A 50,709-nucleotide genomic window follows, 5' to 3' on the forward strand; every position below is an offset into this window, starting at 1 on the left:
AACCCCGCCGCAAGGCGGGGTTTTTCGTTGCCCGGTTGCCGTCGCCGCAGTGCATCGCTACGCTCGGTAACCATGCCTACCTCGTTCATCGTCGTTGACGACTTCCTTTCTCCCGCCGATGCGCAGGGGTTGCGCCAGGCGGCACTGGGCCTGGACTATCCCGTCCAGGAGGGCGCATTCCCCGGCCGCAATTCACAGCAGCGGCTGGAGTTGGAGGGACTGTCCGGTGCGGTCTCGCGACTGGTCAACGAACCGCTGCGGCCGGTCAACCCGCTGCAGTCGCACGGCAAGTTCCGCCTTACCCTCGCCGGCGACATCGGCCGCGCCAAGGTACACGCCGACCACTCGCACTGGTCGGGCATTCTCTACCTGAGTGCACCGGAGCACTGCGAGGGCGGCACCGAGTTCTTCCGCCATCGCCGTACCGGCACCGAGCGCATGGCCCTGGACGCGGCGGAGCTGGCCGCATTGGGCTACGCCAACGGCGGCGACATGCATCGCGACATCATCGAGCGCGACAGCAACGACGACAGCCAGTGGGAAATGACCATGCGCATTCCGATGCGCTTCAACCGGCTGGTGCTGCTGCGGCCCTGGTTCTGGCACACCGCCGGGCCAGCGTTCGGTGATCGACCGGAGAATGGCCGGCTGGTATACCTGATGTTCTTCGAGCAGGCGCGTTGAAGAGTGCCATCCACGCTTGGCGTGGATGCTCCTCTCCCAGCCGCGTTCGCCATGCAGGCGTCATCGCACCCTCATTCGACGAATGCCTTCGCCGCACCATACTCCCACTGCCACGGCACGCCGGTATCGCCCAGTACGAATGCCACCAGTGCCGGGAACGCAGCTTCCGCCCGTACATCGTTGCCCAGAATCACCACGCAGCGTTTGTGCCGTTCGATGCACACCAGCGTGTTGCCGACCGCATCGTCGTGGCCGCCCTTGTAGAAACCTGCGCCCTGCGGGCCGCGGAACGTCACCACGCCCAGGCCCGCGGCAAGATCCTTGCGTTGCTGCGCCACGGGCAGCTCCGGCTGCAGCGTGGGGAACTGGCTGGCGGTGGTGATCGGCAGCTGCGGCCGCACCAGTTCCCTGCGCATTGCAGGCGACAGCCCATCGCCGCGGACATAGCCGGCGGCGAAGCGCGCCATGTCGGCGATGGTGGTATCCATCGAACCGGCCGCACGCACGCGGCTGCGTTCATCGTGCGGCTCGACCGTGCCTTCCGCTGTCCAGCCATCGGCCAGGTTGGCGGCGAAATCCTCACGCCACATCATGCTGGTGCGGACCATGCCGAAGCGGTCGAATACCTGCCGCTGCATCAATGCACCCACGTCCTGGCCCAGCCGTCCACGCTCGATCACGAACTGCAACAGGATCAGCCCTTCGCCGGAATACCCATAACGACTGCCCGGATCGAAGTGGAACTTCAGGCGGCCATCCGGTTCGAGAAAGCCGAAGTTGGCGAAGCCACTGGAATGGTTGAGCAGCAGGCGCGGGGTGAGCTGGCGCCAGCGCGCATCATCGGCCAGTACGCTGTAGTCGGCGTACTTCTTCGGCTCTGGCGGGTAGTCCGGCAGCGGCTTGTCCAGCGCCGTGGCGATGCTGGCGTCCAGCTCGATCCGCGCGTCCTGGGCAAGCTGTGCGACCAGGTGGCCGAACGCCATCTTGGTCAGCGAGGCGGCGTACATCACGGTATCGGTGCGCAGTGGCTCGCCTGCGGCGTTGCGTTCGCCGTAGGCGGCCACGTGTACCACCTTGCCGCCATCGATCACCGCCAGCGCCATCCCGCGCGCATGCGCCGCCTGCATCAGCCGCTGTGCTTCGGCATCGATGCGCGCGGGCGAGGGTAGCGGCGGCGCGGCCAGCACGGCCGGCGGGAGCAGCGTCAGCAACAGCAGGACAGCACGGCGCATGCGTGGAACTCCTGGCGGGACGTGGCGCGATGCTACGCCTGCCAGCTCCCGCCGTCATGCGCCGGATGTCAGCCGGGTCGGCGCAGGCAGATCCGCGCGGCACCCGCACCGATGTCCACCTGGCCACCGCGCATCGCGTCGGCACCGAGGATCAAGGCCGGTCGCGCCTCCAGGCCGATCGCCCTGAACACCGGCAGTTCGCTGATCCGGACCTCCATCGGCGGGTGCTGCCAGTTGCCGCCGGTCATGCCGGGCAGGGTGTACAGCCAGGTTGCCTGCGCACCGCCACCCAGCCCCTCGGTGCCCTCTTCACGTGCACGCACCCGAGCATCGCTGCCGTCAGTGCGCAGGCCCAGTGCGCGGGCTGCTTCGGCGTTGAGGACGGTCTGCGCGGCACCGGTGTCGACCACGGCGATGGCGTCCACGCCGGGCGTACCCAAGGCAAGCGTGATGAAGCCGAACTGGCGCAGGCCGTCATCGCGGCCGGGCAGCGCATTGGGTTGGCAACCCGGCCCTTCCAGGTCCAAGCCGCCGGGTGTCCACAGCGCCAGTTGATTGCGGCCGAAGTCCCAACGGGTGTCCCAGCGCCCGGTCAGGTCGTTGCCGATCAAGCCGTCAATGGCCGGATCATCGCCCTTCGCCAGCGATGACAGGTCGACCTGCATGCCGCTGGCCTTCAATTGCCAGCTGCCCAGCTGCCACGCTGTGCTGCGCATGCGCTGCAACTGCGCCGCCTTCGCGCTCGCGCCCTGGGCCTGCGACACTGCCGCTTCCGCATCCTGCAAACCGTAGCGCCGCACTACGCGTGCATCGACCAGGGTTGCCCCGGCGGCACTGTCGACCACGAAGCGCAGCGGCTCTGAACGCCCGTCCAGCGAGACGGCCACTGCCGGATGACCGCCCTGCATCCACATCGGCAGGACGTGCTCGGCGGCATCGGAGGCGAGCGCCGGCAAGGGGATGGCGAACAGGGGCAGCAGGAACAGGCGCAAGGGGAGACTCCGCAGTGATCGTGGGCGGCCATTGGCGCGCAGCGGCGTATCACCGCGATATCGGCATTGATACCGTCCTGATACACAGGTGCGGGATACTGAGGCAATGAACACTCCCATCCGCGTCATCGTCGTCGATGACGATGCCAGCATTCGTGACGCCATCGCCGACCACCTGCTGCTGCACGGCTACCAGGTGCGTGTGGCGGCGGATGCAACGGCGCTGGACGTGTTGCTGCAGGTTGAACGTCCTGACCTGATCATCCTCGACTGGATGATGCCCGGTGAGGATGGCCTGTCGGTATGCCGCCGGCTGCAGGCGCGGGCGATCCCGATCCTGATGCTGTCGGCGATGGGGGCCGCGCCGGATCGCGTGATCGGCCTGGAGATGGGCGCGGACGACTACCTGGCCAAGCCGTTTGACCCGCGCGAGCTGTTGGCGCGGGTACGCGCGCTGATGCGCAGGCAGGACAAGCTGCGCGCACAGGTGGCCAGCGAGCTGCGGTTTGATGGCTGGCGATTGCTGCCTGACCAGCGTCGCCTGTTCGCGCCGGATGGCGCCGAACTGGTGCTGAGCCGCGGTGAATTCTCCCTGCTGCTGGCACTGGCTGAACGTCCCGGGCGGGTGCTGGCGCGCGAACAGCTGCTGCAGTTGAGTCGCGGAGAAGCCAGCGACAGCGTGGACCGTGCCGTCGATCTTGCGATCAGCCGCCTGCGCCGCAAGCTCGGGCAGGCCGCGTCCGGCGCTGAAGCCCTTGTGCAGACACTGCGTGGCGAAGGGTACCGCTTCAACGCGGAGGTAGGGGTGTTGTGAGCAGCCGGTGGTCAACCACCCGCTGGATCGCGATGCTGGCCTTGGCCAGCCTGCTGCTGGCAACCCTGGTCAGCGTGGCGGTAGTGGGGTGGATGCCCCGGCCCGCGCCGCCACCGATGCGGCTGGACCATGCGATGCAGGTGCTGCGTGGGGAACAGGCGCCGGCGCCACTGGGATTGCATATGTCGACGCAGGACGCGCCACCCCGGGGCAGCGCCAGTGACTGGCTCACCCAGTTGGTGGCGCTGCAGATGGACCTGCCGGCCAGAAATGTACGCCTGGTGTGGACGGGGCAGGGCAGGGCGCCCGATGTGCAGGTCATCGAGGGTGGCGCGGTACTGGACGCCTCCGCTCGTGCTGGCGTGCTGAAATCGCAGGCCGCGTTGCTGACCGCCATGCAGTGGCCGCCGTTCGAACTGGGGATGCGGCAAGCCGATGGCCGATGGCGGGTGGTCGGCAGCGACCACAGTGACCTGGCGGCCTGGCGCCGCCAGGTGATGCTCGCCCTGCTGGGCGGTGCGATCCTGCTGGCCCCTCTGGCGGCGTGGGCGTCGATCCGGTTGGGGCGCCCGCTGCGACGCCTGGCTGAAGCCAGCGCACGGGTCGACCTGCAGGCCGAAACGCCATTGCCTGATGACGGTCCACGCGAAGTGCAGGTACTGGCCACAGCGATCAGCACCGGTCGCGAACGTCTGCGCGCCCAGGCACGGGACATGACGCATATGCTGGCGGCCGTGGCGCATGACCTGCGCACGCCCTTGACCGGCCTGCGCCTGCGCGCGGAGTTCGCTCCCGCGCCACAGGCCGCCAGGATGGTGGCAGACATCGAGCGCATGGATACGATGATCGAGCAGGTGCTCGACTACGCACGCGGTGAGCTGCAGCCGTTGCAGATGCGGATGCTGGATCTTTCAGCGCTGCTGGAGGACTGCGTGCAGGCGGCGCTGCTGCGCGGGGTCGACATTTCCCTTCAGGGCCCGGATACGTTGCCGTGGCATGGCGATGCGCTGCTGCTCCGGCGCGCGGTCGACAATCTCATCGACAACGCCGAGCGCTACGCGGGCGCCGTGGAGCTGTGGGTCGCCACGGCGGGTGATGGAGTGCAGCTGGACGTGATGGACCGCGGCCCTGGCATCGCCGAGATCGATCGCGCACGCCTGCTGCAACCGTTCCAGCGCAGCGAGGGCTCGCGTAGCCGCGCCACCGGGGGCGCCGGACTTGGACTGGCCGTGGCTGCCAACGTGGCGAAGCGCCACGCGGGCGAACTTCAGCTGTTGCACCGCGAGGGCGGGGGGCTGATCGCGCGGCTGCTGCTGGGACGCACTTCCTGAGTCAACTCCGATTTGCTTCCACTGGCCACCCCTCCATATGATTAGGCGCCTAATCATGAAGTGAGGAAAGGATGATCGAAGCCAAGCATCAGGCGTTGCTGGAGGAAGCGCAGCGGCGCGGCCACGCCAACATCGCGCAGCTGCGCCTGTGCTTCCAGCTGCTCTCGTTGTCCTCGTCGATCGATCGCGACTGCGCTGCACGGTTGGCACCGCACGGGCTCAGCGAGGGTCGCTTCATCGTGCTGTTCCTGCTGCACGGGGCCGGCGGCGCACTGGCGCCGCACGCGCTGGCCGAGCGCGCTGGCGTGACCCGGGCCACCATCAGCGGCCTGCTCGATGGCCTGCAGCGCGAAGGCCTGCTGCAGCGTCGCAGCGATGACGAGGATGGCCGTCGTCTGCAGATCGTGTTGACCGCACCGGGCAAGCGTTTGGCCGAGTCGCTGTTCGAGCGGCACACTCAATGGATCAGCGGCCTGTTCAACGGCCTGGATGCTGATGAACGGCAGCAGCTGTCACAACTGCTGCACAAGGTCTGGCAGCACACGGACACCGGGCGGGAAGCCGCCGCATGAGCACGCCCATTCCCGCGGAACGGCTGCGTGCACTCAACAGCGGTGGTGCCGCTGCCACGCATCTGGCCGAATGCCTGGCAGTGGATTTCGCCGCGCTGTTGCAGGGGGTGGCACCTGTGCTCGAGCCGGAAGCGCTGCAACGTATGCGCGACGCCTCCGGCAAGGGCATCACCCAGCGCATGGCGCTGGCGGCGCGGTTGCTGCACGAAGCCGGCCAGGGTGATCCCGCGCACTGGCAGGCACACGCATCAGACACCGTGCGTGGCTGGGCCTGCTACCTGATTGGCAGCGATGCCGGCGCGGCGCTGCCGGCCAAGCTGCGGGCGATGCGTCCGCTGGCTGACGACCCGCACTTCGGCGTGCGCGAATGGGCATGGCTGGCGCTGCGCAGCGACATCGTTGCCGCACCGTTGCAGGCGCTTGAGTACCTGCAGGTGTGGACGCAGGAAGCATCGCCTTACCTGCGCCGCTTCGCCTGCGAAGCGCTGCGCCCACGAGGCGTGTGGTCCACGCATATCGCGCTGTTCAAGCAGCATCCAGAACTCGCGTTGCCGATGCTGGAAGCAATGGCCAACGACCCGGAGCGCTACGTGCAGGACTCGGTCGGGAACTGGCTCAACGATGCCGGCAAGACTCAACCGCAGTGGCTGCGTGAGCTGTGCGCACGATGGCAACAGCAGCACCCTGGCGATGCCAATGCCAACATCCGCAAACGCGCCATGCGCTCGTTGCGGTAGTGCCGGCCGCTGGCCGGCAACCTCATCAACCTCAAGGAAGGCCTTCCATGTCCTACACCCTCATCGAGCTCTACACCGCTCTGGCCACCTTGTAACAGCGCCTCCGGAGGCGCACGGCACATGCGTCTGTCACCCGGACGCGGTAAACAGGACATTGCCCATGTCCATCCGCAGGGAAGTTGATCATGCAGAGCACGCTCCAGGTAACGCTGTACGGCCCGCAGGGCGATACGCCGGCACTGCAGCTGCCGCAGATGGAAGGGCCCTCGGTGGCCATCCCGGAAGCGGTACTGCGCCGGCTGGTGTCCGATCTCTACACCACCCGTTCCCTGCTCAATCCCGAGCAGCTGGACGAGGCCCGGCAGGAGCTGGACCGCGTGCTGGAGCGCTGGGCCGACATCCACGAAGGCCTGCTGCTGGACGTGGAAGTGCATGGCAGATGAGCGACCTTGCACGGCGGCCACCGCGTGGGCTGCGCGGTCAGGCGCATCACTGAACCGCGCGCCCAGTTGCGGATGAAACATTTTGCACTGCGCAAAAGCTGTGCTATCAATAGATCCCATGAACGCAGCCGCCACCCGCTTTTACTGGTATTACTTTCCGAAGCCACTGGCGGAGGAAGGACTGCGCTCACCCTGAAGAAAGCTTCAGACGCATTCCCGAAAGCCGCCAGCGAACCTGGCGGCTTTTTTCATGCCGCCACGCTGGGGACCCCCAACGTTCCGGAGATCTCCTGCAATGCCCCCGCACACCGACGACCTGCGTATCCGCACCATCGAACCGCTGACACCGCCCGCCCAGCTGCTGGCGATGCTGCCCTGTGACGATGAGGCTTCCGACACCGTCAGCGCCTCGCGCGCGGCCCTGCACCAGATCCTGCACGGCCGTGACGACCGCCTGGCGGTGGTGGTGGGCCCGTGCTCGATCCACGACCCGAAGGCCGCCATCGAGTACGCCCAGCGCCTGAAGCCGCTGCGCGACGCGCTGGCTGGCGAGCTGGAAATCGTCATGCGCGTGTACTTCGAGAAGCCGCGCACCACGGTGGGCTGGAAGGGCCTGATCAACGACCCGGACCTGGACGGCAGCTTCAGGATCGACAAGGGCCTGCGCGTCGCCCGTGGCCTCCTGCGCGACATCAACAAGCTCGGCCTGCCGGCCGGTGTTGAATTCCTCGATGTGATCTCGCCGCAGTACATCGCCGACCTGGTGGCATGGGGCGCGATCGGCGCACGCACCACCGAAAGCCAGGTGCATCGCGAGCTGGCTTCGGGGCTGTCGTGCCCCGTCGGCTTCAAGAACGGCACCGATGGCAACGTGAAGATCGCCGCCGACGCGGTGGGTGCGGCATCCAACCCGCATCATTTCCTGTCGGTCACCAAGCAGGGTGGCACTGCCATCGTGTCGACCACCGGCAACCCGGATTGCCATGTGATCCTGCGCGGTGGCAAGCAACCGAACTACGACGCTGGCAGCGTGGCTGAGGCCTGCCAGGTGCTGGCCAAGGCCAAGCTGCCGGCGCGCCTGATGATCGATGCCAGCCATGCCAACAGCCTGAAGAACCCCGAGAACCAGCCGAAGGTGATCGACGACATCGCCGCTCAGATGGAAGACGGCGAACAGCGCATCGTGGGCGTGATGATCGAGAGCCATCTGGTCGGGGGCCGCCAGGAACTGGTGGAAGGCCAGCCGCTGGTCTACGGGCAGAGTATCACCGATGGCTGCATCGACTGGGACACCACCGTGACCGTGCTGGAGCGACTGGCTGCGGCCGTGCGTGCCCGTCGTGAAGTGAAGGTGTCCGAAGCGGCGTGAATGAAGCCGCCTGATGGCGGCACGTGTGTGGATGGCGGCCAGCGCCTGCGGGGGTGCGGCCGCGATCAGGGCCGGCCGGAGTTGGAGACCGGCCCATCTGCACCGGCGATGCGCCTGGCGCTGCGCATGAGCGACAGCGCCAGGTACATCGCCGGGGTGGTGCAGTCGATCCGCGCCCAGCATGGAACCCCAGGCGAACGCGAACCTCAATGCACTTCGTCGTGGTACACGAACTTCGGCATTTCCCAGCGGTAGTGGATCGCCATCAGGCGCAGCGCGAAGCCGCCGCCGAGGCAGCACAGGATCGCGGTGGCGTCGGCCACGCCCCACTGCAGCAGCAACAGATACGCCGCGCCGGTCAGCAGCGCGATGATCGCGTACAGCTCCTTCTGGAAGATCAGCGGCACCTCGTTGCAGAGGATGTCGCGCAGCACGCCGCCGAACGCCCCGGTCAGCATGCCGGCGATCAGCACGATCGGCATCGCATGGCCGGCTTCGCGCGCGATCGAGCAGCCGATCAGGGTGAAGGCGATCAGGCCCAGTCCGTCGAGTACCAGGAAGGTGCGGCGGAAGTGGTGCATCCAGCGTGCCACCCAAGTGGCGATCAGCGCCGCGCATACGGTGAACCCCAGGTACTCGGGATGCTTCACCCAGCCCAGCGGGTAGTGGCCGAGCAGGATGTCGCGCAGTGATCCACCACCGAGGGCAGTGACACAGGCGATCATGACCACACCGAACAGGTCCATGCGGCGGCGGCCGGCAGACAGTGCACCGGTCATGGCTTCGGCGGAAATGGCAATCAGGTAGATGATGGACAGCAGCATGGAACAGGCTCCGGGCGCGGTGGGGCCGGCCATGCGCAACTGCCACCACTGCCTGCGCAATGACGGGATGACGATGACCGGTGCCGCTCCCGCTGTCCTTTTGCCTGAGAGTTCAGCGGCGTTGGCCGCGTGCCCCTTCGGCGGATCGTCCCGGGCATGCCCGGTGACCTCTCTCCAGCTCGGCGAGTCGAATGCATGGTTGGTGGGATTCCAGCCCACCGGCCTGAGCGATCATGGGAGCCTGCGCCTTCGGCGGGCGCCAGCGCGGCGCCTCTCTCCTGCATTCGGGCGCCAGTATATCCGCTGCAGTGCAGCACGGCATAATCCAGGCATGGCCCCTTCCGCCCGCCCGTGGTTCCTGTACCTGCTCGAATGCCGCGATGGCAGCTATTACGCCGGCATCAGCACCGACGTGGACGCGCGTTTCGCCGCCCACCAGGCCGGCAAGGGCGCGCGCTACACCCGGGCCCGGCCACCGCTGCGCGTGCTGGCCGTGCGCGAATACCCGGACCGGGCCGCCGCCTCACGCGCCGAGTGGCAACTCAAGCAGCAGCCCCGCGAACGCAAGCTGGCCTGGCTGCAGGCGCTCTTGTAGAGCCGAGCCCACGCTCGGCTGTTGTTGCTGCTGCCTGATGGTGAAGCCGAGCATGGGCTCGGCTCTACAGTAGATCCACGCCGTGCGTGGATGGGCTACCCGGCCCATGCGATGATCGCCCCGCGCCCAGAGCTGGAGACCCGGATGTCGACGATCGCCCTGCTGTTCGCTCTTTCCGCAGCAACGAGCCCTGCCGCCGACCCGGCCACCCTCGCGGCCATCGAAGCCACCTGCCATGACTACGTCTATGGCCAGCTGGAGGCGGACCCACAGCGCGTCGCCCGTTCCCTGCACCCGGACCTGGCCAAGCGCGCTGTGCTCGGCGATACACCCGACGAACGCCTGGGCCTGCGCCGGATGTCGAAGGAAGAACTGGTCTTGCTGACGAAGCAGGGCGCGTTGAAGACCCCGAAGGATCAATGGGATCGTCTCTGCACGGTGCTGGACGTGACCGGCAACGCGGCCTCGGTGCGGCTGGAGACCCCCTGGTTCGTCGATTACTTCCACATGGGGCGCTTCGACCAGCGCTGGGTCATCGTCAACGCGTTGTGGTATCCAAAGCCGAAGGCACAGTGAGCGATGCGTGCCGCCGGCAAAGCATGGATCTCCGTCGTCGTGCTGGTCGCCGGCATCGCGCTGCTGCCTGGCCTGCTGTACCTGCTCGGGCTGGCATTGGCAGGCGGTCGGCCGAAGCCGGCCGACCGTGCGCCCAGTGGTGTGGCTGCGTGTAGCAGCGAGCCACGGGCGGGATACCAGCCGATGAACCCCTGGCGCTTTACCGCCCAGTTCTTCGACAAGGACGCGATGAAGAAGGTGCCTGAAGTGGAGCGGGAGGCCTTCTGGATTGCCCGGCGCTACCTGTGGCGGCAACCGCAGCGCGGCATGCTGCGCTGGCATCTCAGCAGTACCGCACTGACGATCTGGATCACCCGGCATTGGAGTGCCGCGCAGATTGCCGACACCGCGAGGAAGGAGGACTTCTGCCGGACCTGGTCGAAACGGCGGGTGTCCGGTGGCCCGATGAACCAGTAGATCCACGCCATGCGTGGAGGGTGTTGACGAGGTCAGAGCCCTTTCCTGCGGAAAGGGATCCGACCCCGTTGCGTGCAGCCCTACCGCCTTGGCCGCCGGTCGTCGCGGTCATCACCGAAGATGATGCGCGCACTGCGCTGGTAGCTCCAGTACGCGACCGCCCAGTTCAGCAGCACCACGATGCGGTTGCGGAAGCCGATCAGGAAGAACACATGCGCGGCCAGCCAGAACCACCACGCCAGCACACCCGACAACTGCAGGCGGCCCAGGTGCACGATCGCGGCCATGCGGCCGATGGTGGCGAGGTTGCCGTAGTCGGCGTACTTGAACGGACCGGGCTCGGGCTTGCCGTGCAGCCGTGCGCGGATCACCTCGGCCACGTATTTGCCCATCTGCTTGGCGGCCGGTGCCACACCGGGAACCGGCTTGCCGTCGGCCTGGCTCAGTGCGGCCAGGTCGCCGGCCACGAACAGCTCCGGGTGATCGGGCAGGGTCAGGTCCGGTTGCACCGGCACGCGTCCGGCGCGGTCCAGTGGCACGTCCAGCGTGCGCGCCAGCGGTGAAGCGGCCACGCCGGCGGCCCAGACCACGGTGCGCGCCGGTACGAACTGTTCGCCGAGCTTGAAGCCCTGGCTGTCGATGTCGCTCACCGGGGTTCCGGTCAGCACTTCCACGCCCAGCTTTTCCAGTTGGCGGCGCGCCTTCAGCGAAAGCACATCCGGGAACGAGGACAGCACGCGCGGCCCAGCCTCGACCAGCCGCACCCTGGCGCTGGCCGGGTCGATGTGGCGGAATTCGTTGCGCAGCGTGTGGCGCGCGATCTCGGCCAGGGTGCCGGCCAGTTCGACACCGGTGGGACCACCACCGACGATGGCGAAACTCAGCCACGCCGCCTTCTTCGCCGGATCCGGTTCAGCCTCGGCGCGTTCGAACGCCAGCAGCAGCTTGCGGCGCAGCGCGATGGCATCGTCCAGCGTCTTCAGGCCGGGCGCATCATCGGCCCACTGATCGTTGCCGAAGTAGGCGTGGGTGGCGCCGGTGGCCAGCAGCAGGCTGTCGTAGTCCAGCGTGCTGCCATCGGCCATGCGGATCTGCCGCGCCTGCTTGTCGATGGCCACCACTTCGCCGAGGCGGACTTCCACATTGCGCTGGTGGCCGAGGATGTGGCGCAGCGGTGCGGCGATATCCGGCGCGGACAGGCCGGCGGTAGCCACCTGGTACAGCAGCGGCTGGAACAGGTGATGGTTGCGGCGATCGACCAGGGTGATGCGTATGCGCTCGCGGGCCAGGGCACGGGTGGCCCAGAGACCGGCAAAACCGCCGCCGACAACGACCAGGTGGGGAACGCGTTCGCGACTCATCGACTCACTCCAGTGGGGGGGGCATCGGGGGAAGCGCCTGGCATCTTCGCATGGCGGCCACCTGTCACGTCAGCGCCTGCCCGGATCGGCGATACTCGGGTTCAGGCAACGGCCCGTGAGGAGCCCATGAGCGAACCGGAAAAGCGCATCGCCCTGTTGATCGACGCCGACAATGCGCCGGCCTCGAAGATCGACGAGGTCCTGGCGGAAGTCGCCCGCTACGGCGTGGCCAACGTGCGCCGTGCCTACGGCAACTGGAAGAGCCCGCGACTGAAGGGGTGGGAAGCGGTGCTGCATGAGTATGCGATCCGGCCGATCCAGCAGTTCGCCTACAGCAAGGGCAAGAACGCTTCGGACATGGCGATGGTGATCGATGCCATGGATCTGCTGTACGCGCGCAACCTTGATGGCTTCGCCATCGTCTCCAGCGATGCGGACTTCACCCCGATGGTGATGCGCCTGCTGACCGATGGCGTGAAGGTATATGGCTTCGGCGAGAAGAAGACGCCCGAGCCATTCGTCAATGCGTGCTCGAAGTTCACCTACCTGGAGGCACTGGGCCAGACCCATGCCAGCGTGCCGGATGCCGAACAGGCGTCCAGCGAGCAGGCCTCGAACGAGCCGGTGGCCAACGACGATGCGCGTCCGCGCAAGAGCGGTGCGGAAATGCGCAGTGACACCCGGCTGGTGAAGATGCTGCGCCGTGCGGTGTCCGCGGCCGAGGGTGAGGATGGCTGGTCGCACCTCGGCCCGGTCGGCAGCCAGATCGGCAACCAGGCTTCGTTCGATCCGCGCAACTATGGCTACGGCAAGCTCAGCGACCTGCTGGCGGCGATCGGCCTGTTCGAGCTGAAGAAGGATGGCAAGTCCTCCTACGTGCGCGCGCTGCCAAAAAAGAACCGGTAGTGCCGGCAAAAGAACCGGTAGTGCCGGCCGCTGGCCGGCATGCTACAGACGCAAGATCCCGCATCCGGCACGCACACACCCGTAACGATCAGGCGTATCGTTGCCGCTCGCATTGCCAGCAAAGGAAACCCGCATGTTGAAGATCTGGGGCCGCCGCAATTCCAGCAACGTCCGCAAGGTGCTGTGGTGTGCTGAGGAAATCGGCCTGCCGTACGAATCCATCGAGGTCGGTGGCAGCCACGGCGGCACGCAGACGCCGGAGTACCAGGCGATGAATCCCAACGGCCTGGTGCCGGTGATCGAAGACCACGGCCTGCCGCTGTGGGAATCGAACGCCATCGTGCGCTACCTGAGCGCCCGCTACGCGCTGGGCACCCTGTACGCCGAGGACCCGATGGAACGCGCCCAGGCCGAGAAGTGGATGGACTGGAGCACTTCGCGGATGGCGCCGCTGTACAGCGACCTGGTCTGGGGCATCATGCGCACCGCGCCGGCCGACCGCGACGAAGCGCGGATCAATGCCGCCATCGTGCGCGCCGGTGACTACCTGGCGATGGCCGACGCCACCCTGGCCAGGCAGCCGTGGCTGTCGGGCGAGACGTTCGCGATGGGCGACATCCCGCTGGGCTCGCTGGTCTATGCCTGGTTCGAACTGCCGATCCAGCGACCGGAGCTTCCGCACCTGGCGGATTGGTATGCGCGCCTGCGCGAGCGGCCGGCCTACCAGCGCGGCGTGATGTCGCCGCTGACGTAAGCACTGCCCGGTACTGAAACGCAGCCGAGCACGGCTCGGCTCTAAGGTAGTGCCGAGCCATGCTCGGCAGTGCTCTACGGGATCAATACAGGTCCGTTGGATCCACATCCAGCGACCAGCGCACCTTGCGCGCTTCCGGCAGCGCATAAAGCTGCGGCACCAGCTGCGCGAGCACGCCATGCAAGGGTGGCCGCTGCGGCGCCGACAGCAGCAGCTGTGTGCGCTGGTAGCCCGCGCGCCGCGGCATCGGCGCTGGCATCGGGCCGTACGCCTCCACCACGTTCTGCTCGCCCAGCAGCTGCCGCGCAGCCAGCAGGAACGCATTGGCATGCTCCACCTGCTGCGCTTCGGCGCGCATCAACGCCAGGTGCGCGAACGGGGGGAACCCTGCGGCTTGCCGCTGGTTCAACTCGGCCTGCGCGAACGGGTGGTAGCCACCGCTCACCAGGGTTTCCAGCAGCGGGTGACCCGGGTGATGGGTCTGCAGCCAGACCTCGCCGGGGTCACGTGCACGCCCGGCGCGACCGGCCACCTGGATCAGCTGCTGCGCGAGTTTCTCACTGGCGCGGAAGTCAGCGGAGAACAGGCCTTCGTCGATGCCGACCACCACCACCAGGGTCAGCTTCGGCAGGTCGTGGCCCTTGGCCAGGATCTGCGTGCCGACCAGGATGCCGGGCTGGTCGCCCAGTTTCGCCAGCTGCTGTTCCAGCGCATCGCGGCGTGAGGTGGTGCCACGGTCGATGCGCACCACCGGGAAATCGGCGAAGGCGGCGGTGAGGTGTTCTTCCAGGCGTTCGGTGCCGATGCCCTGCGGCTGCAGCGCCAGGCTGCCGCAGGCCGGGCATGCCAACGGCGCCGGTTGGCGCGCGCCACAGTGGTGGCACTGCAGGCGTCGGCCGCCACCATGCACGGTCATCGGCGCATCGCAGCGCTGGCACGGCGCGGTCCAGCCGCAGTCGTGGCACAGCAGCACCGGTGCATAGCCGCGGCGGTTCTTGAACACCAGCACCTGCTGGCCACGCTGCAGGTGTTCGCCGATGCCGGCCAGCACATCGGCCGAGAGGCCATCGTGCAGCGGCCGCTTGCGTACATCGAGGATGCGCACGCGCGGTGGCCGTGCATCGCCGGCGCGCTGCTTCAGGCGCAGGTGCGTGTAGCGCCCGGCGTAGGCGTTATGCAGCGTTTCCAGCGAAGGGGTGGCACTGCCGAGCAGCACCGGAATGCCCAGTGCCTTGGCCCGGACCAGGGCGAAATCGCGCGCGTGGTAACGGATGCCGTCCTGTTGCTTGTAGCTGCCGTCGTGTTCCTCGTCGACGATCAGCAGGCCAGCCTGCGGCAATGGCGTGAACACCGCCGAGCGGGTGCCGACGATGACCCGTGCTTCGCCACGCGAGGCGGCCGCCCAGACGCGCGCGCGCTCGTTGTCGTTCAACCCCGAATGCAAGGCGTGCACGGCGATGCCCAGGCGGCCGCGGAAACGTGCCAGGGTCTGCGGGGTCAGGCCGATTTCCGGCACCAGTACCAGCGCCTGCCTGCCCTGCGCCAGGCAATGGATGATCGCCTGCAGGTAGACCTCGGTCTTGCCGCTGCCGGTCACGCCGTCCAGCAGGAACGGCTGAAAGCCGTCGGCAGCGTTGATCGCAGCCACCGCCCCGGCCTGGTCCGGGTTGAGCGTGGGGCCGGGCAGCGGCTGCGCATGCTGCGGTGCCACCGTCATCGCCACGCGCTCGGCCAGCGCGCGCTTGGCCAGGCTGCGTGCAGCGGTGCGCCAGTCGGCCATGCGTTCGCCGAGCACGTCCTCATCCACGATCGCTCCGGCCAGCAGCTCGGCCAGCTGCCGCGGACGGCTGCCGGCGCGCAGCTTTTCGCGCTGGGCGTGGCCTTCGGTGGTCAGCTGCCAACCCCAGTGATGTGTGTCGGGCAGGGCCTCGCCATGGCGCAGCGGTCCGGGCAGGGCGGTGCTCAGCACCTCACCCAGCGGCGCATGGGTGTAGCGCGCCAGCCACTGCAGGCTCTGCCAGAGTTCGCCCTGCAGCAGCGGCTGCCGGTCGCACCAGGCCAGCGCCTGGCGCAGTCCCTGGCCGTCGTCGGTCTGGCCGTGGCCAGCCACCACGCCGACCAGCTCGCGGTTGCCGAACGGCACCTTCAGGCGGCAGCCGACCGCGGCCGTGGGGCCATCGCCCTCCGGCGACAGGTAGTCGAACAGACGGGGCAGGGGGACGGGCAGGGCGACCTGCAGGGTCGGAATGGGTGAAAGCATCGGGCCAGTGTAACGGGCCATGCACGCGCGAATGGCAGGGGGCAGACGTGCCCGGGCGACGACCGTTGAATCATAAATGTCACCTAAATATCGGTGTCCATTGGAGATTCAGTCTTATCCACATGTTCTGTGGATAACGTTGTGCGTTACCGGTCGACGGGAACGCAGGAGGCCGATGGCGACGAGCTCACCCCTGGGTTGGTCAAAAAATCGCCACACTTCAAAGTTATTCAAAATCAACAACTTGAGTGTGAAACATTGCTGAAACAGAGTGAATTCAGCTGCATGCCGCAATTTCCCGCGCGGGGAGCGTGGTGCTGTGCACAACCTGCAGCACGAAGTGCCTGTGGGCGCAAGTCCTACGGGTGCCGATGGGCTGCCGCTATCATGCCGGCAGACCTTTGGAGTGACCGATGACGGCTGTGCCCGCCCCTGTTTCCTCGACCGCGGCCGGCGCGCTGTCGGCGTTCCTGCGTGGCGTCGAACGCCGCGCCCTGGTGGTGGCTGAACTGCAGTGCGGCGATGCCGCGCGTGCCGAGCAGACCCTGGTGGCAGTGATGCGCGCGTTTGCGGCGGTCGCCAGCGACCTGCCGATGGCGCAATGGCCGACCCGCTTCTGGACCCTGCTGGGCCAGCGCCAGGCGCTGCGCGAGCCGGCGGGCGGGCAGTGGGCGCCGTCGTTGGCCGCGTTGGGCGCGATGCCGCCACTTCCACGACTGGCGCTGCTGCTGCGGGTGGGCGGCAGCCTGGACGAGGGCATCGCCATGCGCGTGCTCGACCAGGACGAGGCCGGCTACCAGCACCTGCTGGCCGATGCCTGCCCGCGTGACGCCCAGGGCCGGCCCGATGCCGTGGCCTGGCGCCAGTTGGCCGAGCAGGTACAGGCGCGTGTCCGTGACCTGCCGGCCGCGCGCCTGCAGCAACTGCAGCAGCCGGCCGCACCCACCACCCACAATGAAGCACCGGCCTCCAGCTGGCGCGCACCGCAGCGGGACGAGCGTGCGGCCGCCAACGCCAAGCGCCGTCGGGCGAGTGCCAAGCCGCGCTGGCGCGGTCCGCTGATCCTGTTGGCGACCGTGGCGGTGCTGCTGGCCGCGGCGCTGGGTTGGCGCTACCTGCAGGGACATTCGTTCGGCAGCGATGCACCCTTGCCGGAGGGCGTGGTGGGCGAAGCCGGTCCGGTGACCGTGGAAGCCCTGCCACCGAGCAAGGTCGACGCCACACCGGACGCGGGCCAGGCGCAAGCCAATGATGACGCAGCGATGCTGGCAGACCGCGACTACCCGCTGGTCGCCGATGCCGACCTGTACGCGTGGACTGCCGCGGGCGGCCCGCTGCCGGTGGATGAATCGCAAGCCAAGCCGAGCCGGCCGGAGCCGGCCAGTGCCACGCTGGAAACGGCTGCCGCCGATGAATAAGTCCGTGCTCGCCAGCCTGCTGCTGGCCCTGCCGCTGTCGCTGTCCGCCGCACCGCAGCCGTTGAGTGTGCCGTTGCCGCCACCAGTTCCGGGCAGTTCGCCGGCCACGCCGGCGTCGGCCGCTGCAACAGCACCTGCGGAATTCGCCCAGCTGGATACGCAGCAGCAGCGACAGCGCCGTGCCGACTACGCCGCTTGGCGCGCATTGCCGGAAGCAGAGCGCGAGCGCATCCGTCAGGCGGCTGCGCGCTTCAATTCGCTGCCGGCCGATCAACAGCAGCGCATGCGGCAGCAATTCCAGGCGCAGGATCAGGCGTTCCGCGACGGATGGCGGCTGGGCCCGCAGCTGGGCCTGGAATTCCCCAAGCTGCACGGACTGTTCGGATTCGTGCCACCGGAGCAACGCGAGACCGCGCTGGCCGTGCTGCGCCAGCTCAACCCGGCGCAGCTGGCCCAGCTGGCCCTGGTCGCGCAGCGCACGCCGCCGCAGGAACGCGACACGGTACGCAGCGCCTTCCTCGCCGTGCCCGCCGCCGAGCGCGACTGCTGGCTGAAGCGCCAGGCCGGCCAGTAGAAAAGGGGACGGAGGGGATTAAGTCGCATTCGGCACTGACTGGCCTGATACGACTTAATCCCCTCCGTCCCCTTTTTTGTGTGGGGCGGCTGAAACCCAGCATTCACGCCATGTCATGGGAATGCAGGCGCCGCCCGCGTAAGATGAGCGCCCGCAACCCGGTGCCTGTGCCCTTCGCGCGCAACCGCAGTTCGCGTCAAGCACCTTATGTCTACTGCAACCTCCACGCCGCGCTTCAGCAAGGAAGTCGGCGCCACCGGTCTGCTCGCCCTGCCGCTCGTGCTGGGCCATGTGTCCACCGGTCTGATCTCCTTCGTCGACAACGTGATTGCCGGCCACCACGCTACGGCGACCCTTGCCGCAGTCACCATCGGTACGGCGCTGTTGTGGCTGCCGATGTTGATTCCGATCGGCACCCTGATCTCGCTCACCGCTTCGGTGTCGCAGCTGCACGGCGCCGGCCGCGAGCGCGAGATCGGCCCGCTGTTCCGCCAGGCACTGTGGCTGGCGCTGGGGCTGGGGCTGATCATGTTCACCTTCCTCACCGTGGTGCCGCCGCTGCTGCCGGCCTTCGGCATCGCGCCGGACATCGTGCCGGGGGCGACCGCGTTCCTGCATGCGGTGCGCTGGGGTGGCCCGGCGCTGACCCTGTACTTCTGCATGCGTTATCTCAGCGAGGGCATGCACTGGACGTTGCCGACCATGCTGCTCGGCTTCGGTGGCCTGCTGGTGCTGGCACCGATGGGCTACGTGCTGGCCAATGGCAAGCTCGGCTTCCCGGAGTTGGGGGCCGAGGGCCTGGGCATCGCTTCGGCGGTGATGATGTGGCTGCAGGCAACCGCATTCGCCCTGTATCTGTGGCGGACCAAGCGCTTCGCCCATCTGCAGCTGTTCTCGCACTTCGAGGGACCGCGCTGGAAGGCGATCTGGGAGCTGCTGCGCACCGGCCTGCCGATCGGCATCACCGTGCTGATGGAAGGCGGCCTGTTCATCGTCACCGCTTTGCTGATCGGCCGCCTGGGCGCCAATGAAGCGGCGGCACACCAGATCGCGATCAACGTCGCGCAGCTGTGCTTCATGATCCCGATGGGCGTGGCCGAGGCCACCACCGTGCGCGTCGGCCATGCGGTCGGCCGTGGTGACGGCTTCGGCGTGCGGCGTGCGGCCTGGGCCGGCTACGCGATCATCATGGGCACGCAGACGTTGTCAGCGGCGGTGCTGCTGTTCGGCCACGATGCCATCGTCGGTGTGTACACCAACGACCTGGCAGTGGCCGGCCTGGCCTCGACCCTGCTGCTGTACGCGGCCACCTTCCAGTTCCCGGACGGCATCCAGGTGCTGTCGGCGGGTGCGCTGCGCGGCCTCAAGGACACCCGCGTGCCGATGTTCATCGCCATGTTCGCGTACTGGGGCCTGGGCATGCCGCTCGGCGCCGGGCTCGGCCTAGGGCTGGGCATGGGCCCGCAGGGCATGTGGATCGGCCTGATCGTCGGCCTGACTGCCGCTGCCATCCTGATGGGCTGGCGCCTGCGCCGCAGCAGCCAGCGCATCGGGCAGTCCGCGCTGTCCTGATCTTCGTGCCCGCCACGTTCACCCGTGACGGGCGATCCCCTGACTTGTGTCCGATGCTGCATCACGCGGCACCGGCTATGCTGGTACCACGGCAAGAAGCCATCCGGAGCGTTCCATGAATCAACCCGTGCCCCCGCTGCCCCCGGCGCGTCGCAACCCCGTCGCCAGTTTCTTCATCGGGCTGTGGGACGTCATGAACTTCACCCGCCGGTTGATCCTCAACCTGGTGTTCTTCGGCCTGCTGTTCCTGCTGCTGGTGATGTTCGTCATCGCCGCCGGCATGGGCGCCGGTGCCAGCAAGTCGCTGCAGGACCGCACCACCCTGGTGATCGCGCCGGAGGGCCGCCTGGTCGAGCAGTTCAGTGCCGATCCGGTCAGCCGCGCACTGGCCAAGGCAGTGGGTGACAACGGTGCCGAAGAGATCCAGCTGCGCGATCTGCTGCGGGTGATCGAGTCGGCCAAGGACGACAAGAAGATCGAGCGCGTGGTGCTGGAGCTGGACAAGCTGCAGCCGTCCGGCTTCGCTTCGCTGCGCGAAGTGGCCGCCGCGCTGCAGGATCTGCGTGCCTCCGGCAAGCAGCTGGTGGCCTACAGCGAGAGCATGGGCCAGTCGCAGTACCTGCTGGCCGCGCAGGCCGACGAGGTCTACCTGGACCCGATGGGTTCGGTCGTGCTCGAAGGCCTCGGCCGCTACCGCCAGTACTTCCGCACCGGCCTGCAGGACAAGCTGGGCGTGGACGTGCACCTGTTCAAGGTGGGCGAGTACAAGTCCGCGGCCGAACCGTACGTGCTCGACGCCGCGTCGCCGGCCTCCAAGGAAGCCGACCTGTTCTGGATGAACGATGTGTGGCAGCGCTATCTGGGCGACATCGCCAAGGCGCGCCGCCTGGATCCGGCGCAGCTGGCTGCCGGCATCGACACGCTGCCGGAAGGCATTGCCGCCGCCGGTGGCGACCTGGCCAAGTTCGCGCTGCAGCAGAAGCTGGTGACCGCGCTGAAGACCCGCGAGGAATTCGAGGATCTGATGATCGAGCGCGGCGTGGCCGACGAAGATGCCGACGGTGGTTTCCGCAACGTCGACTTCGGCCGCTATCTGGCCCTGCTCGACGCGCGCCGCAACCCGGTGGACTCGCGTCCGCAGGTGGCCGTGGTGGTGGCTGCCGGCGAGATCAGCGGTGGCGACCTGCCGGCCGGCCGCATCGGCGGCGAGTCGACCTCAGCGCTGTTGCGCGCCGCGCGCGACGACGACAACGTGAAGGCCGTGGTGCTGCGCGTCGATTCGCCGGGCGGCGAGGTGTTCGCCTCCGAGCAGATCCGCCGTGAAGTGGTGGCGCTGCAGGCTGCCGGCAAGCCGGTGGTGGTGTCGATGGGCGACCTGGCTGCCTCCGGTGGCTACTGGATCAGCATGAATGCCGATCGCATCTACGCCGATCCGTCGACCATCACCGGTTCGATCGGCATCTTCGGCATGGTGCCGAACTTCAGCCGCGCGCTGGACAAGATCGGCGTGCACACCGATGGTGTCGGCACCACCCGTTTCGCCGGTGCATTCGATGTCACCCGCCCGATGGACCCGGCCGTGGGACAGGTCATCCAGTCGGTGATCAACAAGGGCTACGCCGACTTCACCGGCCGCGTCGCCGACGCCCGCAAGAAGCCGGTCGAGGCGGTGGACGAGGTGGCTCGCGGCCGCGTGTGGAGCGGTGCGCAGGCCAAGGAACGCGGCCTGGTCGATGCCTTCGGTGGCCTGAAGGATGCCGTGGCCGACGCTGCCAGCCGTGCCAAGCTGGGCAAGGCCGACGCTTATCGCGTGCGCTACATCGAGAAGGCGGCCACGCCGTTCGCACAGTTCGTCAGCGGTTTCGCCGGCAGCCGCGCCGGTGCCTGGATGCTGTCCGATTCGGGCATGGCGCGGATGATGCTGGCACGCACGATGCCGGAAGTGGACACGCAGCTGCGCTTCGTCGAGAACGCGGCCCGCGAGAAGGGCAATGGCGCACCGGTGAAGGCGCTTGCTTACTGCTTCTGCGGGTTCTGACGGAAGCCATCCACGCAGGGCGTGGAACTACTGGACAGCGAAACGCCCGGCCTTGGCCGGGCGTTCTCGTTCATGGGGTCTGATCCCTTGGCTTCGCAAAGGGCTCTGACCCCATAGGCCACTCGTCATCGCGCCGCGTCGGCCTCGGCCTTGCGCTCGCGTGCGGCGGCTTCATCCACGGCCTTCTGCGCGCCCTTGGCGCGGTCCAGCGGCTCCTGCATCGCATGCGACATCGCTTTGGGTACCGGTGGCTTCTCCGGGTTCGGCGTCGGCGGACGCTGGCAGGCCACCAGCTGCACGATGGCCAGCAGGGACAAGAACAGGATCAGGATGCGCATGGCGGTACTCCGCGGTGGGCGTTCGCGCAGTGTCGCATCTCCGGCAACGCCCTGCCGTGAGCGCGTATCCTTGCGGCATCGAAACACAGCGGGCGCGGCCCCGGAGGACACATGACCCAGCAACGGTGGCGCCTGGACGGCCAGACTGCCCTGATTACGGGCGCCAGCGCCGGCATCGGCCTGGCCATCGCGCACGAACTGGCCGGCCTCGGTGCCGACCTGATGATCGTGGGCCGTGACATCGATATGCTGGAGACGGCGCGCGACGAACTGCTGGACGTGTATCCGCAGCACCAGGTGCACGCGCTGGCTGCCGATGTCTCCGATGACGAGGACCGCCGGCAGATCCTGGACTGGGTGGAAGACCACAGCGATGGCCTGCACATCCTGGTCAACAACGCCGGTGGCAACGTCACCAAGGCGGCCACGGAGTATTCCGAGGACGAATGGCGCAAGATCTTCGAGACCAACCTGTTCTCGGCCTTCGAGCTGTCGCGCTACGCGCATCCGCTGTTGGCGCGGCATGCGTCGTCGTCCATCGTCAACGTCGGCAGCGTGTCCGGCCTGACCCACGTGCGCAGTGGCGTGGTCTATGGCATGACCAAGGCCGCGATGCACCAGATGACGCGCAACCTGGCCGTCGAGTGGGCGGAGGATGGCATAAGGGTCAACGCGGTGGCGCCCTGGTACATCCGCACGCGGCGCACGTCCGGTCCGTTGTCGGACCCGGACTACTACGAGGAAGTCATCAATCGCACGCCGATGCGTCGTATCGGCGAGCCGGAGGAAGTGGCTGCCGCGGTAGGCTTCCTGTGCCTGCCGGCGGCCAGCTATGTCACCGGCGAGTGCATCGCCGTGGATGGTGGTTTCCTGCGCTACGGGTTCTGATCTTCCAGCGGGTAGTGCCGGCCGCTGGCCGGCAACTGGAACCATTTTTGAAGATCCTGCGATTGCCGGCCAGCGGCCGGCACTACCGCATGGCAGTCACCCCGGTACCGGGCAGTTGCTGGCCTCCAGCACGCCCTGCAACCGTTCGCGTTCGCCCCGGGCCTTGTCGCGGTTCTCCGGCGAGGCGAACCGCTCGCGGCCACGTGCGTCGCGGAAGCGTTGCTGCCAGCTGCTGCAGCGCTGCGCGTCCGGCAGTTCCTCGCAGCGGTCGCGCACCACTTCGCAGCCTGCAGCGTTGACCGGTGTGGCGCCGCCCAGGCCCTGCACGGTCATCAGTTCGCAGCGGCCGGGGGCAGCCTCGTATTCGTGCAGGTAGCCACCGCCCTGGCTGTCGGTGCACTGGAAGATGGGCGGCAGCGGCGGCTTCGGCGGCGCATTGCTGTCCGGCGCGGCATCGGCCTGGCGTGGCAGCGATGCACTGTCGAGTATCAGATCGCCGCCTTCGCGTTCGACCATGCCGGCTTCCATGATCGTGCGTCCTTCGCCGGGGCGGCGGGGGCTGGGCGCGGAAGCCGGCGGCATACCCGCCGCCGCCGGTTCGGGTGGCGACGGCACAGGGGCCGGCGTGGGCGACGCACTGGCAGCGGCCGGAATCCGCACCACCTGCTGCTTGCTGCCGCCAGGGCAGGGCGTACGTTGCAGGGTGGGCACATCGCTGTTGCTGGAGGTGCAGCGGTAGATCACCCCGTCGTCGGCCACTGCGTTGCCGGCGAACAGGCCCAGGGCCAGCCAGATCAGGTTCTTCATGCGCACAGCGTACATGCCACGGCAGGTGCTGCGCTCAGCGTTCGCAGTCGCGCGACAGGCGCGCGTCGATGCCACGCTGTTCGTTGCTGATGGCGGTGCGTTCACTCTGCAGCGCGCTGTTGTAGCGGCGGTCCAGTTCCCAGCGGCGGTCGCGCAGGCGCGCGCAGACTTCCTGTGGCGGCAGCGCATGGCAGCTGTCGCGGACCAGCACGCTGCCGGCCGGAACCTGTACACCGACACCCACCGCTGGCGGCCGGTAGCCGGTTCCTTCACCGATGGGGGGGCCGACCGGCGTGCCGAAGGCGGGGCGTGGGCCGGGATGGACCGGGCCGTGGTGCCCATGCGGGAGCCAGACGCTGGTCCACAACGGCACCCAGCGCGGATTGCCCTCGTTGTTGTCGCTGGTGTAGCGGCGACCGTCGTCGCTTACGCACTCGTACAACGGTTGTGGTGGCTGGAGGTAGACGTGGCGGACCTCACGATCACGCATCACCGGAACCTCGTCCGGCCGGGCGGGTGCCGCGTCGCTGCGCACCACCCGGGGGGCCAGGTCGCGCGGGCGCTGCAGGTCACGCACTTCCTGCCGGCCACTGCTGCATGGCTTGTCCTGCAGGGCCACGGCGCCGTTGCTGGCGACACAGCGGTACACGCGCACGTCCTCGGCGGCGGGTGCGGTCCATGGCAGCAACAGGCACAGGCCCAGGGCGGTGCGCAGCAGGTTCATGGCGGCAGGGTGCGTGATTGTCCGCGGCAGTGCAATCGTCGGTTCAGGAGCGCAGCACGTTGCCGCTGAGCGCGTCGCGGATCGGGGTTGGCTGGGCCAGGCCGCCGGTCTCGCCGTCGAGGAGGCCATCGAGCAGGCGCAGCAGGCGCGGATCGAGCTCGGCACGGCTGCGGGCCGGTGGTTCACCGGCCAGGTTGGCGCTGGTGGAGACCAGCGGGCCACCCCAGGCGCGGCACAGGGCGGCGACCAGCGGGTGGGCGCTGATGCGCACCGCGATACCGCTGTGTTCGCCGGTGACCCAGGGCTGCGCGTGCGGACCGGCCGGCAGGATCCAGGTGTTGGCGCCCGGCCAGCTGGCCAGAACCGCGCGCTGGCGGGCGTCGGGCAGCGCCTGCAGGCGGACCCAGCCCTCCAGCTGCGACAGTTCGGCGGCGACCAGGATCATGCCCTTCTCGATCGGGCGCTGTTTCAGCCGCAGCACCGCGTGCACCGCGGCTTCATGTGACGGATCGCAGCCCAGGCCCCAGACCGCTTCGGTCGGATAGGCGATCACGCCACCGGCGCGGAGCGTGGCGACAGCAGAGTTCAGGGTGAGTTCTTTCATGACGGCGACCGGCCCGGCGTGGGCCTCCATTATCCCCCCGCTGCGTGCAGAAGGGGTGGAACGCGCCCGCTCGGTATTGCCGGCCGCTGGCCGGCATCCGAGGCTTCCAGGTGTTGCCGGCCAGCGGCCGGCACTACCCCTCATCCGCGCATGGCGTGGATCTACTTCTTTGCAGCGGTCTTCTTGACGGCCTTCTTCGCCGGTGCCTTCTTTGCGGCAGCTTTCTTCACCGCCTTCTTGGCCGGCACTTTCCTGGCCGCGGCCTTCTTCGGCGCTGCTTCCTTCTTCACCGCAGCCTTCTTGGCCGGTGCCTTCTTCGCGGCGGCTTTCTTGGCGCCGAAGCCCTTGCGCACCGGCTTGCCGGTTTCTTCCATCAGCTGTTGCACTTCGGCCAGGGTCAGCGATGCTGGTTCGCGATCCTTGGGGATCTTACCGTTCATCTTTCCATCGCTGATGTACGGGCCGAAGCGGCCGTTCAGCACCTGGATGTCGCTGCCCTCGAACTCCTTGATGATCCGGTTGCGCGCGATCTCTTCCTTCTCTTCGATCAGGAATACGGCGCGGGCCAGGTCGATGGTGTACGGGTCGTCTTCCTTCTTCAGTGAGGCGTAGGTGCTGCCGCGCTTGGCGAACGGGCCGAAGCGGCCGATGCCGACGCTGACCGGCTCACCATTGTCCTCGCCCAGCGCGCGCGGCATCAGGAACAGTTCCAGCGCGTCTTCCAACGAGATGGTGTGCATCGACTGGCCGGGGCGCAACGAGGCGAACTTCGGCTTTTCCTCGGCGTCCTCGGCGGTGCTGCCGATGGCGGCATACGGCCCGAAACGACCCAGCCGCACGCTGACCGGCTTGCCGGTCTTGGGGTCGGTGCCGAGCTCGCGCGCGCCACTGGCCTCGGCGCGGTCGACCGATTCCTTCTTGTCTTCGACCAGTTCCTTGAACGGCTCCCAGAAACGGGCCATCAGCGGGATCCATTCTTCCTCACCGCGCGAGACGGCATCGAGCTCGTCCTCAAGCCTGGCGGTGAAGTCGTAATCCACGTACTGGGTGAAGTGGCTGGACAGGAACTTGGACACCGCGCGGCCCACGTCGGACGGGCGGAAGCTGCGGCCTTCCATTTCCACATACTTGCGGAACAGCAGGGTCTGGATGATCGAAGCGTAGGTCGAGGGACGGCCGATGCCGTACTCTTCCAGCGCCTTCACCAGCGCCGCTTCGGTGTAGCGCGGCGGTGGCTGGGTGAAATGCTGTTCGGCCAGGATGCGTTCCAGCGGGATGCGGTCGCCCGGCTTCATCGCGGGCAGCTTGCGGCCCTCATCTTCGTCCTCGGCGCTCTTGTTGTCCTTGCCTTCCTCGTACACGGCCAGGAAGCCGGGCACGACCACGGTGGTGCCGCTGGCGCGGAACACGTGTTCGCTGCCGGCCGACAGGTCGACGCTGACGGTGTTGAGCGTGGCCGGGATCATCTGGCAGGCCACCGCACGCTTCCAGATCAGCTCGTACAGGCGCCGCTCGTCGTCGGTCAGGAAGCGGGCGACCTGCGACGGCGTGCGCAGGGCCGAGGTCGGGCGCACCGCTTCGTGCGCTTCCTGGGCGTTCTTCGACTTGGTCTGGTAGGTGTTGGGCTGGTCCGGCAGCGAGGCGATGCCGTAGTCGCGGGCGATCACGTCGCGGATTTCCGCCAGCGCGTCCTGCGACAGGTTCACCGAGTCGGTACGCATGTACGAAATCAGGCCGACGGTGCCTTCGTCGCCGATGGCCACGCCCTCATACAGCTTCTGCGCCACCTGCATGGTCTTGCGGGTGGTGAAGCCGAGCTTGCGCGAGGCTTCCTGCTGCAGGGTGGAGGTGGTGAACGGCGGCGCCGGGCGGCGCTTGCGCTCCTTGCTGGCGACGTCGGTGACGTGCAGCGAACCCTGCGCGGCCTGCTGGATGCGCATGCGCGCCGCTTCAGCGGTGTCGCCATCGGTGACGGTGAACTGCTCGAACTTCTGCCCGTCCAGCTTGACCAGCTTGGCATTGAAGTGCTGGGACGGGTGCGCGCACTCGGCAGCGATCGACCAGTACTCGCGGGCGATGAAGGCTTCGATCTCTTCCTCGCGCTCGACGATCATGCGCAGCGCCGGGCTCTGCACGCGGCCGGCGGACAGGCCGCGCTGCACCTTGCGCCAGAGCACCGGCGACAGGTTGAAGCCGACCAGGTAGTCCAGCGCGCGGCGGGCCTGCTGGGCGTCGACGAGGTCGCTGGCGATCGCGCGCGGCTGGCTGATCGCTTCCTTGATGGCGCGCGGGGTGATCTCGGTGAACACCACGCGCTGCATCGGCTTGTCCTTGACCAGCCCGCGTTCCTTCAGGATCTCGGCGATATGCCAGCTGATCGCTTCACCCTCGCGATCCGGGTCAGTTGCCAGCAGGATGTCGTCGGCGCCCTTGGCGGCCTTGGCGATCGCATCGACATGCTTTTCGTTCTTGTCGATCACGTCGTAGTGCATGGCGAACCCGTTGTCCGGGTCGACCGCGCCTTCCTTCGGGATCAGGTCACGCACATGCCCATACGAGGCCAGGACGGTGTAGTCCTTGCCGAGGTATTTGTTGATCGTCTTGGCCTTGGCCGGCGATTCGACGATGAGCAGGTGCTTGGGCATGGCAGCAGTGTCTGTGGGGCGAGCCGCAGGGAAGGGGCCGCTAGGGTGGAGCAAACGGCCGCATTAGTGAAGCGGCCACGGACAAATCAATACGCTGAACGCCCGGTAGTGTGCCGGGCGTTCAGGTTTCACCTTATTAGAGGAATCACGCCCGGCCAGCCCCTGTCAAGCAGCCAGACGTGAGGATGGCCGTTCATGAGGCCATCTTGGCGATGAAGCCGACCGCAGCCACCAGCAGCACCAGGCCCGCGACCGTCAGCAGGCCGGTCAGTACCAGGATCACGATGGTGACCGTACCCAGCTCATGGCGCTGCAGCTGCGGCTGGTCGGTGTAGGCCCAGCGGTCGACCACCAGGGTGTCGCAGATCATGTCGTGCAGGCCCTGCTTGCGCTCGGTGAAGGCGGCCATCAGGAAGCCGATGCCCAGGGTGAAGCTGCTCAGCAGCATGGCCCAGTAGCGACCGAAGGCGCGGCCACGGGTCAGGCGGTCACCGTTGCTGCGCACGACCTTGATGCCGACCGCCATCTTGCCCAGCGTGGCGCCGCCCGGCGAGGAATGGAACCAGGTGTAGTAGGCCACGCCGATGGCCATGTTGATCAGCGCGCTGGCCAGCTGCGCGACGATTTCGATGGAGGTTTCGCCACTGCCCACCGCGCCCATGCTGGCGCCAAGCACCACGCCGATGATGGCGCCGATGATGCCGCCCGGCACGGCCAGCACGAAGTAGTCGATCATGTAGGCCGCGACGCGCTTCCAGAAGCCGGCGTAGACCACCTCGCCGCCGATCACCGGCCGCGCGCCACCGGCAGCGGCGGCGGCCGGGGCGTTGTAGGGCGAGCTGCTGAGCGCGCCCGTGCCAGGCAGCGGCGCAGTGCCGTTGTCGATGGCGGCGTAGTCGCTGCGCAGGTCGAAGCCGCCACTGGCAGTGGCGGTGCTGGCGTCGGCCAGCGTCTGCAGGCCCAGTTCATCGACCACCTGGCGCAGTGCAGCCCACTGGGCCATGCCTTCGCGCCAGACCAGGGTGTCCAGGTTCAGTTCGCCGCGCTGGAAGCGCTGGCGGATCTCCTGGACCGACAGCGGGCCCTGGCGTTGCTGTCCTACGGCGTAGTACCACTCAGTCATTGCATGTTCCCTGTTGGATCGTCCTTGGAGGTGCTGCCGTGCGCGTGGCTCAGCCGCGGCACGACGTCGGCAGGTACTTGTCGTCGCTTTCACCGCTGCATTCCCAGCGGCCGCTGTCGCGATCATATTCCAGCCACAGCAGGTCGCCATCGAGGCTCTTGCCGGGCACGGCCAGCGTTGCTTCGATGCCACAGTGACCGTTGTTGAAGCGGCCGATGTTCACCGCCGACAGGCCGGCCTGGGTGAAGTCACCCGGGGCCGGGAAACCGGCATCGTTGGCGCCGGGGCAGCGGCCTTCATCGTCGGCGAAGTGCTGCACCTGCTGTTTCAGCGGCTGCAGGGCATTGACCGCGGTCGCGATCCTGGCACGCACGGTGTAGTCGTTGTATGCAGGCAGGGCGATCGCCGCGAGGATGGCCATGATCGGTACCAGTACCAGCAGCAGGCCGCCGCCGATGATCGCGGTCAGGGCGCAACCGGAGAGCTTCTTCTTCGGCGGTGGCAGAACCCCGGCTGCCGCTTGGGTGGCATAGGGCGTGGACGGCGGCAGCACAGGCGGCTGCGGCGGAGGGGGGGCCACCGGTTCCGGTTCCGGCTCGGGTTGCTGGGCCGGCGCAGCAACGTCCAGTGCCGGCACGATCAGGCCCAGCTCGTCGACCACGGTACGCAACGGCTGCCATTGCGGCAGGCCGTCGCGCCAGACCAGGGTGTCCAGGGAGATCTGGTTGTTTCGGAACAACTCGACCAACTGTTCCGCCGGCAGCGGGCCTTGCTGCCGGTTGCCTTCTGCATGGAACCACTCGCTCACGGGGACGCTCCTGAATGCGCTATGCCCCCAAGTGTACGGTCAGTGAAGGGGTTCTGGCTCGTCCATGAACATCTGCGTCTCCATCCAGGCATAGGCCGCTTCGGAGCCGGGCTGGTTGAACAGCACCATCAGCACGACCCATTTCAGGTCGTCCAGGTCCAGTTCGTCCTGGTCCAGGGCCATCGCCCGGTCCAGCACCAGCTCGCGCTGGTCGGCGTCGAGGATGCCGTGCTGTTCCAGGTACAGCAGGAAGCCGCGGCATTCCACATCCAGCTTGTCCAGCTCGGGGCCATGGTAGATGCGCACGGGGCCGTCGACCCGCGCCTGGGCCACGCTCGGCCGCTGGGCGGCCAGGGCATCGAGCCAGTCGAACGCCTTGTTGATCTCGGTGGGGCTGAAACCGGCCTGGATCAGGCCGTTCTGCAGCGAATCGCGGTCACGGATCAGGTCCGCATCTTCGCTGAAATAGTGTTCAAACAGGTACAGCAGTACATCCAGGATGCTCTCTTTCATTGCCCCTCGGCCTGCGTCGCGCGACGCTGTGGAGGTGAAGAAACTAGGGAGTTCGACAGTAGCGGCCGTGTACGCACACCACGATTCCCGCCAGTTCCATGGCAAGCAGCATGGAGGACACCTGGGACGCCGTCAATCCACAGCGCGTGATCAGTGAATCCATACCGCTTGGGTTGTGGTCCAGGGCTCGCCACAAGCACTGGTAGTCAGGGTCGTCGGCCCAGCGCGCCGGCAGGAGGGCCGGCAGTGCCTGTTCAGTGGGGGTGACCAGCCGCGATTGCAAGCCCGGCAGCTGCTGGCGAAGGGCGGGGGCGAGCAGTTCCAGAACCTCCTCGGGGCGCTCGACCAGCGCCGCGCCCTCGCGGATCAGGCGGTGGCAGCCCGCCGCGCGCGGGTTGAGCACCGATCCGGGCAGGGCACAGACCTCGCGGCCTGCCTCGGCGGCCAGGCGCGCGGTGATCAGCGCTCCCGATCGCTGCGCGGCCTCGACCACCACGGTGGCCAGCGCCAGCCCGGCTACCAGCCGGTTGCGCGCGGGGAAGTGGCCTGGGCGGGCCGCCGTACCCGGCAGGTACTCACTGAGCACCACGCCCTCGGCGGCGATGCGCGCCTGCAGCCGGGCGTGGCTGTCCGGATAGGCGCGGTCAGGGCCCGTGCCGATCACCGCCACGGTGCAGCCACCGGCCTCCAGCGTGGCCTGGTGCGCAGCCGCATCGATGCCTGCGGCCAGGCCGCTGGTCACCGCCAGGCCCGCCTCGACGAAACAGCCGGCAAAACGCGCGGCCAGTGCGCGCCCGCCCGGGGTGGGGGAACGGCTGCCGACCAGCGCCACCGACGGGCGCCAGGCCAGGCTGGGGTCTCCGGCGACGAACAGCGCCAGCGGCGGGTTGGGCACCTCCAGCAACGAGGGTGGAAAGGCCGGATCGGTGCAGGGCAGCAGGTGATGGTTGTCCTGTTCCAGCCAGCGCAGGGCGGATGCACACGCCCGGGCGTCGGGACGTTCCAGCGCGGCGCATTGCTCCGGCGTGCAGCCGTGCGCGCGCCAGTTCGCCGGGCCTTGCGCGATGGCGGCTTGCGCACCGCCCGCGGCCTGCAGCAGGGCCCGTCGTGGCGCCAGTGCGTCTCCCGCCATCAACAGGCGCAGCAGCGCCTCATATGCATGCGTGGTCATCCCCCACTATCGGCCGCACGCAACAAAGGCGCCCTAGGGCGCCTTCGCATGTGATCGTCAGGTTTTCCCGCAGACGCCTGCCGGGCAGCGGCCGGCACGCCCGGCAACGGTTACTTTGCGTCCGGGTGCAGCGCGTTGTAACCCACCTGCACCGGCTTCACGCCCTGCATCACCAGCGCGTAGCTGACGTTGTCGAAGGTACGGAACACCATCGCGTGCGCGGCATACTCGTCCGGCAGCGAGACCCGGCCCGCGCCAGTGCTGAGCGAGTCGTCCATGCGCGAGGAGCCCGGGTACTTCATGCGGTGCGCCACATGGCGGCCCGGGCGCCACAGCGAGAACACGGTACCGTTGTCCACGCCCTGGGCACGGCCGGCCGAGATCGCGATCACGTCGCGCGGGCCACCGGCGTTGAACATGTCGGTGACGGCCAGCACGCGCACGTCCACACCCTCGACACCGGCAGCGGGTACATGAGGTATGAACTGCAGGTCGTACGGCTTGGCTTCGACCGGCACCAGGCGGTCACCGGCGCGCACTTCGCGGCCGCCGTCGTTCTTGTCCAGCACCAGCGTGGAGGCCTCGACCTTGCCGCCGGCAATCTGGGTGATGGTGCCGGTAGCGACCTGGGCCAGCTCGTAGCCGAGCACGCCACGGCGGGCGTTGGGCGCGTTGTAGGCCTTCCACAGGTTGCCGCTGCCCGGGGTCACGTCGCCATTGGCGGTCAGGTCTTCGGTCGGCTTGGGCTGGGCGTACCGCACGGTCGGGCGTACCACGGCCCAGCGCTGGCCCACCTGGGCATCGGCCAGGCGCACGTAGACGGTGTCACCGCCGGACACGCGCAGGCGGCTGTCCTCCAGGCCGACCACGTAGGGCAGCTGCTTGATGCTGTCGACAACGCTCAGCTGCTTCAGGAACGGCTCGACCTGGGCCAGCGGAATGGCGTCGATCGGGGCCTCCTGGCGCGGGCCGGCCTGGGATACGGTCACCCGGTCCAGGTAGGCCAGGCTCAGCACGTCACCTGGATAGATCAGGTGCGGGTTGGCGATCTGCGGATTGGCTTGCCAGATCTCCGGCCACAGCCAAGGCTTCTGCAGGAAACGTGCGGCGATATCCCACAACGTATCCCCTTTTCGGACCACATAGGTGTCCGGGTGCCCGCCATTCACTTCCACGGCGGTAGCATAGGCAGCCACGGTCAGCATCGCCGCGGCGACGACCGTACGAAAACGAAGCAACATAGGTGTGAAGCCCTGATTCCCCAACAGGTCCGCGCACTATAGTCCAGAAACCGGGGCGCAAGGCAAGCGTTGGAGCTAGAATCTGCGACGTATGCCGGCGTGCCGGCCCCCTATCCGGAAACAGCCATGGCCCTTCTCCCCATTCTCGAGTTCCCCGATCCGCGCCTGCGTACCAAGGCTGCGTTGATCGACGCCGCCGAAGTCACCACGCCGGCCTTTCAGGAACTGATCGACAACATGTTCCAGACCATGTACGACGCCCCGGGCATCGGCCTGGCGGCCACCCAGGTGGACGTGCACAAGCGCTTCATGGTCATCGATGTCAGCGAAGAAAAGAATGAACCGCATGTGTTCATCAACCCGGAAATCGTCGCCAGGGACGGGGGCCGGGTGTACCAGGAGGGCTGCCTGTCGGTCCCGGGCATCTTCGCCGACGTCACCCGCGCCGACACCATCACCGTGAAGTACCTGGACCGCAACGGCCAGGAACAGCAGCTGGAGGCCGGTGAAGTGCTGGCCACCTGCATCCAGCATGAGATGGACCACCTGGACGGCAAGCTGTTCATTGACTACCTGTCGCCGCTCAAGCGCGAGATGGTCCGCAAGAAGCTGGCCAAGCAGCGCAAGCACGTGGCGTGATCGCCCATCCGGGCCGCCCTTCGGGTGGCCCGTGCCTGCGCGACGCGCGCGGGCTGCACGGCGCCGGCCGACGGCGCCGTTTTCTTTCCTGCACGAATCCATCCTGCAAGTGGGGTAGCCATGAGGATTGTCTTTGCCGGTACGCCGGAATTCGCGGTGTCGTCGCTGCGCGCCGCGGCGCGCCACCACGAGGTCGTGGCCGTCTATACCCAGCCTGACCGGCCGGCCGGCCGTGGCCGTGGCCTGGCACCGTCGCCGGTCAAGCTCGAGGCCGTGGCCCGTGGCATTCCGGTCTACCAGCCCGAATCACTGAAGGACGAGGCTGCACAGCAGCAGCTGCGCGACCTGCAGCCGGACCTGATGGTGGTGGTGGCCTACGGCCTGCTCCTGCCCAAGGCGGTACTGGCGATCCCGACCCACGGCTGCTGGAACGTGCATGCCTCGCTGCTGCCACGCTGGCGCGGTGCTGCGCCGATCCAGCGCGCGATCCAGGCCGGTGACGCAAAGACCGGTGTGTGCCTGATGCAGATGGAAGCGGGCCTGGATACCGGCCCGGTGCTGCTGCACCAAGAACTGCCGATCGCTGCCACCGATACCGGTGGTCAGCTGCATGACAAGCTGGCCGAGCTGGGTGCACAGGTCCTGTCCGACGGCCTGGGCCTGCTGCGGGCCGGCATCAAGCCGATCGCGCGGCCGCAGCCGGAGCAGGGCGTGACCTATGCGCACAAGCTGGACAAGGCCGAAGCCCGTCTGGACTGGGCGCAGGGCGCCGATGTGCTGGCGCGTACCGTGCGTGCCTTCAATCCGTGGCCGATCGCCGAAGCGACGCTGGCTGGCGAACGCGTGCGCATCCATGGCGCGGTGGCACTGGATGCGGCCCACGGCCAAGCGCCGGGCACGGTGCTGGCGGCCAGCCGCGATGGCATCGACATCGCCTGTGGCCAGGGCGCACTGCGCTTGCGTACGCTGCAGCGCGAAGGCGGCAAGGCGATCACCGCCGCCGACTACCTCAACGCCCGCCGTGATCTGCGCGTGGGAGCATAAGCGGTGTCGAAGCAGAACGATTTCTCCGTGGCCAAGGCGGCGCCGGGCGCGGCCACGCGCATGCTGGCCGCGCGTGTGCTGGCACAGGTGTTCACCCGTGGCCGTTCATTGAAGGCCGAACTGGCCTGGGCGCTGCCGAAGCTGGCCGACAGCCGCGATCGTGCCTTGCTGGAAGCGCTGTGCTTTGCGGTCCTGCGTCGCCGCAGCACCTATGACGCTGCCTTGCAGTCGTGGATGCAGAAGCCGCTGTCGGCGCGCGACGCCGACCTGCGCACCCTGTTGATGGTGGGCTTTGCCCAGCTGGACGTGCTGGAACTGCCGGCGCATGCGGCGCTGTCGGCCACGGTCGATGCCGCGCGTGCGCTGGGCCGTGAGCGCCAGGCCGGCCTGGTCAATGCGATCCTGCGCCGCGCGCAGCGCGAAGGTTTCCCGGAGCAGCCGGCGCGCGATGCCTTCCCGGAATGGCTGGCCGATGCGGTGGAGCGCGATTGGCCGGCACAGGCCGACGCGATCTTCAGCGCCAGCCTGCAACCGGCACCGTTGTGGCTGCGTGCCAACCGCCAGCACGGTGGCCGTGACAAGGCACTGGCGGCACTGGCCGAGGCGGGCATTGCCGCCGAACCCAGCGCGCTCTGCGCCGATGCATTGCGCCTGGCAGCCCCCGTTGCGGTGAACCAGCTGCCGGGTTTTGCCGACGGTGCACTGTCGGTACAGGACCTGTCGGCGCAATGCGCAGCCGACGCGCTGGCGCCCGCGACCGGCGCCCGCGTGCTGGACGCCTGTGCGGCGCCCGGTGGCAAGTCGGCGCACCTGCTGGAACGTGACCCCAGTCTGCGCCTGCTGGCGCTCGATATCGATGCGCGTCGCCTCGCGCGCGCCCGCGATACCTACACCCGCACCGGTGTGGGCGAGGGCGCGCAGACCCGGGTGGCCGATGCCAGCGATCCCGGGGCCTGGTGGGACGGCACGCCGTTCGACGCCATCCTGCTGGATGCCCCGTGCTCGGCCACCGGCGTGATCCGCCGCCAGCCGGACGTGATGTTCCACCGCCGCGCCGAGGACATCGATGCGCTGGTCGGCGTGCAGGCCCGCCTGCTGGAGGCCTGCTGGTCGATGCTGCGCCCGGGAGGCGTGCTGCTGTACGCCACCTGTTCGATCCTGCGCGCCGAGAACGTCGATCAGGTGCGAGCCTTCCTGAAGTGGCATCCGGACGCAGCGGCACAGCCTCTGGATGACACATTCGGCCTCGATTGCGAGGGGATTGCGCGCCAGCGCCTGCCGGGTGACAACGATGCTGACGGTTTCTTTTACGCGCGTCTGCTAAAAACAGCCTGACCCCGCTGACGTTCCGAGTCCCATGCTGAAATCCCGCGCGTCGCGCGAGACGTGGTTGTTCGTGGTGATGGCCCTGCTGGTGCTGGGGGCCGGGCTGGGCCTTCGTGATCCGTGGCCGTCGGACGAACCGCGCTTCGCGCTGGTGGCCAAGCAGATGTTCGACAGCGGGCAGTGGCTGTTCCCGCATCGCGGCACCGAGCTGTACTCGGACAAGCCGCCGATGCTGATGTGGTGGCAGGCCACGCTGTACAGCCTGGTCGGGCAGTGGCGCGTGGCCTTCCTGCTGCCGTCGCTGCTGGCGGCCCTGGGCACGCTGTGGTGCGTGGTCGACCTGGGGCGGCGCCTGTGGACGCGGCGGGTGGGGCTGTACGCCGGCTGGGCGCTGCTGTTCGCGCTGCAGTTCACCTTCCAGGCGAAGAAGGCGCAGATCGACCCACTGCTGCTGCTGTTCATCACCCTGGCCAACTACGGCCTGCTGCGCCACCTTCTGCTGGGACCCAGCTGGCGCTGGTGGTGGCTGGGCTGGTTCTTTGCTGGCATCGGCGTGATCACCAAGGGCGTGGGGATGCTGGCGCTGCTGATGCTCGTGCCTGCGGCGATCGCCGCGGCGCTGCAGTGGCCACGGGTGGGACTGCATGCGCGCGACGCGCGTTTCTGGCTGGCGCCGCTGGCCTTCCTGCTGGCGGTGTCGTTGTGGCTGGCGCCGATGCTGCTGGCCGGCTTTGCCACCGGCTCGGACGAGTACCGGGCCTACATGGACGACATCCTGTTCCAGCAGACGGCGCGGCGCTACGCCCATTCCTGGGACCACCACCAGCCCGCCTGGTACTTCCTGGCGACGATGCCGCTGATGTGGATCCCGGCGTTCCTGGCCCTGCCCTGGGCGATTCCGGCGTGGCGCCGCCGGCTGCGCCGTCGCGACCCGCGCTACCTGCTGCCGCTGGCCTGGTGGCTGATGGTGGTGCTGTTCTTCTCGATTCCGGCCGGCAAGCGCGATGTGTACATCCTGCCGGCGCTGCCGATGTTCTGCCTGGTGCTGGCGCCGCTGTTGCCTGGATTGCTGAGGCGGCGCGACGTTCAGGCCGTGGTGGGGGTGTTCACCGGCCTGCTGTCACTGGGCCTGGCCCTGGCCGGTGCGATGGCGGTGCTGGGCGAGCCGGCCTTCGAGCTGCGCCTGACCCACAGCCGCGGGCTGGCGCCCGGCGCTGTCGACGCACTGGCCTGGACGATCCTGGCGATGGGCGTGTGGGGCGGATTGAGCCTGCTGGCCTGCGGCCGTCGCCGGCATCTGGCGCTGGTGTCGACCCTGGGGATGGTCTGGGTGCTGTACAGCCTGGTCGGCTATCCGCTGCTGAACGATTCCAGTTCCGCCCGCGGCCTGATGCGCACGGTTGGTAGCCGTCTGGGCCCGGATGCCGAATTGGGGCTGGTGGCCTGGAAGGAGCAGCATCTGCTGCTGGCCGACCGTCCTGCAGCGACCTTCGGTTTCGAGACGGACTGGGACGAGCAGCTGATTGCGGCCACGCGCTGGCAGCGGCTGGCGCCCGGACGCCGCTGGTTGCTGGTGCACGAATACGCGATGCTGTCGTGCGTCGACCGCAACCGTTCTGAACTGGCCGGCGTGGCCAACCGGCGGCGCTGGTGGCTGGTGCCGGCAGCAGCGGTGAAGGTGCCCTGCGTGGTCACTGCAGAGGAGCGCGAACGTGAACGGCGTTTGCAGGAACATGACTAGCCACCACGATTCCGGCTTGTCCAGTCTGCCCAAGCGGGCCCAAAGGCAGTAAAACAGCAGGCTGGGACGGCCCCCGTTGGTCCTTCCCGTTCTTCCCGCAGATTGCAGCGATACTTCCCGACGTGCCAGCTTCACCGGACAACCTGAACCCCTTGGCCGGCGACCCGCTGGGCGTTCCCGCCGGCGGGCGTCACGGGGTGGCCCGCGGCCTGGCCCAGCTGGGCCTGTTCTGCCTGCCGGCACTGGTGCTGACCGTGCCGATCAACCTGCTGCCGTATGGCCTGCTGCTGCTGCTCAGCACGCTGCTGGCGCCGGAGCTGCTGTGGCGCGCGCGCGGCATGGCCGGTCAGCCGGTGAAAGTGCTGGCCTGGCTGATGCTGGCGGTGCTGGCGCTCGGCGTACTGTCGGTGGTGTTGTTCGAGCAGGGCCTGCGTGACGTCGACAACCGCTCGCGATTCGTGGTGATCCCGTGGATCGCGCTCTGGGTCTGCGCGCTGCGTCCCAACCTGCGGTGGCTCTGGTACGGATCATTGACAGGCCTGCTCGCCACCTTCGCGATGTCGCTGTGGCAGGTGCTGGGTGGCGCCGCGCGCGCAGAGTTGTTCACCAACGCCATCGTGCTGGCCGACATCGTGATGGTGTTGATGGTGCTGCTGGTGTTCTGTCGCCCGTCGCGGCGCTGGTCGCTGGTGATCCTCGGCATGGCCGCCGGCTGCGGCACCATCGTGCTGACCGGCAGCCGCGGCGTGTTCGCCGCCCTCCTGGCGCTGCTGGTGGTGCTGGCACTGAGCCTGCGCTGGCGCACCGGTGCGGCGCGCCTGTCGGTGCTGGCCGGCATGCTGGCGATCGGTGCGACCCTGCTGCTGTCGGTACCGGAGCTGCGTCACCAGGTGCGCCTGAGCGAGCTTCACAGTGACGTGCAGCGGATGGAACTGGGCGACAGTGATTCTTCCGCCGGTGCCCGCGTGGAACGCCTGCAGGTGGCCTGGGAGACCTTCCTCGATCACCCGCTGGTGGGCGTTGGCATCGGGCATTTCGACAGCGCGATGCTGCGCGTGCCGGTCTGCCGTGAGAATCCGGAAGAGTTGCGTTGCCACCTGGGGCATGCACACAACGATGTTGCCGAATGGGCAGCGACCCAGGGCGTACCGGGCCTGCTGCTGTTGCTGGCGGTGTATGGCATCCCGCTAGGGGTGTTCGTGCGGCTTCATCGCCGCAGCGGACGGACGACCTTCCGGGGGCCGGCCGCAGCCGGCATCATGCTGGTGATCACCTATGCGCTGTGCGGCCTGACCCAGTCGATGTTCGCGCACCAGATGACGGCCAGTTTCTATGTGACCCTGGTCGGCCTGCTGACCGGCCTGTCGATCGTCGAAGGCGCGCGCCACCGGGCAGTCACCGGGGCGTGACGCATCGGCGCGCCGGGCAGGGCCCGGCGATCAGGGGTTCGGCGGGTCGGCCACGGCCTGGCCGTTGCCCAGCATCCACAGCATGATGGTCTTCTGGCGCACGTAGTTGGCGCGCACATAAGCGTAGACCAGGCCATGCCAGCCGTCGCGGAAGCCGCCACGGAACACGAAGCCGCGCCAGAACCGCCAGGCCGGTGCCAGCACCAGCTTGCCCAGCGTGGCCCGTTTACCGCGCGCGAACTCGTGCTCGGCCATCATCCGCGCGTACTTCTCGGTCTTGGCCAGCTGCTGCTGCAAGGAGCGGTAGGGATAGTGGACCAGGTCGCCGCGCAGGGTACCCACACTGCCATCGACGCTGGCGGCCTCGTGGATCTCGCGCTTGCCGCGCCAGCCGCCACGGCGGCGGTCGAACAGGCGCATCACCCGGTCCGGGTAGGCATTGCCATGGCGCAGGAACTTGCCGAAGTACTCCGACAGGCGTGCGAAGCGATAGCCGGCATGGCCGGCGAAGCCACCGTCGCGGGCCTGTTCGATGGCCGCACGCAGTTCCGGGCTGATCCGCTCATCGGCGTCCAGGCACAGTACCCAGTCGTGGCCGGCCTGCTCGACGCAGTACGCCTTCTGGCTGCGGAAGCCGTCGAACGGGCGCTGCAGCACGCGGGCGCCTGCGGCCTCGGCGATGGCCACGGTGGCATCGGTGGAGTAGGAGTCCACGACGACGATCTCATCGCAGAAGGCCAGCGAGGCCAGGCAGTCGCCGATGCGGCCGGCCTCGTTGAACGCGATAATGCAGGCCGAGATGCGAGGCCGTTCGATGGGAGCGGTCGTGGAGGACATGATGGCCGGGTACCTGTTGTTTGCGACGGAGCGCTATGCGCTGCCTATTCTCGCCCCGTTGGCGCAGGCCTTGCACGCCTCCGGGCAGGAGGTGGCGGCCTGGTTCGAGGGCGGCGCGGCCGGCAGCCAGCTGCCGGGCGTGCCCAACATCGGCCTCAAGCAGGCGCTGGCAATGCGGCCGCGGGCGGTGTTCAGCGCCGCCAACTGGGTGCCGACCTTCCTTTCGGGAGCCAAGGTGCAGCTGTTCCATGGCTTCAACGTGGAGAAGCGGGACAGTGCGCGCGGCCACTTCCGGGTGCGCGGCATGTTCGACCTGTACTGCACGCAGGGGCCGGCCACCACCGGGCCGTTCCGTGAGATCGCGGCCCTGCAGGGCCACTTCGCGGTGGCCGAGACCGGCTGGCCGAAGCTGGATCCGCTGTTCCGCGACGATGGTGGCGAGAGCGCCGCGCTGCGCGCCGCCGCTGGAGGACGCCCGGTGATCCTGTTCGGTTCGACCTTCACCGAACGCCTGAGCGCAGCCCCGCACCTGCATGCGCAGATTGCTGCCGACATCGCCGAGGGCAAGCGCTACTGGCTGCTGACCCTGCACCCGAAGTGCCCACCGGAATTGTTCGAACGCTACCGCGCGCTGGCCGGTGCCAATGCACGCTTCATCGAGCCGGAGCAGGTGATGGCCGCACAGCGCGCCGCCGATGTGCTGGTGTCCGATACGTCCTCGATCGTTTCGGAGTTCATCGTCCAGCACAAGCCGGTGGTGACCTTCCGCAACCGGGTGCCCAAGCCGCACATGATCGACTTCGACGACCCGGTGCAGCTGCCGGCGATGCTGCAGCGCGCGCTGCATCCCGACGCCGCGCTGCAGGCGGAGATCGTGCGCTACGCCGATGCCATCCATCCGTACCGCGATGGCCTGTCCAGCGAGCGCGTGATTGCGGCTACCGAGGATTTCCTGTCCGGTGAAATGGGCGTGCTGCGGCGCAAGCCGTTCGGCAGCTGGGTCCGCGACCTGCAGATCCGCAAGGACCTGGGGTATTGGGGGCCGTCGCAGCGGTAAGCCGAGCGTGGGCTCGGCTCTACAGTAGATCCACGCCATGCGTGGATGCGTGGCCCCCGGCCGCGGTAGTGCCGGCCGCTGGCCGGCAACCTCGGGGATGTCTGCGGTTGCCGGCCAGCGGCCGGCACTACCTACCAGCGCAGCTTGCGCCGCGCCAGCGCGGCCGCCAGTTGATCCATCACCTGTCGCGCCTGCGCCTGCGGCAGGAAGTGCAGGATCAATGCCACATCGCCATGCGCGCCGGCGGTATCCAGCTGCAGGCTGCTGGTGCCCAGCAGCTTGTCCAGTGGCGAGCGCAGCAGGCGCAGGCCCTGCACCTTGTCCAGCTCGGCCCAGCGCCACCAGCGCTTCCACCAGCCGCCGCGCACGGCGACGTAGTGGTCATCCAGATACCAGCCCATGCGCGCCATCTGCCGGTGGGCCACCAGCAGCGCCAGCGGCAGCCAGGCCAGCACGATCAGGCCCCATGATCCCCAGCGCCAGTACGCGGCGGCGGCCAGGAGGGGAACCAGCAGCAGCGCGCCCAGGCACAGCCGCCACCAGCCACGCTGCGGAATGGACTGCCATTGCGCCGGCGGCCACTGCAGTTGAGGCAACAGGTGCTGCACCAGCTGCTCGCAGCGCATTGCCGGGGCCAGCGGTGCCAGCTCGCGCAGAGCGCGGTCCTGATCCCGCGAAGGGCCGCCGGCGGCGCTGTCGACGCGCAGCTGGCGCAGGCCGAACCAGCGATGCAGGGTGGTCTCGTACAGCGTCCAGGCCTGGATGCGGCGACGCGCGACACTGCTGCGGGTTCGGCTGACCAGGCCAGCCGAGACGGTCAGCCGGCGATCCTGCTCGCTGAGAGTGAAGCCGTGATAGCGCAGCAGGGTCAGCACCACCGACAACGCCCGCAGCGCCAGCCAGCCCAGCAGCAGGGCTGCGGCCAGCAGCAGGAAGGCGCCGGCCACGCCGGGATGCAGGTGGCTTGCGTAGCCGAAGGCCTCCCTGCCGCCACGCTGGATGGCCGCGTCCATCACCGGCCGCGGCACGGTCTGGAACAGCACGCCGAAGGCGGCGATCGCCAGTGCCCATCCGCGGTTGGAGAGCAGGCCCATGCGCACCACGTCCCAGCTCGACAGGCGCAGCAGCACCTGTTCGGTGTCGGTCCCGGTGATCGAGGGCGTGGCGACGACGCCGGCGGGCTGCGGTGCCTGCCCACGCTGGCGCACCAGCCGTTCCAGCGCCAGCGCCTGGTCCAGCCTCAGTACCCGCATCTCGGCTTCCGGCCGCACGCCGCCGGCCGATTCCAGGCGCAGCTCGGCCACACCGAACAGCCGGTGCAACGGGTTCTGCCGCACTTCCACGTTGTGGATGCGGGCGAACGGGATCTCGCGGCGGTTGCGCGCCAGCAGCCCGCTGCGCACGGTGATGGCATCGCTGCCGATGCGGTAGCGGTAGCTGAGGTACTGCAGCACCGAGACCAGCACCAGTGCCGCGATCGCCGACAGTGGAATCAACTGCGCCCACATCGGGTCGCGCTCGCCACGCTGGCCGAACACCAGCAGCGCGACCAGCGGCAGGAAGTAGTGTCGCAGCTGCATCAGCAGTACGAACAGCCACGACCACGGGTGCAGGCGATGGTCCTCGCCACCGGCAGGCAGCGATGCGGGCAGGGGCGGCGGCAGGCTCACAGGGCGTCGGCGTCCTGGTCGAGCTGGTGCGAGAGGGTGTCGCGCAGGCGCTCGGCGTCGGCTTCATCCAGGCCGTTGACGGTGACCGCGCTCATGCGGGTACCGGCAGTGTGCACGATCAGCGTGGCCAGGCCGGCGCGGCGCTCCAACGGGCCCCGGCGCAGGTCCAGGTGTTGTACGCGCGATATGGGAATGCGGGTTTCCAGCTGCCACATCAGGTCGCGGCGCAGGCCCAGGCCCTGGTCATCCAGGCGCCAGCGGGTGCGGGTCAGTCGCCGGCGGCCGAGCCAGGCGCCGAAGAGGATGCCGATCAGCAGCCCCAGGGCGGCAGTCCACAGGCCGCCGGGCAGATCGAAGAACCAGGCAGCTGCGGCCAGTGGCAGACCCGGTACGAACAGTCCGCCGAAGGCGCCTTCCAGTGCGGCCAGGCGGGCGGCACGTTGCGGCAGCGATTGCCAGGCTTCGGTGGTCGGGGCGATAGGGGCGACGTCGGTCACGCGGGCTCCGTCAGGTGGCAGGGCGAGCGGCGGCGGTGGCCGCACCGCGCAGACGGTAGCAGGTCGGCTGTGTTACTGGGCAGCCTGGATCAGCGCATCGACATCCAGCAGGTGACCAGCACGATCGGCCTTGGTGCGCAGGTAGTGTTCGTTTTCGGCGGTGATCTCGCCGGTGACCGGAATGCAGTCCAGCACCTCGATGCCGGCATTGCGCAGGCGCTGTGCCTTGGTCGGGTTGTTGCTGAGCAGAGCCACGCGCGAAATGCCCAGGCCATGCAGCATCGCCACCGCACTGCCGTAGCGGCGTTCGTCGGCACCGAAGCCCAGCTGCGCATCGGCGTCGATGGTGTCCAGGCCGTCGTGCTGGTAGCCATAGGCGCGCATCTTGGCGGCGATGCCGGTGCCGCGGCCTTCCTGGTCCAGGTACAGCAGCACGCCACCGCCCAGTTCCTTCAGCTTGCGCAGCCCGCGCCGCAGCTGGTCGCCGCAGTCGCACTTGAGCGAGCCGAACAGGTCGCCGGTCAGGCACGAGGAGTGCACGCGTACCGGTACCACCGACGACAGGTCCGGTTCGCCGACGATGATCGCGACCTGGTCGCGCTGGGCCACGCCGCCGCGGAACACCGCGAAGGTGGTCATGCCGACGTCGCGCAGCGGTACCGGCGAACGCGCCACCAGTTCGTAGTCGTGGGCCGCATGTGCTGCGCCTTCGGCCAGGTCGCACAGGGCCACCTCGGCGGCACCGTCGAACGTGTGGTCATCCACGTCCAGGCGCACCGCGACCATCGCCGGCAGCAGCAGGCCCAGGCGGGCCAGCTCCACCGCGCCGGCATCGAAGGCGTCGCCGGCCGCCCAGTCGTCGGGCATGGGGCCGGGCTCGCGCAGGTAACCCAGCGAGGGCAGGGTATCGAAGTCAATGCCGGCCAGCGGCAGGCGCGCGCCTTCCGGTGCTTCCACGCCGAGCACGCGGGCGCGGGTGGCGGTCAGGAACAGGTAGTGGCGCTCGCGCGCGGCAGCGGCGAACGTGGCAAAGCTGCTGGCAGTGGCGCTGTCCAGTGCAATCACCGCCAGGCGCTGGCCCTGGCCATCGTGGAGCAGTACCGGGCGACCGGCACGCAGTTCGGCCACCGCGCGTTCGCAGCGGATCGCGGCGGGGTCGCCGAACAGGGAAGAGGCAGCAGGCATGGCAGGACCGGGGGAGGCGGACATCGCAGTCTCTATGGGGGCGACGGCGTCGTATTCAACGTGGTGCGGCCGCCGGTCGCAGGGGCCGGACGGGCCCGCGTGGTGCGACCGTCAGTGCGGATGCTCTTCGGTCGCGTACGGGTCTTCCTCGCCGCTGCCCGGTGGCCGCAGCGTATAGCGCTTGTAGGTCCACTGGTACTGCGTCGGGTCGCGGCGGGCGATGCGCTCGATGCCGGCGTTGAGCGCGGTGGCCGCCACCTGCGGGTCCGGGTCGGCCACGGCCGGGTCGGTCGGCTCGATGTGCAGGGCGAATTCCATGTCCGGCCCGATGCGCTCGCACCAGCCATACAGCACGGTGGCGCCGGTGCGCTCGGCCAGCCGGTTGACCAGGGTCATGGTCAGTGCCTGCACGCCGAAGAACGGCACGAACACGCCGTCGCCGGCCTTGGGTTGCTGGTCGGGCAGGATGCCGGTGGCACCGCCGTCCTTGAGCACCTTGAACAGCTGGCGCACGGCGGGGCCCTCGGCGCGCACCTGCTGCACGTTCTGGCCGCCCCGCACCAGCTGCAGGAAGGCGTCGCTGGCCTCGTCCTCCGGTGGCTTGTAGACGATGGCGATGTGCCCGCGCGAGGCCAGCCACTGGTTCAGCAGCTCCCAGTTGCCGAAGTGGGGTGCGGCCACGATCACGCCCTTGCCGCTGGCCAGCGCCGCGTCGTACAGGGCTTCGCCGTGGCGCTGCTTCAGGTGCAGGCGCAGGTTGTCGGCGGGCCTCTGGCCCCACAGCCGCAGCGTCTCGATGGCCTGCAGGGCGGTGGAGCGTAGCAGCTCGCGGTGCAGGCGGTCGCGCGCCGGACCGTCCAGTTCCGGGTAGGCCAGTTCCAGGTTGCGACGGGTGACGCGGCTCTCGCGAGCGTTGAGACGGACCCACGTCCACGCCAGGGCATGCGCGAATCCCCGCAGCACTGGCCAGGGCAGGCGGGCGAACAGGGTGGTGGCGCGGTAGACCAGCCGGGCTTTGCGTTGCGGATTCATCGGCGCCAGTTTAGCCAAGGGCGCTGCTATCGTGGCCGGCCCTGTTCATTGGAAGCCCACGATGCTCGTCCTGATCCAGCGCGTCAGCCAGGCCGCCGTCCACGTCGACCAGGAAGTGGTGGGGCAGATCGGCCCCGGCCTGCTGGCCCTGGTCGGCATGGAACCGGGCGATACCGAGGCCCAGCTGCGACGGATGGCCGAGCGCCTGCTGGGCTACCGGGTGTTCGCCGACGAGCCCGGGAAGATGAACCGGTCGCTGCGCGACACCGGCGGCGGCCTGCTGCTGGTCAGCCAGTTCACCCTGGCCGCCGATACCCGTTCGGGCATGCGCCCCAGTTTCACGACCGCCGCACCGCCGGACGAGGCTGAACGCGGGTTCAATCGATTTGTCGAGATCTGTCGTGAAAATCACGCGCCCGGGGTGGAAACGGGCCGATTTGGTGCCCATATGGTCGTCAGCCTGGTCAATGACGGTCCCGTGACCTTCCTTCTCAGGCCCTGAGCCTGCGGGACCACCGCCCGGCAGGCGGGGCCCCGGGCTGGTATAATGCTACGTTCCCTATTTCTCCCTAGCCGGTGGCGCGAGCACTACATGGCCAACGAACGTCCTGCCCAATCCGAAATCAAGCAACTGATCAGCAAGGGCCTGGAACAGGGCTACCTGACCTACGCCGAAGTCAATGACCATCTGCCGGACGACATGGTCGACCCGGAACAGATCGAAGACATCATCGGCATGATCAACGGCATGGGCATTGATGTCCATGAAGTTGCGCCGGATGTGGAAACCCTGCTTCTCAACGATGGCAACACCGGCAACCGCGAAGTCGATGACACTGCGGCTGAAGAAGCTGCCGCCGCGCTGAGCGCGCTCGACACCGAAGGTGGCCGTACCACCGACCCGGTGCGCATGTACATGCGCGAAATGGGCACCGTCGAGCTGCTGACCCGCGAAGGCGAAATCGCCATCGCCAAGCGCATCGAGGAAGGCCTTTCGCAGGTCCAGGCCGCCCTGGGTCAGTTCCCGGTTTCGGTCGAGTCGCTGCTGAACGACTACGAAGCCCACAAGGAAGGCAAGAAGCGCCTGGCCGAAGTGATCGTCGGCTTCAACGACCTGGTCGACGAAGAGCCGGCACCGCCGGCGGTCATTGCCGATGACAGCGCCGATGCGGACGCCGAAGGCGACGAGGACGAGGACGACGATGTCGACGGTGGCGATGAAGAAGCCGCACCGACCGGTCCGGATCCGGAGGAAGTCGCCGCGCGCATGCAGGCACTGAGCGATGCCTTCAACGCTTTCAAGAAGGCCGCGACCAAGGGCGACAAGAAGAACCTGCCGCGCCTGCGCGAAGAGATGTCGGCGGTGTTCGTCACCCTGAAGCTGCCGCTGCCGCTGACCGACGTGCTGACCAAGCAGCTGCGCGACACGATGGCCGACATCAAGTCGCATGAGCGCCGTGTGCTGAACCTGGCCACCGTCACCGCGCGCATGCCGCGCAAGGACTTCATCCGTTCCTGGGAAGGCAACCAGACCAACCTGGAGTGGGTGGAAGACGCACTGAAGCGCAAGCAGAAGTGGTCGTCGGCCCTGCGCGAAGTGAAGGACCAGATCATCGCCGAACAGCAGGCGACGATCGACATCGAGAAGCTGACCCAGCTGGACCTGGAAGAGCTGAAGGAAATCAGCCGTGCCATGGCCTACGGTGAAGCCAAGGCGCGCAAGGCCAAGAAGGAAATGGTCGAGGCCAACCTGCGCCTGGTGATCTCGATTGCCAAGAAGTACACCAACCGTGGCCTGCAGTTCCTCGACCTGATCCAGGAAGGCAACATCGGCCTGATGAAGGCCGTGGACAAGTTCGAGTACCGCCGCGGCTACAAGTTCTCGACCTACGCCACCTGGTGGATCCGCCAGGCGATCACCCGCTCGATCGCCGACCAGGCGCGCACCATCCGTATTCCGGTGCACATGATCGAGACGATCAACAAGTTGAACCGCATTTCCCGCCAGATGCTCCAGCAGTATGGCCGCGAGGCTACGCCGGAGGAGCTGGCCAAGGAAATGGACATGCCGGAAGACAAGATCCGCAAGGTGATGAAGATCGCCAAGGAGCCGATCTCGATGGAAACCCCGATCGGCGACGACGAGGATTCCCATCTGGGCGACTTCATCGAGGACACCAACGTGGAGTCCCCGATCGAGAACACCACCAACATCAACTTGTCCGAAACCGTTCGCGACGTGCTGGCCGGCCTCACCCCGAGGGAAGCCAAGGTGCTGCGCATGCGCTTCGGCATCGACATGAACACCGACCACACGCTGGAAGAGGTCGGCAAGCAGTTCGACGTGACCCGCGAGCGCATCCGCCAGATCGAAGCGAAGGCCCTGCGCAAGCTGCGTCACCCGAGCCGTTCGGAGCAGCTGCGCAGCTTCCTGGATATCGATTGATAGCCAGCGGCTGTTGAAGCGTTGAGAGAAACCCCGCCTGGTGCGGGGTTTTTCTTTAGTAGCTCCCGGCCATGCCGGTCGGATCCTGACGATGTCGCATCTGCCATTTGATTACGTCCCGCGGCGGTCGCACGCTGACCGTGCAGATGCTCAACACATCGCGTAGGCAGGCCGATCTTCATCGGCGCTGATGCAAGCGCGCAGCAGGTCACGTACATCACATGCGGCCTGCGGCACTGATTCGTCATGCATCTGGAGTCACGCCATGAATGATGTGGAGCACGATATGCCTGAGCCCGTGCAAATCGATTTCCCGCCGCTGCTGAACTGGGATGAGGTGATGCGGGATGAGTGTGAGGATCCGTTGGGGTTTGCACGTCGGACGACGTATGCGCTGCTGACGCTGCCTGAAGCTGGGTTGCTTGCCGGCTTCAGCGGCGGCAACCAGAAGGGACTGGAAGAGGCCAGGCGGACGGTGGCGCTGTTCCAGGCACATCTGCGGCGGCAGATGTGGTTTGCGGAAGCGGCGGAGAAGCGGTTGGGGCGCGTTGCTGAGGCTCTTGCTGCTGCCGGGTAGCCGATCGTGGGCGGCCTCCACTACACTGTGGCGCTGCGCAGGGCCTATAGCTCAACGGTTAGAGCAGGGGACTCATAATCCCTTGGTTTCAGGTTCGAATCCTGATGGGCCCACCATCTACTGATCCGGCCACGTCCAGATCCGTCCGAATATCCTAGTAAAACCGCTGTATTTCAGGGCTTTCGTGTCCAGCCGGGTCCGGTCGCGTGCGTCTCCATCCAGCTGGAATGTGAGTAACGTTGCGAGTAAGATGATCGGAAGATCTCCGCTTACTCACATATCGGTTACTCACAGCCATGTTGACAGACACCAAGCTGCGCAGCCTCAAGCCTCAGGGCAAGGTGTATCGCCTCGCCGATGCCAATGGGCTGTGCGTCGAGGTGAGGCCTTCTGGAGCCAGGATCTGGCGCTATCGGTACCGGTTCGCCGGCAAGGCGAACATGCTCACCATCGGGGACTACCCGGCGGTTTCATTGGCCGAAGCTCGCGCCGAGCGGGACACGGCCCGGGCCCAGCTCAAGAAGGGCATGGACCCGGGCCTGGTGGTGAAGATCGAGCGAGCGGCACAGGAGGAAGAGGCCGGCAACACCTTTGGCGCGCTTGCTGAAGAACTGGTTTCGCAACGGGCCAAGAAGCTGACCCCTGGGTCAGTCGTCCGGGAGCGACGGATGCTGGAGCGCGACCTGGGGAGCATCGCGAATCTGCCGGTCAGGAGCGTGACTGCGCCAATCCTGCTGAAGGCCCTCCGCAAGATCGAGGCCCGTGGAGCAGTCGAGACGGCGCATCGGGCTCGCGCCGCCGCGGGCATGGTCTTTCGCTATGCCATCGCCACGGGTAGGGCCGAGAACAACCCGGCCCTGAGTCTTGCCGGCGCATTGACCTCTACGAAAACCAAGCACTTCTCCAGCCTGACTGAGCCAGATGAGGTGGCAAAGCTTCTCAAGGCAATCTACGGCTACCAAGGGTCGCCGATCGTGTCGGCTGCGCTCAAGCTCTCGGCACTCCTGTTCGTCCGGCCGGGCGAGCTCCGTGCGGCGCGCTGGGACGATATTGACCTGGATGCTGCTGAGTGGCGTTACGTCACCAGCAAGACCCAGACCCAGCACATCGTTCCCTTGGCTGGGCAGGTGGTGGAACTCCTGGAAGATGTCCGGCCCTACGCAAGGAAAAGTCAGTACGTCTTTCCGAGCGTGCGGAGCATCCAGAAGCCGATCAGTGAGAATACGATCAACGCTGCCCTACGGAACCTCGGGTTCGATGGCACGATGATGACTGCCCATGGATTTCGGGCCATGGCACGAACATTGCTGGACGAGGTGCTGGGGTTCAGGCCGGATTTCATCGAGCATCAGCTCGCCCATGCGGTGCGGGATCCGCTGGGGCGGGCGTACAACAGAACTACCCACCTGGAAGAGCGAAAGAAGATGATGCAGGCTTGGGCTAACTACCTAGACGAGCTGAGACGTAGCGCCTAAGCCTCGACTCACGGATGAGTCGCGCAGCGCATAGCCACTGTCCATCGTATCGTTGGATCTGACTACGTCCGCTTTCGGCCAAGAGCGGACATCCCTCACCGAATCCCGCACTGGCATCCCACCTTCGTTTGCTAGCCGATCACGCAAAGTGGCTTGCGAATCACGCCAGAGGAATCATTGGACGCGCGGCTCAGACGGGCGCTTGGAAGTGCGTGGAGCGCCTGATTCAGCACAGGATCCCATGCCACTTTCTCCACTGTGCCCGCCAGCACCGGCGTGGGCGGCGCGGCACCACCGAACGCCGCCGTCAGCACGGCATGGAAACCCTTGCCATAGACCATCCCTACACCGGTCACAGTGGCCATCAGCAGAAGCGGCAGCAACAAAGCGCCGCTACTGCGGTGCCAGGTCGCCCACCTTCGCGCCGGGGGCTGTGCGTGTACCTTCAAGTGCGATCGCCAGCGCCCAGGCTTGGGCCACCACAGGTACAAACCGCTCAAGAGCAGCCCCAGCGAGATCCAGCCGATAATGCCGAGTACCTGCTTGCCCGTGTCGTGGGCCAGCAGCGCCACATGCCATTCGTGCAGCCACATCAGCACGTCGTTGTCGGGGCCACGTCGCAGCAGCAAGGTGCCGTCGTCCGGCCCGAAGTAGGCGCGTTCGCCGTTGGCGAAATATGCCTGCCACACCGGGAGTTCGGCTTTAGGCAAGTCGATGGAGCGCACGCCCCGCGGCGCCCATTCCGCCACCAATCGCTCAAGCACGGCGGGGTCGGCATGGGGCCCGGGAGACGCCACCCGCCTGCCCCCTGTGCGGCGGCCCGTTCCGGCCTGGCGTGGTCTGGTTCGGCGAGGCGCTGCCGGAGGACGCGTGGGCGCGCGCATGCGCCGCGATCGACGGTTGCGATGTCCTGGTGGTGGTCGGCACGTCCGGCCTGGTGCATCCGGCCGCGTCGCTGCCGCTGCGCGCGCGGCAACGGCGTGCGCAGGTCATCGAGGTCAATCCTGTCGACAGTGCGGTGAGCGCGTACGCCAGCGAGCAGCTGCGCCTGCCGGCGAGCGCGGGCGTCGCGATGCTGCGGGAGCGCTTTATCTGAATGCCGCTCGCGAGCGGCGCCGGACGCAGCGCGATGTCCGTCGCATCGCGCATGCCGGCGACCAGACCTCTTCCGCCGTGACTGCGGCAAGCGGCCGTTGCCAGCCCCGGCCAGCCGCCCGACCCGCCGGCTTCGCCGCTCAGGCCCGTGCCAGCGCCTGCTCCAGATCCGCGATCAGGTCGTCGACATGTTCGATGCCGATGCACAGGCGCACCGTATCCTCGCTCACGCCGGCCTGCGCCAGTTCCGCCGGGGAAAGCTGGCGATGCGTGGTCGAGGCCGGATGCGGGGTATAGGAAGTTCAACCG

At 67.8% G+C, this 50,709-nt stretch carries 49 protein-coding genes, 1 tRNA gene, 1 pseudogene and 2 riboswitches; of the genes and pseudogenes, 29 read left to right on the forward strand and 22 right to left on the reverse strand.

What is annotated here, in order from left to right; genetic code table 11:
* The first annotated feature begins 72 nt into the window (after positions 1–72).
* A complete protein-coding gene (locus tag A7X97_RS20030) occupies positions 73–684 on the forward strand; it encodes a DUF6445 family protein (protein ID WP_061478148.1) in 612 nt (203 codons plus the stop codon).
* Positions 685–755: 71 nt separating this feature from the next.
* Here A7X97_RS20030 and A7X97_RS20035 read toward each other — a convergent pair whose 3' ends face one another.
* Together A7X97_RS20035 and A7X97_RS20040 are read right to left on the reverse strand one after the other, a co-directional pair.
* On the reverse strand, positions 756–1,916 hold the full coding sequence (locus A7X97_RS20035) for a serine hydrolase domain-containing protein (protein ID WP_111008363.1): 1,161 nt from the start codon (positions 1,914–1,916) through the stop codon (positions 756–758).
* Positions 1,917–1,984: 68 nt separating this feature from the next.
* A complete protein-coding gene (locus A7X97_RS20040) occupies positions 1,985–2,908 on the reverse strand; it encodes an aspartyl protease family protein (RefSeq protein WP_069139652.1) in 924 nt (307 codons plus the stop codon).
* A gap of 106 nt (positions 2,909–3,014) precedes the next feature.
* Here A7X97_RS20040 and A7X97_RS20045 point away from each other — a divergent pair, with 106 nt between their 5' ends.
* The 6 genes from A7X97_RS20045 (at position 3,015) to A7X97_RS20070 (ending at position 8,174) form a co-directional block, all read left to right on the forward strand.
* Entirely contained in the window at positions 3,015–3,722 is a 708-nt protein-coding gene (locus A7X97_RS20045; RefSeq protein WP_065178812.1) for a response regulator, read from the forward strand.
* A gap of 32 nt (positions 3,723–3,754) precedes the next feature.
* The gene (locus tag A7X97_RS20050; protein WP_111008364.1) at positions 3,755–5,053 is read left to right on the forward strand and encodes a sensor histidine kinase; all 1,299 of its coding nucleotides are present in this window, start codon (positions 3,755–3,757) and stop codon (positions 5,051–5,053) included.
* Between the two features lie 71 nt (positions 5,054–5,124).
* Positions 5,125–5,625, forward strand: a complete 501-nt coding sequence (locus A7X97_RS20055; protein WP_072167274.1) for a MarR family winged helix-turn-helix transcriptional regulator — start codon at positions 5,125–5,127, stop codon at positions 5,623–5,625.
* The gene (locus A7X97_RS20060; RefSeq protein WP_111008365.1) at positions 5,622–6,362 is read left to right on the forward strand and encodes a DNA alkylation repair protein; all 741 of its coding nucleotides are present in this window, start codon (positions 5,622–5,624) and stop codon (positions 6,360–6,362) included. The genes A7X97_RS20055 and A7X97_RS20060 overlap by 4 nt, the downstream gene beginning before the upstream one ends.
* Before the next feature lie 185 nt (positions 6,363–6,547).
* Entirely contained in the window at positions 6,548–6,805 is a 258-nt protein-coding gene (locus A7X97_RS20065) for a hypothetical protein (RefSeq protein WP_005419663.1), read from the forward strand.
* A gap of 295 nt (positions 6,806–7,100) precedes the next feature.
* A complete protein-coding gene (locus A7X97_RS20070; protein WP_072167272.1) occupies positions 7,101–8,174 on the forward strand; it encodes a 3-deoxy-7-phosphoheptulonate synthase in 1,074 nt (357 codons plus the stop codon).
* Positions 8,175–8,380: 206 nt separating this feature from the next.
* Here the strand turns inward: A7X97_RS20070 and A7X97_RS20080 are convergent, their stop codons facing one another.
* Positions 8,381–8,998: a trimeric intracellular cation channel family protein gene (locus A7X97_RS20080; protein WP_072167270.1), complete on the reverse strand. Its 618-nt coding sequence runs from the start codon at positions 8,996–8,998 to the stop codon at positions 8,381–8,383.
* A gap of 84 nt (positions 8,999–9,082) precedes the next feature.
* Positions 9,083–9,186: riboswitch (glycine riboswitch) on the reverse strand.
* A gap of 13 nt (positions 9,187–9,199) precedes the next feature.
* A riboswitch (glycine riboswitch) is annotated at positions 9,200–9,289 on the reverse strand.
* A 40-nt stretch (positions 9,290–9,329) separates the two neighbouring features.
* On the opposite strand from A7X97_RS20080, the gene A7X97_RS20085 reads away from it, so the two are divergent.
* From A7X97_RS20085 to A7X97_RS20095, 3 genes are all read left to right on the forward strand, one after another.
* The gene (locus A7X97_RS20085) at positions 9,330–9,593 is read left to right on the forward strand and encodes a GIY-YIG nuclease family protein (RefSeq protein ID WP_111008366.1); all 264 of its coding nucleotides are present in this window, start codon (positions 9,330–9,332) and stop codon (positions 9,591–9,593) included.
* 144 nt (positions 9,594–9,737) lie between these two features.
* Positions 9,738–10,169 carry a nuclear transport factor 2 family protein gene (locus A7X97_RS20090; protein ID WP_111008367.1) on the forward strand — a complete coding sequence of 144 codons (432 nt, stop codon included), beginning with the start codon at positions 9,738–9,740 and terminating at the stop codon, positions 10,167–10,169.
* Between the two features lie 3 nt (positions 10,170–10,172).
* Entirely contained in the window at positions 10,173–10,625 is a 453-nt protein-coding gene (locus A7X97_RS20095; protein WP_111008368.1) for a hypothetical protein, read from the forward strand.
* A gap of 80 nt (positions 10,626–10,705) precedes the next feature.
* On the opposite strand, the gene A7X97_RS20100 is transcribed toward A7X97_RS20095, so the two are convergent.
* Positions 10,706–11,986, reverse strand: coding sequence for an NAD(P)/FAD-dependent oxidoreductase (locus tag A7X97_RS20100; RefSeq protein WP_111008369.1), 1,281 nt, complete (start codon positions 11,984–11,986; stop codon positions 10,706–10,708).
* Between the two features lie 126 nt (positions 11,987–12,112).
* Here A7X97_RS20100 and A7X97_RS20105 point away from each other — a divergent pair, with 126 nt between their 5' ends.
* Both A7X97_RS20105 and A7X97_RS20110 read left to right on the forward strand, forming a co-directional pair.
* Positions 12,113–12,892, forward strand: coding sequence for an NYN domain-containing protein (locus A7X97_RS20105; RefSeq protein WP_049470953.1), 780 nt, complete (start codon positions 12,113–12,115; stop codon positions 12,890–12,892).
* Positions 12,893–13,025: 133 nt separating this feature from the next.
* Positions 13,026–13,646: a glutathione S-transferase family protein gene (locus A7X97_RS20110; RefSeq protein WP_072167265.1), complete on the forward strand. Its 621-nt coding sequence runs from the start codon at positions 13,026–13,028 to the stop codon at positions 13,644–13,646.
* A gap of 82 nt (positions 13,647–13,728) precedes the next feature.
* Here the strand turns inward: A7X97_RS20110 and A7X97_RS20115 are convergent, their stop codons facing one another.
* A complete protein-coding gene (locus A7X97_RS20115) occupies positions 13,729–15,906 on the reverse strand; it encodes a primosomal protein N' (RefSeq protein ID WP_072167302.1) in 2,178 nt (725 codons plus the stop codon).
* Positions 15,907–16,319: 413 nt separating this feature from the next.
* Here A7X97_RS20115 and A7X97_RS20120 point away from each other — a divergent pair, with 413 nt between their 5' ends.
* The 4 genes from A7X97_RS20120 (at position 16,320) to sppA (ending at position 21,508) form a co-directional block, all read left to right on the forward strand.
* Positions 16,320–17,324 (forward strand): hypothetical protein, encoded by a 1,005-nt coding sequence (locus A7X97_RS20120; RefSeq protein ID WP_088496608.1) that lies wholly within the window; start codon positions 16,320–16,322, stop codon positions 17,322–17,324.
* Positions 17,317–17,898, forward strand: coding sequence for a DUF3106 domain-containing protein (locus A7X97_RS20125; protein ID WP_088496607.1), 582 nt, complete (start codon positions 17,317–17,319; stop codon positions 17,896–17,898). Before A7X97_RS20120 ends, A7X97_RS20125 begins: the two co-directional genes overlap by 8 nt.
* 207 nt (positions 17,899–18,105) lie before the next feature.
* A complete protein-coding gene (locus tag A7X97_RS20130; RefSeq protein WP_005419642.1) occupies positions 18,106–19,470 on the forward strand; it encodes an MATE family efflux transporter in 1,365 nt (454 codons plus the stop codon).
* A gap of 115 nt (positions 19,471–19,585) precedes the next feature.
* Positions 19,586–21,508 carry a signal peptide peptidase SppA gene (gene sppA / locus A7X97_RS20135; RefSeq protein WP_061478137.1) on the forward strand — a complete coding sequence of 641 codons (1,923 nt, stop codon included), beginning with the start codon at positions 19,586–19,588 and terminating at the stop codon, positions 21,506–21,508.
* Between the two features lie 125 nt (positions 21,509–21,633).
* On the opposite strand, the gene A7X97_RS20140 is transcribed toward sppA, so the two are convergent.
* Positions 21,634–21,846 (reverse strand): hypothetical protein, encoded by a 213-nt coding sequence (locus A7X97_RS20140; protein WP_005419638.1) that lies wholly within the window; start codon positions 21,844–21,846, stop codon positions 21,634–21,636.
* 111 nt (positions 21,847–21,957) lie between these two features.
* Between A7X97_RS20140 and A7X97_RS20145 the strand changes: the two genes are divergently transcribed.
* Entirely contained in the window at positions 21,958–22,734 is a 777-nt protein-coding gene (locus A7X97_RS20145) for an SDR family oxidoreductase (protein ID WP_014038643.1), read from the forward strand.
* A gap of 96 nt (positions 22,735–22,830) precedes the next feature.
* Here the strand turns inward: A7X97_RS20145 and A7X97_RS20150 are convergent, their stop codons facing one another.
* From A7X97_RS20150 to A7X97_RS20190, 9 genes are all read right to left on the reverse strand, one after another.
* Positions 22,831–23,541, reverse strand: coding sequence for a hypothetical protein (locus tag A7X97_RS20150; RefSeq protein ID WP_088496606.1), 711 nt, complete (start codon positions 23,539–23,541; stop codon positions 22,831–22,833).
* A gap of 34 nt (positions 23,542–23,575) precedes the next feature.
* Positions 23,576–24,265 (reverse strand): hypothetical protein, encoded by a 690-nt coding sequence (locus A7X97_RS20155; RefSeq protein WP_088496605.1) that lies wholly within the window; start codon positions 24,263–24,265, stop codon positions 23,576–23,578.
* A 43-nt stretch (positions 24,266–24,308) separates the two neighbouring features.
* The gene (gene tsaC / locus A7X97_RS20160; RefSeq protein WP_005419629.1) at positions 24,309–24,899 is read right to left on the reverse strand and encodes an L-threonylcarbamoyladenylate synthase type 1 TsaC; all 591 of its coding nucleotides are present in this window, start codon (positions 24,897–24,899) and stop codon (positions 24,309–24,311) included.
* Between the two features lie 131 nt (positions 24,900–25,030).
* The gene (locus A7X97_RS20165; RefSeq protein ID WP_088496604.1) at positions 25,031–27,514 is read right to left on the reverse strand and encodes a DNA topoisomerase I; all 2,484 of its coding nucleotides are present in this window, start codon (positions 27,512–27,514) and stop codon (positions 25,031–25,033) included.
* A 193-nt stretch (positions 27,515–27,707) separates the two neighbouring features.
* Positions 27,708–28,637 carry an RDD family protein gene (locus A7X97_RS20170; protein ID WP_061478133.1) on the reverse strand — a complete coding sequence of 310 codons (930 nt, stop codon included), beginning with the start codon at positions 28,635–28,637 and terminating at the stop codon, positions 27,708–27,710.
* A gap of 49 nt (positions 28,638–28,686) precedes the next feature.
* Positions 28,687–29,445 (reverse strand): pilin, encoded by a 759-nt coding sequence (locus A7X97_RS20175; protein ID WP_053496977.1) that lies wholly within the window; start codon positions 29,443–29,445, stop codon positions 28,687–28,689.
* Between the two features lie 39 nt (positions 29,446–29,484).
* Complete coding sequence (locus A7X97_RS20180; RefSeq protein ID WP_005419622.1) at positions 29,485–29,958, reverse strand: DUF494 family protein; 474 nt, start codon at positions 29,956–29,958, stop codon at positions 29,485–29,487.
* A 43-nt stretch (positions 29,959–30,001) separates the two neighbouring features.
* On the reverse strand, positions 30,002–31,129 hold the full coding sequence (gene dprA / locus A7X97_RS20185; protein WP_111008370.1) for a DNA-processing protein DprA: 1,128 nt from the start codon (positions 31,127–31,129) through the stop codon (positions 30,002–30,004).
* Between the two features lie 110 nt (positions 31,130–31,239).
* Complete coding sequence (locus A7X97_RS20190; protein ID WP_072167258.1) at positions 31,240–32,370, reverse strand: LysM peptidoglycan-binding domain-containing protein; 1,131 nt, start codon at positions 32,368–32,370, stop codon at positions 31,240–31,242.
* A gap of 126 nt (positions 32,371–32,496) precedes the next feature.
* Between A7X97_RS20190 and def the strand changes: the two genes are divergently transcribed.
* The 5 genes from def (at position 32,497) to A7X97_RS20215 (ending at position 38,529) form a co-directional block, all read left to right on the forward strand.
* The gene (gene def / locus A7X97_RS20195; protein ID WP_005419619.1) at positions 32,497–33,009 is read left to right on the forward strand and encodes a peptide deformylase; all 513 of its coding nucleotides are present in this window, start codon (positions 32,497–32,499) and stop codon (positions 33,007–33,009) included.
* Between the two features lie 120 nt (positions 33,010–33,129).
* Positions 33,130–34,053: a methionyl-tRNA formyltransferase gene (gene fmt / locus A7X97_RS20200; protein WP_088496603.1), complete on the forward strand. Its 924-nt coding sequence runs from the start codon at positions 33,130–33,132 to the stop codon at positions 34,051–34,053.
* 3 nt (positions 34,054–34,056) lie between these two features.
* Complete coding sequence (gene rsmB, locus A7X97_RS20205; RefSeq protein ID WP_065196856.1) at positions 34,057–35,388, forward strand: 16S rRNA (cytosine(967)-C(5))-methyltransferase RsmB; 1,332 nt, start codon at positions 34,057–34,059, stop codon at positions 35,386–35,388.
* Between the two features lie 22 nt (positions 35,389–35,410).
* Positions 35,411–37,120, forward strand: coding sequence for an ArnT family glycosyltransferase (locus A7X97_RS20210; protein ID WP_072167255.1), 1,710 nt, complete (start codon positions 35,411–35,413; stop codon positions 37,118–37,120).
* A 152-nt stretch (positions 37,121–37,272) separates the two neighbouring features.
* A complete protein-coding gene (locus A7X97_RS20215) occupies positions 37,273–38,529 on the forward strand; it encodes an O-antigen ligase family protein (protein WP_072167254.1) in 1,257 nt (418 codons plus the stop codon).
* Between the two features lie 30 nt (positions 38,530–38,559).
* On the opposite strand, the gene A7X97_RS20220 is transcribed toward A7X97_RS20215, so the two are convergent.
* On the reverse strand, positions 38,560–39,366 hold the full coding sequence (locus tag A7X97_RS20220; protein WP_088496602.1) for a glycosyltransferase family 2 protein: 807 nt from the start codon (positions 39,364–39,366) through the stop codon (positions 38,560–38,562).
* Here A7X97_RS20220 and A7X97_RS20225 point away from each other — a divergent pair.
* The gene (locus A7X97_RS20225; RefSeq protein ID WP_053497033.1) at positions 39,365–40,423 is read left to right on the forward strand and encodes a CDP-glycerol glycerophosphotransferase family protein; all 1,059 of its coding nucleotides are present in this window, start codon (positions 39,365–39,367) and stop codon (positions 40,421–40,423) included. The two genes, A7X97_RS20220 and A7X97_RS20225, sit on opposite strands and share 2 nt — an antisense overlap.
* A 131-nt stretch (positions 40,424–40,554) precedes the next feature.
* Here the strand turns inward: A7X97_RS20225 and A7X97_RS20230 are convergent, their stop codons facing one another.
* The 4 genes from A7X97_RS20230 to A7X97_RS20245 all read right to left on the reverse strand — a co-directional run bounded on the left by A7X97_RS20230 (position 40,555) and on the right by A7X97_RS20245 (position 44,807).
* Positions 40,555–42,093 (reverse strand): PH domain-containing protein, encoded by a 1,539-nt coding sequence (locus A7X97_RS20230; RefSeq protein ID WP_088496102.1) that lies wholly within the window; start codon positions 42,091–42,093, stop codon positions 40,555–40,557.
* Positions 42,090–42,590, reverse strand: a complete 501-nt coding sequence (locus A7X97_RS20235) for a PH domain-containing protein (RefSeq protein WP_005419594.1) — start codon at positions 42,588–42,590, stop codon at positions 42,090–42,092. The genes A7X97_RS20230 and A7X97_RS20235 overlap by 4 nt, the downstream gene beginning before the upstream one ends.
* Before the next feature lie 72 nt (positions 42,591–42,662).
* Positions 42,663–43,799 carry a GTP cyclohydrolase II RibA gene (gene ribA / locus A7X97_RS20240; protein ID WP_088496103.1) on the reverse strand — a complete coding sequence of 379 codons (1,137 nt, stop codon included), beginning with the start codon at positions 43,797–43,799 and terminating at the stop codon, positions 42,663–42,665.
* An 87-nt stretch (positions 43,800–43,886) separates the two neighbouring features.
* Entirely contained in the window at positions 43,887–44,807 is a 921-nt protein-coding gene (locus A7X97_RS20245) for a lauroyl acyltransferase (protein ID WP_111008371.1), read from the reverse strand.
* 61 nt (positions 44,808–44,868) lie between these two features.
* Here A7X97_RS20245 and dtd point away from each other — a divergent pair, with 61 nt between their 5' ends.
* The 5 genes from dtd (at position 44,869) to A7X97_RS20270 (ending at position 49,305) form a co-directional block, all read left to right on the forward strand.
* Entirely contained in the window at positions 44,869–45,309 is a 441-nt protein-coding gene (gene dtd, locus A7X97_RS20250) for a D-aminoacyl-tRNA deacylase (RefSeq protein WP_111008372.1), read from the forward strand.
* 90 nt (positions 45,310–45,399) lie between these two features.
* Complete coding sequence (gene rpoD, locus A7X97_RS20255; protein WP_088496104.1) at positions 45,400–47,253, forward strand: RNA polymerase sigma factor RpoD; 1,854 nt, start codon at positions 45,400–45,402, stop codon at positions 47,251–47,253.
* Between the two features lie 265 nt (positions 47,254–47,518).
* Entirely contained in the window at positions 47,519–47,830 is a 312-nt protein-coding gene (locus tag A7X97_RS20260; protein ID WP_088496105.1) for a hypothetical protein, read from the forward strand.
* Positions 47,831–47,870: 40 nt separating this feature from the next.
* Positions 47,871–47,946: transfer RNA gene (locus tag A7X97_RS20265), tRNA-Ile, on the forward strand.
* 180 nt (positions 47,947–48,126) lie between these two features.
* Complete coding sequence (locus tag A7X97_RS20270; protein WP_111008373.1) at positions 48,127–49,305, forward strand: tyrosine-type recombinase/integrase; 1,179 nt, start codon at positions 48,127–48,129, stop codon at positions 49,303–49,305.
* Between the two features lie 131 nt (positions 49,306–49,436).
* Here the strand turns inward: A7X97_RS20270 and A7X97_RS20275 are convergent, their stop codons facing one another.
* The gene (locus tag A7X97_RS20275) at positions 49,437–50,102 is read right to left on the reverse strand and encodes a PepSY domain-containing protein (RefSeq protein WP_171974407.1); all 666 of its coding nucleotides are present in this window, start codon (positions 50,100–50,102) and stop codon (positions 49,437–49,439) included.
* On the opposite strand from A7X97_RS20275, the gene A7X97_RS20280 reads away from it, so the two are divergent.
* Positions 50,057–50,401: a Sir2 family NAD-dependent protein deacetylase gene (locus tag A7X97_RS20280; RefSeq protein WP_258392666.1), complete on the forward strand. Its 345-nt coding sequence runs from the start codon at positions 50,057–50,059 to the stop codon at positions 50,399–50,401. The two genes, A7X97_RS20275 and A7X97_RS20280, sit on opposite strands and share 46 nt — an antisense overlap.
* A gap of 139 nt (positions 50,402–50,540) precedes the next feature.
* Here the strand turns inward: A7X97_RS20280 and A7X97_RS20285 are convergent.
* Positions 50,541–50,699 (reverse strand): annotated as a pseudogene (locus A7X97_RS20285) (PLP-dependent transferase); the annotation flags it as partial.
* Positions 50,700–50,709: the final 10 nt, after the last annotated feature.

Source organism: Stenotrophomonas sepilia (genome assembly GCF_003244875.1).
In the GTDB taxonomy this organism is placed as follows: domain Bacteria; phylum Pseudomonadota; class Gammaproteobacteria; order Xanthomonadales; family Xanthomonadaceae; genus Stenotrophomonas; species Stenotrophomonas sepilia.

Coding starts and splice junctions, on each gene's coding strand:
- A7X97_RS20085 (WP_111008366.1), top strand. CDS start 9,330: ATGGCCCCTTCCGCCCGCCCGTGGTTCCTGTACCTGCTCGAATGCCGC.
- A7X97_RS20140 (WP_005419638.1), bottom strand. CDS start 21,846: ATGCGCATCCTGATCCTGTTCTTGTCCCTGCTGGCCATCGTGCAGCTG.
- A7X97_RS20115 (WP_072167302.1), bottom strand. CDS start 15,906: ATGCTTTCACCCATTCCGACCCTGCAGGTCGCCCTGCCCGTCCCCCTG.
- fmt (WP_088496603.1), top strand. CDS start 33,130: ATGAGGATTGTCTTTGCCGGTACGCCGGAATTCGCGGTGTCGTCGCTG.
- A7X97_RS20065 (WP_005419663.1), top strand. CDS start 6,548: ATGCAGAGCACGCTCCAGGTAACGCTGTACGGCCCGCAGGGCGATACG.
- A7X97_RS20095 (WP_111008368.1), top strand. CDS start 10,173: ATGCGTGCCGCCGGCAAAGCATGGATCTCCGTCGTCGTGCTGGTCGCC.
- A7X97_RS20245 (WP_111008371.1), bottom strand. CDS start 44,807: ATGAATCCGCAACGCAAAGCCCGGCTGGTCTACCGCGCCACCACCCTG.
- A7X97_RS20170 (WP_061478133.1), bottom strand. CDS start 28,637: ATGACTGAGTGGTACTACGCCGTAGGACAGCAACGCCAGGGCCCGCTG.
- A7X97_RS20145 (WP_014038643.1), top strand. CDS start 21,958: ATGACCCAGCAACGGTGGCGCCTGGACGGCCAGACTGCCCTGATTACG.
- dtd (WP_111008372.1), top strand. CDS start 44,869: ATGCTCGTCCTGATCCAGCGCGTCAGCCAGGCCGCCGTCCACGTCGAC.
- A7X97_RS20030 (WP_061478148.1), top strand. CDS start 73: ATGCCTACCTCGTTCATCGTCGTTGACGACTTCCTTTCTCCCGCCGAT.
- A7X97_RS20060 (WP_111008365.1), top strand. CDS start 5,622: ATGAGCACGCCCATTCCCGCGGAACGGCTGCGTGCACTCAACAGCGGT.
- A7X97_RS20270 (WP_111008373.1), top strand. CDS start 48,127: ATGTTGACAGACACCAAGCTGCGCAGCCTCAAGCCTCAGGGCAAGGTG.
- A7X97_RS20155 (WP_088496605.1), bottom strand. CDS start 24,265: ATGAACCTGCTGCGCACCGCCCTGGGCCTGTGCCTGTTGCTGCCATGG.
- A7X97_RS20120 (WP_088496608.1), top strand. CDS start 16,320: ATGACGGCTGTGCCCGCCCCTGTTTCCTCGACCGCGGCCGGCGCGCTG.
- A7X97_RS20055 (WP_072167274.1), top strand. CDS start 5,125: ATGATCGAAGCCAAGCATCAGGCGTTGCTGGAGGAAGCGCAGCGGCGC.
- A7X97_RS20035 (WP_111008363.1), bottom strand. CDS start 1,916: ATGCGCCGTGCTGTCCTGCTGTTGCTGACGCTGCTCCCGCCGGCCGTG.
- A7X97_RS20045 (WP_065178812.1), top strand. CDS start 3,015: ATGAACACTCCCATCCGCGTCATCGTCGTCGATGACGATGCCAGCATT.
- A7X97_RS20130 (WP_005419642.1), top strand. CDS start 18,106: ATGTCTACTGCAACCTCCACGCCGCGCTTCAGCAAGGAAGTCGGCGCC.
- A7X97_RS20110 (WP_072167265.1), top strand. CDS start 13,026: ATGTTGAAGATCTGGGGCCGCCGCAATTCCAGCAACGTCCGCAAGGTG.
- A7X97_RS20050 (WP_111008364.1), top strand. CDS start 3,755: ATGCTGGCCTTGGCCAGCCTGCTGCTGGCAACCCTGGTCAGCGTGGCG.
- A7X97_RS20210 (WP_072167255.1), top strand. CDS start 35,411: ATGCTGAAATCCCGCGCGTCGCGCGAGACGTGGTTGTTCGTGGTGATG.
- A7X97_RS20190 (WP_072167258.1), bottom strand. CDS start 32,370: ATGTTGCTTCGTTTTCGTACGGTCGTCGCCGCGGCGATGCTGACCGTG.
- ribA (WP_088496103.1), bottom strand. CDS start 43,799: ATGTCCGCCTCCCCCGGTCCTGCCATGCCTGCTGCCTCTTCCCTGTTC.
- A7X97_RS20070 (WP_072167272.1), top strand. CDS start 7,101: ATGCCCCCGCACACCGACGACCTGCGTATCCGCACCATCGAACCGCTG.
- A7X97_RS20125 (WP_088496607.1), top strand. CDS start 17,317: ATGAATAAGTCCGTGCTCGCCAGCCTGCTGCTGGCCCTGCCGCTGTCG.
- A7X97_RS20220 (WP_088496602.1), bottom strand. CDS start 39,366: ATGTCCTCCACGACCGCTCCCATCGAACGGCCTCGCATCTCGGCCTGC.
- sppA (WP_061478137.1), top strand. CDS start 19,586: ATGAATCAACCCGTGCCCCCGCTGCCCCCGGCGCGTCGCAACCCCGTC.
- A7X97_RS20100 (WP_111008369.1), bottom strand. CDS start 11,986: ATGAGTCGCGAACGCGTTCCCCACCTGGTCGTTGTCGGCGGCGGTTTT.
- A7X97_RS20105 (WP_049470953.1), top strand. CDS start 12,113: ATGAGCGAACCGGAAAAGCGCATCGCCCTGTTGATCGACGCCGACAAT.
- dprA (WP_111008370.1), bottom strand. CDS start 31,129: ATGACCACGCATGCATATGAGGCGCTGCTGCGCCTGTTGATGGCGGGA.
- def (WP_005419619.1), top strand. CDS start 32,497: ATGGCCCTTCTCCCCATTCTCGAGTTCCCCGATCCGCGCCTGCGTACC.
- A7X97_RS20180 (WP_005419622.1), bottom strand. CDS start 29,958: ATGAAAGAGAGCATCCTGGATGTACTGCTGTACCTGTTTGAACACTAT.
- A7X97_RS20150 (WP_088496606.1), bottom strand. CDS start 23,541: ATGAAGAACCTGATCTGGCTGGCCCTGGGCCTGTTCGCCGGCAACGCA.
- A7X97_RS20260 (WP_088496105.1), top strand. CDS start 47,519: ATGAATGATGTGGAGCACGATATGCCTGAGCCCGTGCAAATCGATTTC.
- tsaC (WP_005419629.1), bottom strand. CDS start 24,899: ATGGAGGCCCACGCCGGGCCGGTCGCCGTCATGAAAGAACTCACCCTG.
- A7X97_RS20225 (WP_053497033.1), top strand. CDS start 39,365: ATGATGGCCGGGTACCTGTTGTTTGCGACGGAGCGCTATGCGCTGCCT.
- rpoD (WP_088496104.1), top strand. CDS start 45,400: ATGGCCAACGAACGTCCTGCCCAATCCGAAATCAAGCAACTGATCAGC.
- A7X97_RS20165 (WP_088496604.1), bottom strand. CDS start 27,514: ATGCCCAAGCACCTGCTCATCGTCGAATCGCCGGCCAAGGCCAAGACG.
- A7X97_RS20080 (WP_072167270.1), bottom strand. CDS start 8,998: ATGCTGCTGTCCATCATCTACCTGATTGCCATTTCCGCCGAAGCCATG.
- A7X97_RS20090 (WP_111008367.1), top strand. CDS start 9,738: ATGTCGACGATCGCCCTGCTGTTCGCTCTTTCCGCAGCAACGAGCCCT.